Origin of the sequence: Streptomyces sp. NPDC051322 (genome assembly GCF_040689485.1) — a bacterium.
GTDB lineage: Bacteria > Actinomycetota > Actinomycetes > Streptomycetales > Streptomycetaceae > Streptomyces.
Window position 1 is genome coordinate 57672 of sequence record NZ_JBFBAK010000009.1, and the last position, 55520, is coordinate 113191.

Below are 55520 nucleotides of genomic sequence, written 5' to 3' on the forward strand. Positions count from 1 at the left end.
ACTGCCGCACACCACGCTGCCGCATACCACGCTGGGGGGAGAGTCACGCGTGCCCGGAATCGACGAGTGTCTGCTGCAAGCCATGCGGCTGCCCGGTGCCATGGGCGCCGCCGTGGTCGACTGGACCAGCGGGCTCGCCCTCGGCACCATCGGCGACTCGCCGACCGACGACCATGAGGCAACGGCAGCCGAGACCGCCGAGCTGGCGCGGATGGCCGCCGAACAACCCGCCTTCGCTCCGGAGGAACCCGCCCCCGGCGACGAAGCCGCGGCCAGGGATCTTCCGGTCGAGGACGTCATCATCACCACCCGCACCGGGTACCACATCCTGCGCTTCGTCGAGACGACCTTCGACAGCAGCGTCTTTCTGCACCTCTGGCTCGACCGCGACCAGGGCAACCTCGCCCTCGCCCGGTTACGGCTCGGCGATCTCGCCGAGCGACTGGTCCTGGCATGAGCCCCGCAACCGTGTCCCCCATGCTGGTCCGGCTCGCCGGCGAGCGCGCGACCGGTGCCCTGCTCCGTGACCGCGGCACGCTCTATCTGGTGGACGGCCAGGTGGTGCACGCCGAGAGCCCCGCCGCACCGGGCATCGACATTCTGCTCACCGCCACCGGGCGGTTGCGGCCCGAGGGCTGGCAGCAGGCCGTCGACCGGGCGGGCGCCCACGGTTTTGTCGGCAGATTCCTCGTGGAGAGCGGCCAGGTGGCCGGCGGGGAACTGGAGATATGCCATCTGGGCGCCCTGCACGACGCGGCGTTCTTCGCCCTGGCCCCCAGCAGCGGGCCCACCCGCTTCCGTTACGGGGTCGCGCACTGGATCGGTCCGGTGCACCCGGTGTCCGCCGAGGCGGTGGAACGCGAAGCCGCCCGCCGGAGGGACCTGCTCGACCGGCTCTGGCCGTATCCGGACGTCGACAACGCCCCGGTGGTACGGACCCGCCGCCGCCCGGACACCCCGGTCACCGCACGCCAGCGGGCCGTACTCGCCCTGGCGGACGGCGCGATGACCCCGCAGGACATCGCCCGCGCACTGGGCCGTCCGGCGTTCCACATTCTGATCGACATCCGCAGGCTGGCAGCCGCCGGCGCGGTCGAGACCCCGCGCGCACCCGTACCGCAGGCGCACCCGGTCCCCGCGTGGGTCGCCGGGATGACGCCGGACCCGGATGTCGCCCTGCTCCGCCGGCTGCGAGACGCATTGGAGGCCACGCTGTGATCCGCGCCCTGCGGCAGCGCGCTGAGAGGAGACAGCTGATGTCCGCAGAGGCCGAAGTCCTCGACGAGTTGCACCGGCTGCGAGCCCGGGTCCCGCTGGTCGTCGGGGCGCTCGCGGCCAGCGCCGACGGGCTGGTGCTGGCCCAGGACACCGCCTCGTCGGAGGCCGAGTCCATCGCGGCGCTCACCGCGGCGGCCCTTGGCGTGGCCCAGCGGCTGACGGACATCACGGGCCAGGGCGACTTCCGCGAACTGCTCCTCCGGGGCGAACGCGGCTACGTCGCCACCTATGCCGCCGGCCCGTCCGCGGTGCTCACGCTGCTCGCTCAGCCGCGCATCAACGTAGGCCGTCTGCACCTGGAAGCCCGCCGGGCCGGCGCCCGGATCGGCGAACTGGTCGACGGCGCCCTCGAACGGCCGGAGAGCCCATGACCGACATCCCGTCCCGACCCACCCGGTCCGAACCCGCACAGGCCAGGACGCCCCAGACCAGAACCACTCAACCCAGGACCGCCCGAACCGGGTCCACCCAACCCAGAAATACCAGGAAGAAAGGCAGTGCGAGCCTCATGGCGAACACCGAAACCACACTCAAGGAAGCGATGACCTCGATCGACGGGGCACTCGGAGCCGCCCTCGTCGACTACACCAGCGGGATGGCCCTCGGCATCCTCGGCGGCGGCAAGGACCTCGATCTGTCGGTGGCCGCCGCGGGGAACACCGATGTGGTGCGCGCCAAGGTGCGGACCATGGAACTCCTCGGAATGAAGGACGAGATCGAGGACATCCTGATCACCCTCGGCGAGCAGTACCACCTGATCCGGCTGCTCAGGGGCCGGGGCAAGAACGGCCTGTTCCTCTATCTTGCGCTCGACAGGGGCCGCGCCAACCTGGCCATGGCCCGGCACCAGTTGAAGAGGATCGAGGCCGAGCTGGAGATGTGAGACCGGCCGGTCCCGTGGAGATCAGCGACGCCGCGCCCCGCCCGGCGCGGCGTCGCCCGCGAGTACGCCCGTCGAGCGGTAGCCCTTGACCGGCCGGCCGGCGGGCCCCCGCGCGATCCAGTCCGTGCGGACCCAGAACAGCAGGTCGTCCGTGCGTTCCCGGCGCCCGAGGCGGACCGCCTTCAGCCAGAGCCCGGCGCCGGCCCCGGCGAGGGTGAGGCCGCCGGCGGCGGGGAGGGCGAGGGAGGAGGCCAGGGCCACGGCGAACGCGGCGAGCAGCCACCACCGGTGCGAGCGGCGCCAGTTCCGCAGGGTCACCGCCCGGTCCTGGAGGAAGTCCGAACGGCCGGCCCGGACCGGCGTCTTCGACAGGTGCTCGAACCGGCGCCTGCGGACCAGCGCCACAACCGCCGCGGTGATCAGAAAGAGCGCCGCACCGGCCTGCAGCCCAATCCTGCGCCCGGTGAGCCCGGGCAGCAGCACTCCGAGAGCCGCGGCGAGCAGCCCCAGCCACCACAGGGGGGCCGCACCGGCCCGTACCAGCACCGCGACCCGCGCCACGGCCCGCGCCTGGCCCTGCTTGTGCCCCGACTTCTCACCTTGTCCCTGCCGCTGTCCCTGCGCCGCTGCGCGCCCCACTTCCGTACTCCCTCCGCGGTCCGGTCCGAAACGAGCGGGAGGTTACCGAGGCATTCTGAGTACCGGCTGAGAAGGCACGGCTGAGAAGGCACGGCTGAGAAGGTGCCGGCTGCGAAGCGCGGGCGCCACTGGTCACTCCACGAAGAGGCCCCGGACCGACGCCCGCGCGTCGAATTCCTCCAGCCGGGCCTGCGCCTCGGGCAGGTCGTCGCACATCGCCTCCAGCAGCACCCGCCCGAGCAGCATCGGCCCGCACGCCGTGTCGAAGGCGAGCCCGGTGCCGACGGCCGCCGGGATCAGGATGTCGCTGTCCCGGGCGACCGGCGCGAAGGCCGAGTCGGCGACGGTGATCACGGTGAGGCCGGAGGCCTTGGCGTACGCCAGCGCCTCGACCACCTCGCGCGGATGGCGCGGCAGCGCGAAGCAGAGCAGCACCGTGGCGCCGGCGCGTACCGAGGCGTCGATACGGTCGGCCAGCATCGTGCCGCCCTCGTCGAGCAGCCGGACGTCCCGGTGCACCTTGGCCGCGAAGTACGCGAACCCCCGGGCCTGCGAGGAGGCGGCGCGCAGCCCCAGTACGGGCAGGACCGGCGAGTCGGCGAGCAGCCGCCCCGCCCGCTCCACCAGCACCGGATCGGCCAGCATCTCGGCCAGTTGCCGCAGGTTCTCCATCTCGGCCTGGACCGCCTGCTGGTATTCGTTGAGGCTGTCGCCGCCGGTCGCGCGTCCGGCCGGTGCGACCTCCCGCAGATGCCTGCGCAGCGCCGGGTAACCGTCGAAGCCGAGCGCCACGGCGAAGCGGGTGACGGACGGCTGGCTGACCCCGGCCAGTTCGGCCAGCTCCACCGAGGAGAGGAACGGCGCGTCGGCCGCCCGGCGCACCATGCAGTGCGCGATCCGCCGCTGCGTCGGTGTCAGCCGGTGCCCTTCGAAGAGCTGCTGCAGCCGTGCGGCCGCGCTGTCGCTCATACCGTTCCCCTCAAGATGCACATCCACTTCGCGTTCGTTCATTCCGTGAGTCAGAGCTCGTTGAACCGGTCGAGCAGCCTGGTCGCCGTCTCGACGTCATCGGTCAGCGGCCGGTCCGCGAGGTCCGGGTCGAGCACCGCGTCCGCCAGGTCGAAGGCGCGGCCGACCGGCAGGCCGGGGTCGATCCGCAGCTCACGCTGGCGCAATGCCCGTACCGCGGCGACCAGTTCGCAGCCGACGACATACCGGAACGCCCTCCCTGCCCGCAGCGACTGCCGGGCGGCCAGCGAGGCGAAGCTGGCCTGCTCCTCGACACCGCGGGAGAGGACAGCATGCCCGAGCGACGCGGGCGCGGAGAACGCCCGCAGGTCACCGAGCGCCGCACCGGCCGCGTACTCCAGGATCATCACACCCGAAGAGGCCGCCTCACCGTCCGCCAGAAACGGTCTCAGCCGGGTGAGAGCCGGCTCGTTCAGTGCGGCGAGCCGGGAGGTGGAGAGCCGCGCCGCCTGGGTGACGGCCAGCCTGAAGTGGTCGAGGGCGAGCGCTAGTTGAGCCAGGTAGAAGCCACCGTGGTGGTAGGCGGCCGGGCTGTCGTTGAGCGCGGTGGTGGGGCAGATCAGTGGGTTCTCGGCCGCCGCGTTGATCTCGATGGCGAGGGTCCGCTCCAGCAGGTCGGCCGCGTCCTGTGCGGGGCCGTGGATCTGCGGGACGCAGCGGAAGCCGTACGGGTCCTGGATGCGGCCCAGCGGCGGGGTGGGCCGCTCGGGTGCGCCGAGCAGATACCGGCTGCGGGCGGCGACCGCGTACGAACCGGGGTGCGGGCGCGCCGCGTGCACCGGCTCGGCGTACGCCTCGAAGGAGCCGTCCACGGCCAGCAGCGACAGCGCGGCCACCACCTGGGTAGCGGCGACCAGGCGGCGCAGTTCGTCGAGGGCGAGCGCGGACTGGCCGAGGGTGAGGGCGTTGCTGCTGATCAGCGCGAGTGCGTCGTTGTTGTCGAGCGGCTGGGCCTCGGGCGGGGTGCCGCCCCGCCACGGGTGCTCGCCGGCCAGGGCGAGACCCATCTGGGCGAGGGCGGCGATGTCACCGGTGCCCACCGAGCCGAATTCATGGACCACCGGGTGGGCGCCGGACTCCAGCGCCTCGCAGAGTGCGGTGACCACGGTCGGCCGCAGCCCGGCCCCGCCTGCCAGCAGCTGGTTGGCCCGGATCGCGAGCATCGCCCTGATTTCGTGCGCGGGCAGCGGGTCGCCGATGGCTCCGGCGTGCGAGCGCAGCAGCCTCAGTCCGTGGTCGGCCGCTGCGCCCGAGGGAACCGATTCGTTACGGTTGGCACCCACACCCGTGGAGCGGCCGTACACCCGACCCGATGCGGCGAGCTCACGAGCCGCGTCCCACGACAGTTCGACGCGCTTCAATGCCTCGGTTCCGGGTACGGGCCTGGCCGTGCCGCGGGCGAGGCGCACCACATCGGCGACCGGAAGGGACTCACCGTCGAGGACCACGATGCTGGTCGGAGTGTCCACCATGTGGGATGGCATCATGCGCGAATGCCTCCTTTTGCGACATACGGTCTTGCCCGCCGGACCACCGTAACCAGTGTTTTACCGCAGCCCATTGACAAGTTATTCAGACAACGAGAACTCTGCATGACCATATGCAGCCGGGCAAGGGATGACCGATGATCGAATTCGAAGCCGTGCACAAACGCTTCCCGAACGGCACCACAGCAGTCCACGACCTCACCCTGGACATGCCGGAGGGACAGATCACGGTCCTCGTCGGTTCCTCGGGCTGTGGCAAGACGACCACGCTGCGGATGATCAACCGGATGGTCGACCAGACCTCCGGCACCATCCGTCTCGCGGGCAAGGACATTCTGCAGGCGGACGCCGCCGAGCTGCGGCGCGGCATCGGTTACGTCATCCAGCAGTCCGGGCTCTTCCCGCACCGGACCATTCTGGACAACGTCGCCACCGTCCCGCTGTTGCTGGGCTGGGGCAGGAAGAAGGCGCGCGCCCGCGCCGCCGAACTGCTGGAAACGGTCGGTCTGACCGCTGACACCGGCAAGCGCTACCCGCACCAGCTCTCCGGCGGCCAGCAGCAGCGTGTCGGCGTCGCCCGCGCACTGGCCGCCGATCCGCCGGTGCTGCTGATGGACGAGCCGTTCGGCGCGGTCGACCCGGTGGTCCGCACCCAGCTCCAGGACGAGCTGCTGCGGCTGCAGCAGGAACTCAGCAAGACCATCGTCTTCGTCACCCACGACATCGACGAGGCGGTACGGCTCGGCGACCGAATAGCGGTCTTCCGCACCGGCGGCCACCTCGTCCAGTGCGCCGAACCGGCCGAGCTGCTCGCCCGGCCCGCCAACGCCTTCGTGGCGGATTTCCTGGGCGCCGAACGCGGCCTGAAGCTGCTGTCGCTGACCACCCTTGCCGCCGTACCGCAGTCCGCGGCCGTCAGCATGAAGGCCGACCAGCAGATGTCACGCGCGAAGCGGGCGGACCGCTGGCAGCTCGTCACCAGCGCCGAAGGCAGACCGCTCGGCTGGCTCGACACCGAGACGGCCCCCGCTTCGGGCACCGCGGGCGACGCCCCGCTGCTACCGGTACGGGCGCTGCGCGACACCGACTCACTGCTCTCCGCGCTCAACGAGACGGTGTCGTCACCGAGCGGCCTGGTCGCCCGGGTCGACGCCGACGGCGTGCTCACCGGTGTCACCGCACGCGCCGACATCCATCACCACGCGGGCGAGGCACACCTCACGGCCGGCGCCGCGGCGCCCACGGGCACCACGGTATGACCATCGACTGGGGCTGGTTCCCCGACCACACCGGACAAATGGCGCACCTCACCGCCGACCACCTCTCCACCGCGGTGCCCGCCGTCCTCATCGGCCTGCTGATCTCGCTCCCCCTCGCGGTCATCGCCCACCGGATCCGGCCGCTGCGCGGTTTCGTCCTCGGCCTGTCCAACATCCTCTACACCATTCCCTCCCTCGCCTTCTTCGTGCTGCTGCTCCCGATCACCGGACTGACCAGGACCACCGCGATCACCGGACTGACCGCCTACACCCTGGTCGTCCTGGTGCGGAACACCGTGGAAGGCCTGGACGCGGTGCCCGCCAAGGTGCGTGAGGCATCCACCGCCATGGGCACCCGGCCGCTGCGCACCCTGCTCACCGTGGAGCTTCCGCTCGCCCTTCCGGTGATCATGGCGGGCATCCGGGTCTCCACCGTGATGTCCATCTCGCTGGTCAGCGTGGCCAGTTACATCGGCTACGGCGGCCTCGGCCAGCTCTTCATCGACGGCTTCCAGCGCAACTACCCGACCCCGGTGGTCGCCGGAGTGATCCTCACCCTGCTGCTCGCCCTGGTGGCGGACGCGCTGCTGGTCACCGTCCAGTGGCTGTGCACACCGTGGACCCGCCGGGGTCGTTCACCGAAGAGAGGTGCCTGACCCGTGCTGGAACTCCTCAAGAACCTCGCTTCCTGGCTGACCAGTTCGTCCCAGTGGTCCGGCTCGGAAGGCATCGCCAACCGGCTCGTCGAACACCTCCAGTACTCGCTGCTCGCCACCGCGATCGCGGCCGCCATCGCACTGCCGATCGGCATGCTCATCGGCCACACCGGACGCGGCGCGTTCCTCGCCGTCAACCTGGCCTCCTTCGGCCGTGCCCTGCCGACCGTCGGCCTGGTCACCCTGGTCTTCCTGGCCGGCGGGCTCTCCATCTGGCCGGTGTACATCTCCCTGGTCGCCCTCGCCGTACCGGTGATCGTCACCAACACGTACGCGGGCATGGCCGCCGTCGACCCGGAGGTCAAGGACGCGGCCAAGGGAGTGGGACTGCGCGGCCATCAGGTCCTCTGGCAGGTGGAACTCCCGCTCGCGCTGCCGTTGATCATGACCGGCATCCGGCTGGCGACCGTCCAGGTGGTGGCCACCGCGACCATCGCCGCCTACGTCAGCTTCGGCGGCCTGGGACGGTACGTGTTCGACGGCCTGGCCCAGCGCGACCTGGTGCAGGTACTGGGCGGCGCGGTACTCGTCGCCGTGCTCGCCGTCGCCGCGGACCTGGCGCTCGGCGGGGTGCAGCGACTGCTGCTCCGCGGCCGCCCCGCCAACGCCCGATGACTTCCCAGCCCTTCCTGGAGATCCTCAGATGAATCGCCGTACCGCTCTCACCGCACTCCTGGCCGGTGCCTCGGCGCCGCTGCTCGCCGCCTGCTCGTCCGGCATCACCTCGCTCGACGGGCAGGGTTCCGGCGGTGACACCGGGTCCAGCGCCGGCGGCCTGGTCATCGGCACCGCCAACTTCACCGAGAACCAGATCCTCGGCTACCTCTACGCGGGTGTGCTCAAGGCCGCCGGCATCAAGACCACCGTCAAACCCAACCTCGGCTCCCGCGAGATCATCGTCCCCGCGCTGAAGGGCGGCGACATCGATCTGCTCCCCGAGTACCAGGGCAGTCTGCTGCTCTACCTGAACCCGAAGGCCACCGAGACCGAGGCGGGTGCCATGCAGAACGCACTGGCCGCGGTGCTCCCGGCCGGTCTGGAGGTCCTGCCCTACGCCGCGGCCGAGGACCGCGACAGCTTCGCGGTCACCCGGGAGACCGCCGACAAGTACGGCCTGCAGAGCCTCGCCGACCTGAAGAAGGCAAACGGCAAACTGGTCTTCGGCGCGGCCGCCGAGATGAAGAAGCGGGTCGTCGGGGTGGTCGGCCTCAAGGAGCAGTACGGCGTGCAGTTCAAGGAGTTCAAGGCCCTGGACTCGTCGGGCCCGCTGGTCAAGGGCGCGCTGAAGAAGGGCGACGTCGACGTCGCGAACGTCTTCACCACGGACGTCGACGTGGCGGCGAACCACTGGGTGGTCCTCGCCGACCCGAAACACCTGGTGCCCGCCCAGCACGTCGTACCGCTGATCGCCGCCCGCAAGGCCGACGGCAAGGTCCGCAAGGCGCTGGCCCGGCTGGGCAATGTCCTCACCACGGCAGCGCTGACGGAACTGAACCGCCTGGTCGACAAGGAGAAGCAGGACCCGGACCGGGTCGCGGAGGCGTGGCTGAAGAAGCAGAAGCTGGTGGCCTGAGGCAGACGGGCCGCTCGACCGCTGAACCGGCCGATCAGAGGGGCGGCGGCGCGCCCGCCGAGTGCCGTTCCACCAGCCGCGGCGCGCACAGCACCCGCTTCCGCCGCACCCGCCGCCCCTCGATCGCCGCCACGGCCAGCCGCGCCGCCCCGGCGGCGATCTCGGCGAGCCCCCAGTCCAGCGTGGTCAGCGCCGGTGTGAGCACCCGGGAGACCGGATGGTCGTCGAAGCCGACCAGCGAGACGTCCCGGCCGACGATCCGGCCGGCCTCCGCGGCCGCCGCGTACACGCCGTAGGCGATCGAGTCCGAGAAACAGAACACCGCCGTGGACCGGCCCGCCAGAACACCCCGGGCGACGGCGGTCGCCTCACCCAACTCCTGTGCACACGGCAGGACTTCCACCGCCAGGCCGAGGCGGTCCGCGGCCTCCCGCACATACACGTCGGCGGGCCGGTCGGGCGTACTGGGCCCGGTGGGGGTCAGCACGGTCACGTACCGATGCCCGAGCCCCGCCAGATACGTGAGCACCGCGTCGATGCCCGCGCGGTTGTCGAAGAGCACCTCACCGGCCGTCCGGGCCTGCCGCAGCGAGTCGCCTATCGAGACGACCGGCACCGCGTCGGCGATCCGCGCCCAGCCCTCGGCCGACGGGTCGACGGGCGAGACGAGCAGACCGTCCACCCGCTGGTCGCGGAGCTGCTTCGCCAGCGCCAGTTCCCGCCCGGGGTCGCCACCGGCGTCCAGGATCAGCGCATAGCGGTCGCCCGCCAGCAGTTCCCGCCCGATCGCCGCCATCAGCTGCTGCTGCCACAGATCCTGGAGGTCGCCCGCCAGCACGCCGACCATGCTGGTGCGGCCGCTCGCCAGGGCCCGGGCGATGGGATCCGCCTCGTAACCGAGCTCGGCCGCCGCCTTACGGACCCGCTCCTCGGTCTCCTTGGAGACCTGTTTGCCGCGCAGGGCGTAGGAGACGGCGGCCGTGGAGAGGCCGGTGGCCTCGGCCACCTCGCGGAGGGTGGTGCGCTTGCTGGGCCTGGCCATGCCGCGAAGCCTACCGGGCGCCCTTGACAGTCCGCTTGGTTAAGCGATTCACTTAAGCGCATCACTGAAGCGCTTAACAAGGGAGCTCCCCGCACAAGAAAGGGGCACGTTGTCCACGGACGTCCACCAACACCTCTGGCCACCCGCCTTCACCGGACTGCTGCGCACCCGCACCACCGCTCCGTACCTCGACGGCTGGACGCTGCACCTGCACGGTGAGCCGCCGTACCCGGTCGACCCCGCCGATCACGACATCGCGGCCCGCACCGCGCTCGTCCGCGCCGACGGCCTGGGGCTCGCCCTCGTCTCGCTCTCCAGCCCGCTCGGCATCGAATACCTGCCGGCCGACGAGGCCGCCCCCCTGCTGTCCGCGTTCCACGAGGGCGCACTCGCCCTCCCCGCACCGTTCGGCGTCTGGGCGTCGGCCCACCTGCGCACCCCGGACCCCGAGGCGCTCACCCGTGATCTGGGCCGCGGCTGCGTCGGCCTGCAGCTTCCCGCCACCGCACTGCTCGACGAGGCCGGCTGGACGCGTTGCGCACCGCTGATCGACGCCGTCGCCCGCGCCGGCAAGCCGCTCTTCGTGCATCCCGGCGCCGCCCCGCCCGCCGCACCCGGGGCGCCGCCCTGGTGGCCGGCCCTGGTGCCGTACGTCCAGCAACTGCACGCCGCCTGGTTCGCCTTCCGCGCCTTCGGCCGCCGCGCCCACCCCACCCTGCGGGTCTGCTTCGCCGCGCTGGCGGGCCTCGCCCCGCTGCACGGCGAGCGGCTCGCCGCGCGCGGCGGCGGTCGCGGCACGGTCGACCGCGATGTCTTCTACGACACCTCGTCGTACGGCACGCGCGCCGTCGACGCCCTGGCCAGAGCGGTCGGCATCGACGCGATCGTCGCCGGCAGCGACCGCCCCTATGCACCCCCCACCGTCCCGGACCTGGGTGCCGACGCCGCCGTCCACGCCCTGCGCACCGCCAACCCCGCCCGCCTCCTGAAGGGAGCAGCCCTATGACGTATGACGCCGCCCTGCCCGACCGCAATCTCGACAAGCGCGAACTGCAGGCACTGGTGGACGATCTCGCCACCAGGCCGGAGCTCTGGCGCTCGGACGTCGCTTTCTCCGACACGGATCGCCATTACGCATCCCTGCACCGCGACGAGTACGTCGACATCTGGCTGCTCTGCTGGACCCGGCAGAACGACACCGGCTGGCACGACCACGACATCTCGTCCGGCGCGGTCCGGGTCGTGCAGGGGCTGCTCACCGAGTCGAATCCGCGGATCGGCGGCCGTCACCTGGCGACCGCCGTCGGCGCCGGCGAATCGTTCTGCTTCGGCCCGGACCACATCCACCGGCTGACCGGCGCGAGCGACGACGCGGTGTCGATCCACGCGTACTCGCCGCCGCTCTGGCGGCTCGGCCAGTACGACATCAGCGACGACGGACTGATGCGCCGGACATCTGTCTCCTATGCGGATGAACTGCGCCCCATGGATGCTCCGGCCGCCTGACGAGACACACTCCGCAGCCTGCACCTATTGACCTTCCATTCATCTCGGCTCACGCTGCATAGATCGATACATCGCGGCGATGTATCGCAGTGATGTGGGGAACGAGAGGGAGGCCGTCCATGGCAGGCCTGGTGGAACAGCGCTCGATCGACGTCGTACCCGACGAGGAGCGCCACGGCACGGCCTTCTCCCAGTTCACCCTCTGGGTCGGCGCGAACCTCCACATCACCGCGGTCGTCACCGGCGCGCTCGCCGTGGTCTTCGGCGGCGGCGCGCTCTGGTCGATCGTCGGGCTGCTCCTGGGCAATCTCCTCGGCGGCGCGGTCATGGCCCTGCACTCGGCGCAGGGCCCCCGTCTCGGGCTGCCGCAGATGATCTCCTCGCGCGCCCAGTTCGGCGTGAAGGGAGCGGTCGTCCCGCTCGTCCTCGTCATCCTCATGTACGTGGGCTTCTTCGCCAGCGGCACCGTGCTCGCCGGCCAGGCGGTCGGCAAACTCACCCATCTCGGCGACACCACGGGCATCGTCGTCTTCGCCGTGGTCACCGCCGCCATGGCCGTCATCGGCTACCGGATCATCCACACCCTGGGCCGGGTGGCGAGCATCGTCTGCGCCGTCGCCTTCGTCTACCTCGGCATCCGCCTGCTGGACCGCATCGACCTCTCGACCGTCCTGCACGACCACAGCTTCTCGTTCCCGCTCTTCCTCCTCGCGGTCTCCCTCTCCGCTTCCTGGCAGCTGGCATTCGGCCCGTACGTCGCCGACTACTCGCGCTATCTGCCCAGGACCACCAGCGGCCGTGCCACCTTCTGGTGGACGCTCGGCGGCAGCGCGCTGGGCTCCCAGTGGTCGATGACCTTCGGCGTCCTGGTGGCCGCCACCGCCGGCGACGCCTTTCTGAACAGCCAGGTCGGTTACGTGGTCGGCCTCGGCGGCACCGGCCTGATGGCCTCGGTGCTCTACTTCGTCATCGCGCTGGGCAAGCTCACCATCAATGTGCTCAACACCTACGGCGGCTTCATGTCGATGGTGACCAGCATCAGCGGCTTCCGCGGCCAGAAGACCCTCACCCCGCGCGGCCGCACGATCTACATCCTGATCATCATGATCGCGGGCACCGTGGTGGCCCTGGCCGGCAAGGACAGCTTCCTGAACTCCTTCAAGGACTTCCTGCTCTTCCTGCTGGCCTTCTTCACTCCGTGGTCGGCGATCAACCTGGTCGACTACTACCTGATCTCCCGGGAGCGCTACGACATCCCCGCCCTCTCCGACCCGCACGGCCGCTACGGTTCCTGGCGCTGGGACGCCCTGCTGGTCTACGGAGTCGGCCTGCTGGCCCAGTTCCCCTTCCTGGCCACGTCCTTCTACACCGGCCCCCTGGTCGCCCCGCTCGGCGGAGCGGACATCTCCTGGATCGTGGGTCTGCTGATCCCCGCGGCGCTGTACTGGCTGCTGGCCCACCGCAACACCGCGCACATCCCGCCGGCCACCATCCGCACCGCCGCGGCCTCCGCCCCGGCGTCCCGTTAGCGCGCCGGGACCCGTCCGGAGGAGGGCCCCCACCGCATTGGGGGGTTAGCCCCACTGCCCCGGCGGCCCCGGATTCGTACCGTATTCACCATGGAAGCCAGCGAACCGGAGCTGAAGAAGGAACTCGACGCCACCCTGCACGCCCGCAGGGAACTGGGCGCGGACTACGACACCGCGCTGGTCGAGTCGTTCCTGGAAAAAGTGGAGCAGCGTCTCGACGGCACGGTGGACCGCCGGGTGCGCCGCCAGCTCGCCGAGCAGCAGCTGGTGGTGGCCAGGGGCAGCCGCCCGCCGCAGTCCGAGAGCGGATTCGGGGAGCGCTTCGGCTTCGGCATCATCACGCTGATCGTGGCCATCCCGTTGTCCGCCATCGGCGCCGCCCAGGCCCACCTCGCGGGACTGCTGGTGACCTGGGCGGGCATCGTCGGCGTCAACGTGGTCCACGCGGCCCGCGACGGCGGCCTGTTCCCGCACCGCCGGGGCACGTCCTCCTCCGCGTCGGACTGGGAGGAATGACCGGGCACAGCGTCCGGGTTCACGCCTGACGCGTCGGGAGCACGATCACCTGGCGCAGGTTGATGTGCCGGGCCCGGCTCGTGACGTATCCGACCAGGTCCGCGATCTCGTCCGAGGCCAGCGGTCCGATGGCATCGGACATGCCGTTCAGCTGCCCCGACAGCTCGGCGTTGTCGATGTGCCCGCCGAGCTCCGTGTCGGTCAGGCCGGGCTCGATATTGGTCACCCGGACGTCGCGCGGGCCCAGTTCGGTGCGCAGCGACTCGGAAAGATAGGTGAGCGCGGCCTTGGTCGCACCATAGACGGCGTAGTTCGGAAACATCACGTGCGCGCCGATCGAGGAGATGTTGACCAGGTCGGCCGTCCGGCCGTCCGCCGCGGCGGCCAGCAGGTCCGGGGTGAAGGCACGGATCATGCGCAGCGCGCCGGTCACATTGGTGTCCAGCATCCGCTGCCACTCGTCGATACGGCCGTCATCGACCGGGTTCGGCAGCATCACGCCTGCCCCGTTCACCAGCAGATCGACCGGCCCGTACGCCTCGTGGACCCGGGCCACGGCGGCGTCCACCGACTGCTGGTCGGTGACATCCGCGGTCACGGCCAGCGCCTGCCCGTCCTCGGCCCTGATCTTTTCGGCCAGCTCATCGAGCCGCCCGGCACGCCGGGCCAGCAGCGCCACCCGGGCTCCGCGGGCGGCCAGCAGCCGGGCCGTCGCCTCGCCCATGCCGCTGGCCGCTCCGGTGATCACCGCGGTCCGGCCGGAAAGGTTCTCGTACGTCATGATGCGTGGCTCCCTCGGCTTCCTGCGGGGTTCCGCAGGGGTGTTCCTGCTGACGGAGACCACTCTGCCGGGGGCCCGGCGGGTTACCCAGGGCTGACCTTTTCCTGGGTCTGCCAGTACCAGGTTGCCACCGGCGCCATGTCCTGAGGGCCGGGCCCTTAGGCTCGGCGCCATGGACGGTGAACTCGGAGACTTCCTGCGCTCACGGCGCGCCCGCATACAGCCCGAGGAGGTGGGTCTGCCCGCGCACGGACGCCGCCGGGTGCCGGGGCTGCGGCGCGAGGAGGTGGCGCAGCTCGCGGGGGTGAGTGTCGACTACTACATCCGTCTGGAGCAGGGCCGCGGAACGAGCGTCTCGGACGCCGTACTGGAAGCGGTCGGCCGGGTCCTGCGGCTGGACGGGACCGAACAGCAGTATCTCCGCGAGGTGGCCCGTCCGCGCCGCACCTCGCCCGTGGTCCGCCAGCGGGTGCGGCCCGGGCTCCAGTTGCTGCTCGACACCATCGAGCGGGCGCCCGCCTTCGTGCTCGGCCGGCGCATGGACGTCCTCGGCTGGAACGCGCTGGCGGACGCGGTCAACGGCTTCGGCCGGATGACACCGCAGAATCGGAACATGCCCCGGCAGGTGTTCCTCACCCCGGAGGCCCGCGAGCTGTATCCGGAGTGGGACGCGGTGGCGGCCGAGACGGTCGCCCATCTGCGACTGGACGCGGGACGCCACCCCGATGACAAGCAACTTGCGGCTCTGGTGGGCGAGTTGTCGCTGAAGAGTGACGACTTCCGCCGACTCTGGGCGGACCACCTGGTGAAGGAGAAGACCTACGGAGTGAAACGCATCGCTCACCCCGTGGTGGGCGAACTGTCCCTTCCGTACGAAACCCTCGCCCTGCCGGGCGACCCGGACCAGTTGCTGGTGGCCTACACCCCGCAACCCGGCTCCGCGACGGCGGAGCGCCTGGCCCTGCTGGGGAGTTGGACGACCCCCGCGCGGAAGTGACCCGGCCCGGATGACGGGGACCGCCGCACCCCCGGCGAACCGGAGGGCGGGACGACGGCGGTCCCCGCGAGGACGCGGTGACGGGTCAGGGACCGTTGCCGCGCCCATGGCGTCCTGGAGGCCGGGAGCCGCTCCGGAGGTCCGTGACGCCGTTCGTGCCGCCGGAAGGCCGCCCTTCCGACATCCACTACTGTGCCCGGGCCGTGTTAAGAGCGTGCTGCGTGAACATGTCGGGCTCGTACCACTGTCGAGAAGGGATCCGCCAGGGATTACGGGGCGGCCCTCAGGCGTCGCTCTTGGCCAGGAACGCCAGCAGGTCCTGCCGGGTCACCACACCCGTCGGCTTGCCCTCCACCAGGACGATCGCCGCGTCCGCCTTGCCCAGCACGGACATCAGGTCCCCGACCGGCTCGCCGGAACCGACCAGCGGGAGCGGGGAGGACATGTGCTTCTCCAGGGCGTCCCCCAGCAGGGCCCGCTTGGTGAACAGCGCGTCGAGCAGCTCGCGTTCGACGACGGAGCCGATGACCTCGGCGGCCATCACGTCCGGATGCCCGGCGCCCGGCTTGACGATCGGCATCTGCGAGACGCCGTACTCGCGCAGCACGTCGATGGCCTCGCCGACGGTCTCCTCGGGGTGCATGTGCACGAGATGCGGAATGCCGTGCGACTTGTACTCGAGGACGTCGGCGACGCGCGGATCCGTCCCCGGCTGCTCCAGGAAGCCGTAGTCGTTCATCCACTCATCATTGAAGATCTTGCTGAGGTAGCCGCGCCCGCTGTCCGGCAGCAGCACCACCACGATGTCGTCCGGACCGAGGTCCTTGGCCACGTGCAGCGCAGCCATCACGGCCATCCCGCAGGAGCCGCCGACCAGCAGGCCCTCCTCCTTGGCGAGGCGGCGGGTCATCTGGAAGGAGTCCTTGTCGGACACCGCGACGATGTCATCGGTGACGGAGCTGTCGTACGCCGTCGGCCAGAAGTCCTCCCCGACACCCTCGACCAGGTACGGGCGTCCCGAGCCGCCGGAGTACACGGAGCCCTCCGGGTCGGCCCCGATGATCTTCACCCGGCCGTCCGAGACGTCCTTGAGGTAGCGGCCGGTACCGGAAATCGTGCCGCCGGTGCCGACGCCCGCGACGAAGTGGGTGATCTTCCCGTCCGTCTGTTCCCACAGCTCGGGGCCGGTGGTCTCGTAGTGCGAGCGCGGGTTGTTCGGGTTGCTGTACTGGTCGGGCTTCCAGGCGCCCGGCGTCTCCCTGACCAGGCGGTCGGAGACGTTGTAGTACGAGTCGGGGTGGTCCGGGTCCACCGCGGTCGGGCAGACGACGACGTCTGCGCCGTACGCCCGGAGCACGTTGATCTTGTCGGTGGAGACCTTGTCCGGGCACACGAAGATGCACTTGTAGCCCTTCTGCTGGGCCACGATGGCAAGCCCGACGCCGGTGTTGCCGCTGGTCGGCTCGACGATCGTGCCGCCGGGCTGCAGCTCGCCGCTCTGCTCGGCCGCCTCGATCATGCGGACCGCGATGCGGTCCTTCACCGAGCCGCCCGGGTTGAAGTATTCGACCTTGGCCAGGACGGTCGCCCTGATACCCGTGGTCACGTTGTTGAGCCTCACCAGCGGGGTGTTGCCGACGAGGCTGATCATCGAGTCGTGAAAGTGCACCATGACGGTCAGCGTATTGGACAAGATTGGGCGGCACCTGTCTCCGGGCAGTTAGGTGATGTACGGCTATGAGGAGGTGGCGGTGTCGAGAGCGAGGGTGGCACGGCGGATCGCCGCGGGCGCGGCATACGGCGGAGGCGGCATCGGCCTGGTCGGGGCGGCAGCGGTGGGCGTGGTACTCGCCGAGGTGCAACTGGCGAAGCGGTCCGTGGGCGGTGGGCGCGCCCCCCAGGCGCCGAACGCGGACGGGCGGTACGGACTGGCGTTCGCCGGGCGCAGCGGCCACCTGGAGCCCTTGCGGCTGGCCATGCTCGGCGACTCCACTGCGGCGGGGCAGGGCGTGCGGCGGGCCGGTCAGACGCCGGCCGCGCTGCTGGCTTCGGGGCTCGCCGCGGTGGCGGAGCGCCCGGTGGATCTGCGGAACGTGGCCCTGCCGGGTGCGATGTCGGACGATCTGGACCGTCAGGTGGCCCTGATCCTCGATGATCCGGAGCGCCTCCCGGAGGTGTGCGTGATCATGGTCGGCGCGAACGACGTGACCCACCGGATGCCGCCGACCCAGTCGGTCCGCCATCTCACCACGGCGGTGCGCAGGCTGCGTGCGGCCGGCGCCGAGGTCGTCGTGGGCACCTGCCCGGATCTGGGCACGGTGGAGCCGGTGTACCAGCCGCTGCGCTGGCTGGCGCGACGGGTGTCCCGGCAACTGGCGGCGGCGCAGACGATCGGGGTGATCGAGCAGGGCGGGCGCACGGTGTCGCTGGGCGAGCTGCTGGGGCCCGAGTTCGCCGCGAACCCGCGTGAGCTGTTCGGGCCGGACAATTACCACCCGTCGGCGGAGGGTTATGCGACGGCCGCGATGGCCGTGCTGCCCACGCTGTGTGCGGCGCTGGGGCTGTGGCCGGAGACGGACCACCTGGACGCCACGCGCGACGAGGACATGCTGCCGGTGGCGAAGGCCGCTTCGGCCGCCGCGGCGGAGTCCGGCACGGAGGTCACCGGGGCGCGGGCCCCGTGGGCGCTGCTGAAGCACCGGCGTCGGCGGCGGCTGCCCGACACGTCGGAGCCCGCGGACGCCGCGCCGCAGGGGTGAAATGGCCTCCTTCTGGCGTCCCGGCGGCGTCCCGGTGCTGCCCCCGGTGGTGTCCCGGCCGCAAACGGACTACATTCTGAGCGGTCGCTTAGAAAAGAGTCCCGTATCACACGCCAGGTCCGGTGACCTCTGCACTACGGGCGGGTAACTTCCAGACAGCCTGCCCACCCGTGACCGGACCCACCCCACCAGGCCCCCGCGCCTGCCACCCCGAGCCCTCTGGAGCACGTGATGCCCGAAGCCGTGATCGTCTCAACCGCCCGCTCCCCGATCGGTCGTGCGTTCAAGGGGTCGCTGAAGGACCTGCGCGCCGACGACCTCACCGCGACCATCATCCGCACCGCCCTCGCCAAGGTCCCGGAGCTGGACCCGAAGGACATCGACGACCTGATGCTCGGCTGCGGCCTGCCGGGCGGCGAGCAGGGCAACAACCTCGGCCGGATCGTCGCCGTACAGATGGGGATGGACCACCTTCCCGGCTGCACGGTCACCCGTTACTGCTCGTCGTCCCTGCAGACGTCCCGGATGGCGCTGCACGCCATCAAGGCGGGCGAGGGCGACGTCTTCATCTCGGCCGGCGTCGAAATGGTGTCGCGCTTCGTGAAGGGCAATTCGGACAGCCTGCCGGACACGCACAACCCGCTGTTCGCGGAGGCCGAGGCCCGTACCGAGGCCGTCGCGCAGACCGCGGGCGCCAGCTGGCACGACCCGCGTGAGGACGGCCTGGTGCCCGACGCGTACATCGCGATGGGCCAGACCGCCGAGAACCTCGCCGGCCTCAAGGGCATCAGCCGCCAGGACATGGACGAGTTCGGCGTCCGCTCGCAGAACCTCGCCGAGGAAGCCATCAAGAACGGCTTCTGGGAGCGCGAGATCACCCCGGTCGCCCTTCCGGACGGCACCGTGGTCTCGAAGGACGACGGCCCGCGCGCCGGAGTGACGCTGGAAGGCGTGCAGGGTCTGAAGCCGGTCTTCCGCCCCGACGGCCGGGTCACCGCCGGCAACTGCTGCCCGCTCAACGACGGCGCCGCCGCGCTGGTCATCATGAGCGACACCAAGGCGCGCGAGCTCGGGCTGACCCCGCTGGCCCGGATCGTCTCCACGGGTGTCACCGGCCTGTCGCCCGAGATCATGGGTTACGGCCCGGTGGAGGCGTCCAAGCAGGCGCTGAAGCGGGCCGGGCTGACCGTCGGCGACATCGATCTCGCCGAGATCAACGAGGCGTTCGCCGCCCAGGTGATCCCGTCGTACCGCGACCTGGGACTCGACCTGGACAAGGTGAACGTCAACGGTGGCGCCATCGCGGTGGGCCATCCCTTCGGGATGACCGGCGCGCGGATCACCGGCACGCTGATCAACAGCCTGCAGTTCCACGACAAGCAGTTCGGTCTGGAGACCATGTGCGTGGGCGGCGGCCAGGGCATGGCCATGGTCATCGAGCGCCTGAGCTGACCCGGAGCGGGCCGCCGGACGGTGGTTTCGATCACCCAGAGACATGGAAGATCACCGGTCCGTGACAATAGGACGCCGAATACACCTTTCGCGTCCCAGTCGTGACCGAATCTCCCCCAGGATGTGACCTATCTCCTGGGGGAGAGCCGTTCCCGCAGGTCACAGAGGTATCGCTGATTAACCTCGGGCCCAAAGACCTGTCCAATTCATGACGTAATGCACTGACAGGCGGCACACTCCCACGACAAGCTGATGTAGTAAGTCGGGGAACCATTGAATCCGGGAGTAAGTCAGTGAGCGCCTTGTCTATTGCCCTGCTGCTGACGACGGCCGCCGCCACGGCTGTCGGGGCTGCGTCCCTGCACGCCGCACACGGCCTGCGCCGCCAGATCGCCGCTCTCCGCGGCGAGCTGGCCGTGACGGCCGGCGGCGCCCGGGGCGTGACCGTACCCGCCGCGCGGGAGACTCCGGCCGTCGAGATACGCGCCGCGGTCGCCGAAGCGCTGGCCGAGGAACGAGAACGTGAACTGGCGGAAGCACGAGCCTTCTGGGCCGCGCAGGAGTCCCGTGACGCCGCGGACGCGCCGTCGCTGCTCGGCGGTCTGGCCGGGCTCGGCGAGGATGCCGCGTTCTTCCTGCCCCGCCAGGCGGACTTCACCGGCTTCGACGCGGGTTTCGACGCCGCCGCCGAAACGGGACTCGAGACGGCCTTCGAGACGGCCTTCGAGACGGGTTTCGGCACCGAGCTGGAGCCGGCGGCAGAGCCGGCCGCCGGCACGGATGACGAACCGGCCGCCGACGAATTCGCCAACGAGAGCGCCGAACTGGCCGCGGCCCGCCGCCGGCACCCTTCGCATCCGGACTTCATTCCGGCCCAGGCACCCGCCGTGTCGGACCATGAGCGCATGGTCAACCGGCTCGAGGCACTCGCCGAGACCCGCACCGCGCTCACCGACGTGCGCCCCGGACCGCTCGGCACCCTCGATGTGTACGTCTTCACGGACGGCACCACGCTCTGCATGACGCCGGGCCACCGGGAGACCGCCGAACGCCTGGCCGAAGCACTCCGTCTGGGTGAAGCGCCGGTACTGCTGGGGGGTTCCGGGATCTCCGGTGCGTTCGCACTGACCTTCATGTGCGGGGACGAGAACGTCTACATCCTCGCCGACCGCGTCATAGCCTCACTCTGAGCCCCGCCGGGAGCCCCCACCGGGACTCCCGCGCCCCGGGCGTCCCCCGCGCAGCGGACCGCCGTCACAGTCCCGCTGCGCCCGCCGCCGCTTCCACGATCCTCACGGCCTCGTCCAGCTCCTCGGACGGGGCCGTCCGCAGTTCCTCGGCCAGGTCGTTCCCGGCGACGACGAGTTGATCGGCCACGACGAACATCCCGGCGTCCGGCATGATCCGCGCCGGGGCGTCCGGATCCTCAAGTCGCTGTGCCCGCAAGGAGAGTTCTCTGGCCAGCGCGAGCCCTTCAGCGGCGGCGCCGCGCTGCAGCCGGCTCTGCGGGGCGGACCGCAGTCGGTCGGCGAACCGGGCCACCGCGGTAGTGAGGGGGGTCGTATCAAGCACGCCGCGACCCTACGCGCCCGCGTCCGACTGTTGCCAACGGGCCGAAGCTCAGGCACGGTGCATGGAAGGACGGTCTACGGCCGACTCAGCGCAATGCCTCCGGAGGCGCCGATGTCCCAAGTCTTCTCCGATGAGACCCACCGCAATCTGCTCTCCCGCATCCCCCAGTGCACAGGGCGGGAAGTGTCCGACTGGCTCCGTGCCGTCGACGAAGGACCCACCCTCGTCCGCTTCGACGAGAAGGTCAGCTGGCTGAGGACCGAACACCACCTGGCTTACGGTCACGCCAAGGCCATCATCCACGAGTACGACCTGAGGCGCGCCGCGCGGCGGCTGGCCTGAGACGTACGGAAGGGCCCGCCCGGAGCGAATCCGGACGGGCCCTCACCTCACCGCAGAAGGCCAGGTCCTGTCCGGCCGATCTTTGCCGGACCCGGAACGCCTGGTGCGGGCTGATCCGACAAGACCGGCCGGACAGGACCTAGCGGTTGAAGATCGCGACGATGCGCAGCATCTCCATGTAGATCCAGACCAGCGCCATCGTCAGGCCGAAGGCGGCCAGCCAGGACTCCTCACGCGGCGCGCCGTAGGCGATGCCGTCCTCGATCTGCTTGAAGTCGAGGGTCAGGAAGAAGCAGCCGATCAGGATGGCCAGCACCCCGACGGCCAGGCCGAGCGGACCGAAGCTGCGCAGGCCGCCGTGGTCGGCGACGCCGGTGACGACGAGCAGCAGGTTGACCACCATCACGATCACGAAGGCGATGGCGATGGTCATGCCGATACGGGCATACCGTGCGGTGACCCGGATCCAGCGCTGCTTGTACGCGAACAGCGTGGCGGCCGAGACCGCCATCGTGCCGAGCACCGCCTGGAAGGGCGCGCCGGACCACTGGCTGTTGTACATCTCGCTGATCACGCCGAGGAAGATGCCCTCGAAGATGGCGTAACCGAAGATCAGCGCGGGAACCGGCTTGCGCTTGAAGGACTGCACCATGGCGAAGACGAAGGCCACCAGCGCGGACCCGAAGGCCAGACCGAAACTGGTCGCGGTGACCGGCAGCGCCACCCAGGCCAGTACGGCGCCGAGCACCACGGTGCCGAGCGTCATGGCCGTACGGGTGACGACGTCGTCCATCGTCATCACGTTGGTGCGCGGAGGCGCTGGCGGGGCGTAGGGGTCGGTGGCGTACGGGTTGGTCGCGTACGGGTTGGTCCCTACCGCCGGGCCCCCGGCCTGCGGCACCGCGTTGAAGCCCGCGTAGCCGGTGTCACGGCTGAAGCCCCGTCGCGAGAAGACCGGGTTGCTGCTCCTCATCTCACTCCTCAGTGGCCACCGGGCGTGGCCTCGCAACAAGAGTAATGGGACAGCAAAGGGATGGCTCTACTGCCCGGGAAGGATCTTTTCACGATTATGACGCCGATCTGGGGGTTTCATCCCGGCCCCGGCGCCGGGCCACCCGCACGGCCTCAAGGCCGGATCCACCGCCTGGGGCCGGTCAGCCTGCGGACGGGCCCCGGCGGGGAATGGCCGCGAGGGTGGCCAGTGCGGCCGCCAGGTAGAGCCCGACAGCGACAAAGGCCGCCTGGTGCATGCCGGTGAGGAACGACGGCGGGTGGGCGGTGCTGCCTGCGAGCGCGCCGAACGCGGCGATGCCCACGGCCCCGCCGGTCTGTCGTGCGGTGTTGTTGACCGCGGACGCCAGCCCGGCCTGTTCGGCCGGGACGGCCGACATCCCGGCGGCGACGACCGCCGGGGTGAGCAACCCCAGACCGATGCCCCACAGCAACAGGGCGGGCAGCAGTTCGCCGTAGGGGGAGTCGGCGTGCAGGACGCCGAGCAGCGCCAGTCCGGCAGCGGACACGAACAGGCCGCCGGCCATGGGGATGCGCGGGCCGATGCGTGCGGTGAGCCGTCCCGCGAAGGGGGCCAGCACACTCAGCGGGAGGAACAGCGGAATCGTCGCCGCGCCCGCCTCGATCGCCGATCGGTGCTGGACGACCTGCAGATAGAGGGTGAGGACGAACAGCGCGCCCAGGGTGCCCAGATTCATCACGCCGGCAACGGCGTTGGCGGTGGTGAAAGCCGGCCGGCGCAGATACCGCAGCGGCAGCATCGGCTGCTCCCGTAGGTGTTCGGTGACCACGAACGCGGCCGGCGTCACAACCGCCGCCCCGATCGCCACATCGACCGCGATCCCCCGGCCGGAGCGCCCGGCCTGGATGAACGCGAACGTGACGGCGAACAGCGCCACAGCTCCCAGCAGCATGCCCGGCGGGTCCAGCCGCCGCCCGCGCGCCTCGCGGCTCTCGCGGACCACCCGGCCGGCCGTCATCAGGGCCGCCACCACGATCGGCACGTTGAGCAGGAACACCGCGCGCCAGCTCAGCCACTGCACGAGCACCCCGCCCAGCAGCGGCCCCGCCGCGAGGGCCACGCTGCCGATGCCCGCCCACAGGCCGATCGCGCGCGCCTGCTCCCCCTTGCCGGGAAAGGTGTGCGTGATGACGGCCAGCGTGCCGGGCAGCAGGAGCGCGGCACCGACGCCCTGCAGTGCGCGGAACGCGATCAAGGTCCCGGGGCCGGGAGCCAGGCCGCAGCCCAGCGAAGCCAGACCGAAGACCGCAAGACCGGCCAGCACGACCCGTTTGTGCCCGTAGAGGTCACCGACCGTGCCCGCACTGAGCATGCCGGCTGCCAGGACGACGGTGTACGCGTCGACGACCCACTGCAGTCCGCTGCCGCCGGTGGAGAGAGCGCCGGCGATGTGCGGCAGCGCGACGTTGACGATGGTCACGTCCAGCAGCACCAGGAAATACCCCGCACACATCACCACCAGGACGACTCGCCGCGACCCGGCCGACGGACCCTCGTCCGGCCCGGCCGTACCGGGCTGTGCGTCCGCCGGCCGCGGCCGGGACCGGCTTCGGTCAGGATCTCGATCGGCCACCGGAACGCTCCCTCCGTCGGCCTGTCCGGTGCCCGTCATCGGGCGGGATGAACCTTCGCGAAGCGGGGGCAGCCCCCGGTCAGCCGACCGCCGTGATCCGCCACTGCTGGTTGACGCTGTTCGAGTCGCCGTACTGCCCCAGATCGGAGCCGGCGTCGGTGCGGCCCATGCCGTCGATGTACAGGCCGGTGGCGCGGTTCTTGATGCGCACGTTGTTCGCGTCGGTCAGGACCGACCACTGCTGGTTGGTGCTGCCGGTCCCGTCGTACTGGCCCACCGCGGCACCGTCGGAGGTGCGGCCCTGGCCGTCCAGGTAGAGCCCGGTGGCCCGGTTCTTGATGCGTACGAAGCTGCCGTCGTTCTCGATGGTCCACTGCTCCTCGTAGCGGCTGCCGCTGTCGCTCCACAGGTCGGCATCGGATCCGTTGGCGGTACGTCCGGCGCCGTCGATGTAGAGGCCGGTGGCAGCGTTGGTGATCCTGACGTAGCTACCGCCTCCGTTGCCGATGCCCCACGCGTACTGCAGCCGGGTCAGCCCGGAGGGGTTGGCCAGCGACAGCTTGATACCCGCGCCGCTCCCGCTCCTGGTCGTCAGGCTGTACCAGTCGCCGTCGCGCAGACCGGGCCAGTACACGCTGCCCATACCGAGGTGGTGCAGTTCGCCGCTGACGCCCCTGATGTAGTCGGCGAAGAACGATCCGCTCGGAATGCTGTAGTCGATGGTGTCGTACTGGACGCCGTTCTTGCTGCCGGGGCTCATCGGGCCGCCCCATTCGGTGGCGATGGTCCGGCCGGCGTAGGCGCCGATGTAGCCGGCGAGGTGGTTCGCCCAGCTGGTCTCGTCCTCGTAGCTCGCGAAGAACGAGTAGTCGTGCACCGCGAGCAGCGTGTTGTTCAGGCGGCTGTCCCCTCCGACCGCCGCGACGTTCTGCGCGTAGCCGGCCCCGTCGAGTACCACCCGGCCGCGCGGCACCCGGGAGTGCCTGGCCAGCCAGTCGTTGTACAGATTGTCGAGGTCGGAGGTGCCGTAGGCGTACGGCTCGTTGATGACCTCGAAGTAGGCGTTCGGGTTGCTCCCGTACCTGGCGACGACGGTGTCCCACATCTTGTTGAAGCCGGTCATGTCGGCCGGTTTGCCGTGGGCGTACGCCCAATAGGCCAGGATCACCTTGCCCTTGCTGAGCGCCTTGTCGATGGCCCCGGTGTACGTCGGCCAATAGCCGGCGACGGTGGGCTCGTTGATCGGCATGCGGACGGTGTTCGCGCCGGTGATCGAGTACATCTGGCCGACCACCCGGTCCGCCACGGTTGCTGCCGAAGCGTGCGTGTCCGACGAGCCGAGACCGGACGGGTACAGCACGCCGTTGACGAAGTTGTCGCGCGGGTCGGCCCAGTTCACGCCCCTGAACTGGCTCGTGGACGCGTGCGCCTGGCCCGACCCGACGGTCGTCATTGTTCCTACTGCCAGCGCGCACACGGCAAGCAGTCTGAACAGCGTGAACACGGCTGCGCGAGCTGTGGCTTGGTGAGGCGATCTCATCAGCTCGTCCTCCTTGCGGCTCTCAGTGGTTCGACCGATGTGGCCAGAGACATCGATAACGGACCGCCCAACCGCATCGCTACGGAGCGAACCGAAGCGCTCACAAACGTTTGCATCCGAACACCGCCCCTCCGGCGCCCGCAGAGAACTGCACGCCGACCGAAGACCGCCTCCTACGGGCCCGCAGGACCGGCGTCCCGGGCTCGCGCGGCAAGCACCTCCAGCAGGGGCAGCGGGCCGCCGGTGCCGGCCGGCTGCGGGTACAGCGCTCCCGGGTCACGCATCGCCCTGGAAGAAGGCGTCGACCCGGATGTCCAGCCACGCGAGACATGCCCAGGCGAGTGCGGTCAGCGTGACCGCGGCCACCCCACCCGATACCGCGTTCCGCGCACTTCTCCCGGCCCGGCGGCGGAGCACGCGGCCGGTGACTGCCCACGCCGCCAGCGTGATCGCCGGAACCCCGAGCAGCATGAACGGCAGCTCCGCATACAGCAGGCTCCAGTCCCGTTGGCCTTCGAAACTCCCCCGAAGAGCCGGGCGGGCACCCCGCAGCCACACCCCGAACCCGACACACATACCGACAGCCGCCACGAGGCAGCCGATGGCACCCGCGGGTGCTGCTCGCTCCTTCATGCCCCTACTGACGTGCCCTGCGTGGTCGCAGTTCCCGGCGCCGCCGGTAGGGTCAGCCGGCCCGGTTGATCTGCACGTTATGGCATCCGCCGCGGTCGCCCAGGAGGATGTCGTGGTTGGCATACGGGGCAGCACAGGGCGCGGAGGTGTCGGCCATCGGGCCCCGGACGGTGCCCAAGAGCCGGGTCACGGGGTTGTCCTGGGCGACATCCGTCTGCCCCGGGTCTGCCATGGCCGTCGCGGCGCCGCACAGGATTGCCGCGCCGGACAGCAACGCGGCTGCTCCCAGACTTGTCCCACGCATCAGGGTTGCTCCGTTCATTCGTGTCGGCTCGTTCGTGTCGGCGCCGGAGGTGGCGCCGTTCATGAGAACGCCCGCAACCTGGTCTTGGTCACGCCATCACCCCCCCGGCCCGCGCCGCTCCATCGTCCTCGTGGCCCGAGCTCGCCCGCGGCCCACCCAGCCCTCCGCTGGGCGGGCTCCTGGTGCATCCGGGTTCGAAGTCCCACGCCGACCGGCGGCGCGCCGTCGAGCCGCCACTCTGGCGCTGCGCGCAGCTCACGCTGGAGGCGACGTGGCCTTCGGCGCCAACATCTTGGCAGGCATGGCCCGACAGATGCTGTATGGCGACCGCCCGGACGACGCACTCCAGCTCATCAACCTGGCCCAGGAAGGCGCCCGCGACGTCGTCGGCCCCCGTGTCCGGGCCATGCTCCCCACCCGGGAGGCGTGGGCCTACGCAGCGCAGGGCCGACTAGCTGGATTCCAGCGCGCAACGGACCGAGCATCCGAAGCGCTTTCGGGCGTCAGCAGGGACAACGACGAGCCCTACTGGATCGCCTACTTCGACGAGGCCGAGCTCGCCGGCGTAACCGGCGGCCGACTTCTCGACCTCGCTCGTAGCAACCCCCGCCGGCACGCGGACCGAGCCGCCAACGAGATCCGAACCGCTCTGTCCCTAGCCCGAATCAGCCCGTCCTGACCCGGACCACGGGGCGCGTGCGCCAAGTTTTGGCGCACCGTGCGCACCGTTACAGGCGGGAGTCGTCGACCTGCGGCGATGCCCTCGGGGCCTTGGATACGAAGCCCACCGAGTCACAGCTCACGGGGAACTCGAACCACTCGCCGAGTGTCCGAAAGTCGGCGAACCGGTGGTGCAGCGACCGCTCTAGCCACTCACCACCGGGGGTCGACTACTGCAGGCCGCCGAGGGCGCGCCCCAGCGTGGCCGCCTGTTGTGCCATCGCCTGCTTCCACGCGACGCCGTCCTGCTCCGCAATCTCCTGCCACAGGGCTGCCGTCGCCGCACCGAACGCTGCGAGCGCTTCGGGCGCAGCATTGCGCCAAGACGGGAAGCGGCGCGCGAAGGCGACCGCCGCCTCCACCGGGTGGCCGGCTTCCATGAGGCGCAGCGCCAGCGCGCCCGAGTCGATCCACGCCGCGCCCCGCGTCGGCCACGCCCAGTCGATGAGCCTGGCCCGCCCTTCGGCGATCAGGACGTTGTCGGGGGCGAAGTCCGTGTGCAGCAGCGTCTCGCCGGCGAAGTGCTGCACCGTGCCCGGCTGCGCGTACTCCTGCCACCTGTCCTCGGCCTGTTTGATCTCGACGTCGGCCGGAGCAGAGATGCCTTGAAGCTCAGTGAGCGCCGCGGCTACGAGCAGCAGGTCCGGGGAGCCGGGCGCGTAGTCGGCGTGACGGCCGTCGACCACCTCGTAGCCGAGGAGGCTCCAGCCTTCGACCTCCAGGTGCCAGTAGAGGCGCGGGCAGGAGGGCGGCAGGCACGGGGCCACGGCAGCCTCACGCTGCTGCGCACCGGCCTGGGGGTGATCGGCAGTGATGCCCTTGACGAAGACGCTGCCGTTGTCGGTAACGAGCACAGAGGCGATACCGGAGTTCATCCCGCCGCGCACGGTCGTCGCCTGGCGCACGACGCCGGCCTTGTCGACCATGGCCTGGCGAACTTCGACGGGAAGCTGCTCGAAGGGGATACGGGACATGGACACGCGCGGTTCCTTGGAGGCTGGGGTTGGCGCGCCCCACCCCGGCCGTCTGCAAGGGGGAGCAGACGGCCGGGGCCATAGCCCGAGGGTTTCGTGCTGGTCAGTCGGCTTTCAACGACCACGCACCGCGCGAGAGGGTGAGGGCGCCGCTACCGGGGAGAGCGGACGTCCCGGGCCGCCTGGGGTATGCGCTATTGCCAGCTGTGTTCGACGAGCGGGCCAGCATCGTCGAGGTAGCCGAGCAGACCGGCCTTCGGGTACTCGATGACGTCTTCAGGCAGGTCATGCACGGTGAACCACTCAAGTGCGAGGCACTTCTCCGGTTCCTTGTTGACCGGCTGCCCCTCCCAATCGGTGGCCTCGAAGAAGAAACCGATCCGCTCCACCTGCTCGTCCTGACGGTGGTGCACGACCTGCACGAGGCGCAGTTGAGCCGGGTCGGCGGTGATCCCGGTTTCCTCGTACAACTCCCGCGCGGCACCGACGGTCAGGGGCTCGCCCTGGTCGAGCTTGCCTGACGGCATGTGCCATCGCCCGTACCCGTACGGGCCGCCTCGCTGCGAGAAGAGGATCTTGTCGCCGTCGCGGAGGATGACGTGGGTGTCAATGACGGGCTGTGCTGCTTGTGCGCTCATGAGTCCTGGGGGGTCGGGCCGGTGGCTGAGGCCACCGACGGTAGCGGCAGGGGCGGGATCTCGTCGGCGATTCGACTCGCGACCTCCGATGGGGTGGCCTCGCTCGTGTCGAGGACCAGCACCTTCACGCCCCTATCGGTCAGATGCGCTGCGGCGTCGACGTACAAGTCGACTTCCCGGCTCGGCGTGGCCGGATCAAGGTGAAAGCGGTGGGTTACGCCGCGTACCGCCAGGCGCTCCGCGATCTTGCCGGGGGACGCCGTCAAAATCACGGCGAGGTCGGGCATCACGATGTGCTTGTTGAGCGCGAGGAGAAACTCCAGCGGCACGCCGTCCAGCTGCTGAAGGACGAGCGTTGACGCCAGATAGCGGTCGCAGATCAGGAGGTCGCCTCCGTGCAGCGCTCGCGTGATGTCGGTGTCGATGTGCTCGTACCTGTTCGCGGCGACAAGGCAAGCCAGCGCCATCCCATGGATGTGGTTGGCGTTCTTGCGGATGAATTCGCCCAGGTCGCTGGTGGACGGCTCGACAGTTCGCAGGGCTGGGACGCCTTGAGCGCCGAGGCGGGAGTGGAGCTCGTCAACCGTGGTGGATTTTCCGATACCGCTGGGGCCGTCGACGGTGACGAAGAAGCCCGTGCGACTGGACTTCATGCCGCGGCCTCCTGTCGGCCCTGGTTCCGTTCGTGCTGCTCGCGGGTGAGCGTGGCCAAGGTGGAGCGGACCTTGGTGAGGGGGACGTCTCCGAACTGGATGCCGACGCTGAAGTTGAACTCGTCGCGTTGACGCATCGACTCGTCGGCTCCGTCTTCGGTCAGGTCGACGTCGCCGTATGCGAGGAGCGTGTCGGGGTCGTGGCCGGCTTCGGTGAGGGTCTGCCACACGGGGGTCCCGGGGTAGGGGCGGAACTCGAAAACGCTGGCTCGGATGTCGCCGGGGCTGTTGTCGGCGATGTTCCAGAGGTTGTGGATGTGACGAACCGTCGCCTGGATGTCGTCGTGGCTCTCGTCGGGGAATCCGAGGATGAAATAGCCCTTCACCCCGATGCCGTGCTCGACCAGGCGGCGGGCGACGCGCTCGGTCATCTCTGCATCGATGCGCTTGTCCATGGCGTGCAGAATGCGATCGCTGCCGGACTCGATGCCCAGGGCGACCTCCCGCAGTCCGTTCGTGACGAGTCGATCCAGTTCGCTGTCGGAGACTCGGTCGAGGACGTTGATGCGGCCGGTGGCGTCCCACACGTACCGCTCGCCGATCCTGTGGCGCGTGAAGGCCGCCATCTGCTCTTCGATGACACGGCTGACACCGAGGAACAGGTCATCGACGAACCGGAAGGCGGTGACGCCGTACTCGTCGTGGAGCGCGTCGAGTTCGCTGATGATGTTCTCGGGGTCACGGACGCGGATCTTGACATCGGGGTTGGCGCTCACGGCGGCCCCGCAGAAGGTGCAGTTGTACGGGCAGCCGCGGCTGCCGACGATGTTGGCCTCCATGTGACCGGTTCGGGCCGCCCCCTTGAGGAGTACGGTCCCGCGGCTCCCGGCGAGGCGCCGGTCCGTCTCGGTGGGCGCTGCCTGGTACGGGTCCTGCGGCAGGAACGCGCGATTCACATACGGCAGGGCGTTGATGTCCGGACCGAGCATCCGGGCGTTCAGTCTGGGGTCTGTCGGGATGCCGGTTGCCCGGGTACCGAGGAGACGATCGCGCCAGATCACTCCGGGCAGTTCACGGCGGCGCTGCTCGTCCTCCAGGAGGGCGGCTACACGCAGCTCGCCCTCACCTAGGACGAGCGCCCGCAGGTTGGTCATGCGCCGGTCGGCGAGGATGCGGTCCGGCATGGCCTTGGCGTGATGGCCGCCGACCATGAGCGCGATATCAGGATCGAGCTGGGCTGCGGTGCGTGCGGACATTTCGTAGGTGGGGGCGAGGAGGTTCATCGCGGCCCAGCGCGGCGCGGCCGTGTTGACGATCTTCGCTGTCTCTGCAATGCCCAGTCCGTGGGCCTCGGCGTCGAGGATTCCGACGTTGAAGCCGCAGCGCTGGGCGTACGTAGCGATGTACGCCATGCCGAGCACGGGGAGCGTGTAGTCGTTGGTTCGCGGCCGCAAGCCGTAGTCGCGCAGCGGCGCGTTGACGAACAGGGCGTCGAGCGTGTGAGCGTCGTCGGCGCCCGAGATCAGCGTTAAGTTCCGCATGGGTCCTCCAGGTCAGCGGGGGCGTGGGAGCCCCAGGTGAGGGTCGAGAGAGTCAGGGTGTGCAAGGCGGTGCGGTCGGTGCCGGCCCAGCCGGTCCACATGGGCCCGAATGCCTTTCCCGTCTTGTCGGGCCAGGGATAGGCGGGGGCGATCTTTGCGGCCCAGGTGCGCACAGCGAGGTCGTCGTGCGGGTAGATGCTGAAATCGCCGGTGAAATCGGCGGCCGCAGCTGCTGCGGTCCATGGGCCGATACGGGGGATGCTGGTGAGCGCCACGACCAAGTCGGGGGCGTCCAGCTCCTCCCACTCGGTGTGGTGGAGTTCGTAGGACGTAGCGGCCGCCTTGAGGGCAGTCCGGTGAAACTTCGCACCAACGTCGGCGAACTGCTGGTCGGTCAGGGCGAGAACGTCGCCGGCAGTGGGCGCGACGGCGAGGGTGCCGAACGATCCCGTCACGCCGGTGCCGTACGTGCTGCACCAGTTGCGGTAGAGCTTGCGGGCCTGGTCGGCGCGTACGACCTGCCGCAGGATCGCAGTCGTGATCGCGTCCCACAGCCACGGATTCGCCAGACGCTGAGTGACGCCGAGCTTGTTCAGGCCGTCCCGGAGCGCGGCGGGAACAGCGGCTGGCAGACAGGCGGGGTCCGTGGCGATGAACTCGGGCTTCACGTCCTCGGAGCCGTGCACGCACTGCACGTGCGCGCCATCCCGGTCGTGGGACAGGGCCCAGATGCCCGACGCCGTACGAGCGGCACGCGCGCATGCGCCGTCGTGGATGTGCCAAGCGGGGTGTTCAGTCGTCAGGACGCTCGTCATCGGATGCTCCTCGTGTTGCACGGTCGGTTCGCCGTAGCCTCTCGCGTCACGGGAGTGCGACGCGCCGCAGCTACGAGAAAAGGGGCATCAGTTGATGAGGCGCTGCTGGACGAGATACGCGCGCATTGCCAGGCACTCGCCCAGCGTGGCCGGGCGAGACTCCTCCGGCTCCTCGCCGGGGGCAGCGGGCGCCGGCCAAGTCGCCTGCGAAGGCATCAGCGCTTCGACCGCATGGGACACCTTCTTGCGGCGCGGGCCACGGACAAACAGGGTCACCGTGTCCGGCTCCATCACGGCCTGGTGGACCATCGCATCACCGAGCGTGTACGCGCTGCCGGGCCGCTCGATGGTCACGATGGCGGGCTCGAGGTCGGTGTCGCTGAAAGGTCCGTCCCATCCGTTGGTTCGGCGGCGCACCACGTGCACGTAACCACCGGTGAGAATGCGCGTGGCGAAGGCGTAGCAGTGATCGTGCGGCACTTGCTGGTTGTCGGGCCTCGGGTTCAGGTTCAGGCGGATCTCGAATCCACGGTCCGGGGCCTGGTAGAGCGACAGCCGGTTGAGCAACAGCGTGACGCGGCTGTTGTCCAGGCGCTCGGCATCGTGCAGCACCTCGTTAACGAGCCGGGTCAGCAGTTCTCGGTCCCCGGCGAGCCGGTCCAGCAGTCCGCGGCTGATGCGCTGCACTTCGCGAAGGTCATCAAGGTCCAGGGACGGCACCCGGTCGAGCCACGTCATCTCAGTACTCAGCATCGGCCACCCGCCGGCATGCTGCCGACGCTTTCGAGCATCCAGCGGGCCCGCCGGGCGGCGGCCGCGAATTCGTCTCCGGACAGCGCTTCGTCCGCATCGGCTGGAGGGCGGTTGGTGGCGAGGATCTGGAGGCCGTCGTCGCTGCTCTGTGTCGCGCATAGGGCGCCCGGATACACGGCGAACACCTGCTCGGCGCCGAAGCTCCGCGCGTACTGCGGGCGTCCGCCACGCAGGTCGTCGGGCTCCTGATACATCTCCATCGCAGTAGTGCCAGCGACCACGAGGACAACCGAAGGCGCGTCCACCGGCCATGGCGACATGCTGGACTTGGCGGCCACGCGCAGGTAAACCCCGCAGTCGGCCTTCGCCAGCACAGGCAGGTAGGTATAGCCATGGGCCAGGAATGCGCCCGCCGACCTGTACGTGCCGGTGTCCAGGACGCTCAGAATGCGAGAGGTGAGAGGTGCGAGCCATCCGGTAGCGGCCGCTACGGGGATGTCGGGGATGCCGCCAGGGTCTCGGCCCTGTTCTAGTAGCTGGTCAACGAAGGCGGGAAGTAAGACGCCCACGAGGTGCCTCCCTGGTTGAGTCGGATCGTTTCGGGCCTGATGCGGGTCCGGCGGTCACGTGGGCCTCCACGGATCGACGGGTCTGGTTGGCCGCCCCTGCGGCGAGGGCGGAGCAGCTGACCAGGGGCGGGATTCTGTTAGGCCGGGATGTCGCGTCGCTCGGCGTACGCCGCGACCTTCGCCTCGATGGCACGGAGGCACGGCTCACAGGCACAGAAGGGGCCCTGTCCGTAGACCTCGGTATGGACTGGACCGAGCCACATCACCGGTACGCCGGCGCCATCGCACCGCCAGCACTCACCGAGGACCCACACCTGCCGTTGCACTGCGCCCCCTTCGTGGATTGCCGTCTCGTTTGCGGTCGGGGGTCGACGCCGCCTCGACCCTGGCGCGCTGATAGGTAGCCGCCCGGGCTACTCGCCGTCGGGCAGCCACGCCGCCCGGGCCGGACTTGTGACGAGCAAGGCCCGGGAGTTCATGACCGGATCAGTGGACGAGATCTGCGATTCCGCACCCCCCGAGGAGCAGCCCGATGAACGCGAGGAACCCGAAACAGGACGGTTGCGACAACGTGTGGAGGCAACCCGGGTGACGGGACACAGGCACGTCCAGGACATCGCCCGCCGCGCTGGTCTGCTCAGTGACCGCCACGCGTGCTTCAGCTGGCAGCCCCTTCGTTACCATCACGCCTTTACCTTTTGGGCGGACCGGTAGTCAGCCCTCAGATCCGCGCCCTTGGCGCAGTGCTGACCGGTCACGTTGCATTCCTCGCACGTCGCTGTGTGGTCCAGGTACCTGGACCACTCGGCGAGGACCACGCCGTACTCGATGGTCGTGGCGCTCTGCGCACGCCCGGCGCTCCCGCGCATCTTGGGGCTCACAGCTGGTCCGCCATCTGCCGGGCCACACGGAACTGGCCGACCCGGATCAACTGCGACAAGCGGAGAGGGCCGCACAGCTGGCCAGCGGTCACCATCGGCACGGACCAGTACGTGACCCGCCTACATCCGGGGCCGTTCTCGCCCATCCTGGGTACGCCCAGCCAGGTCGGCGCACCCAGGCATTCCGTGTTGGGCACGGCCCACGTAGCGGTCGTTCGAGGTGGTACGAGGACGTAGTAGCGGTGGCTGCTCTGGTCGCAGATGACCGGACCGTCCAGGGCCGCGGCCAGGACGCTTGAAACGACGTCCGGCTCGTCGCTGTCCACGGCAGCGTGCACGACCTCCGCCGGGACACGGACCGCGGCGAATCTCCGTCCTAGCGGCAGCAGTGCGATGCCTCCGTCCTGCCACTCCTGCCGGAACCGTGCAGGACTCGCGCCGGCTCTGCACAGCCAATTGGTGATCTCTGCGTCCGTCGTGGTCTGCACGGGAGCCCCCGGGGTTCGTTGATCCTGATGGCCCCTCAACAGTCCCAACGGCCAGGCTTCCTGTCGCGGGCAGCAGTGTCCAACTTTTCTGGTCATCCCACAACGCCCTGACCTGCACAAATCTCTCAACCCGGGGCACCTTGTGGACCGTCCAGCGACCTCAGCACCGCCGACCCGCTGCCGTACGAGTGACGTAGTGACTACCGTGAGCAAATCCCCCCGCACGCAGGGAGAGCTGATGACTCCACCACCACCGCAGGGCAGCAAAGCCGACCGTGAGGCCCTGCGCCACGAAATGACAGCCTGCGGATTCACCACGGAACAAATCGCCGTCGAGATGCGCAGCCGTTGGCGCATGCGCCCACGGGAAGCATGGCGCCACGCGCTCGGCTGGACCCTGCAGAAAGCGGCAGACCGGCTGTCCACCGCCCCCGGACCCGCCATCGCGGCAGACGCCTCCCTCGTCGCCAAGTGGGAAAAATGGCCGGGGCCGAGCTCGCGCCGCCCCACCCTGCACGTCCTCGCCGCCCTGGCCGTCGCATACGGCTGCACAGTCGAGGACCTGCTCGACATCGAAGACCGCCGGGCGCTCCCCGAGGGAGACCTCCGGGTCCTCGACCACCACGTTCCCGAGCAGACGCAGCAGTCACAGGAAGTCGTCCACTCAGCCGCCCCCGAGCCGGCGCCCGACCGGGTCCTCGCAGCTGCTGCGGAGTCCGCGAGCTGGGCGCAGCGGGCCGAGTCGACCAACGTCGGCGACATTGCCCTGGAACAGCTATTCGCCGACGTCCAGACCCTGGCCGGCGACTACCTCACCGGCGATCCCCTGCTCATGTTCCGCCGCACCCGCGAGCTCCGCGACCGTGTGTTCCGCCTCCTTGAAGGGCACCAGCCGCCCCGCCAGTCGGCCGACTTGTACGTGTCCGCGGGCTACCTGTGCGGGCTCCTCGCCTGGATGTCGTCCGACCTCGGAAACTTGCGGGCGGCCGACACCCACGGGCGCACCGCATGGCTCTGCGCAGAGAACGCCGGCCACGCAGCGCTCCGGGCCTGGGTCTGCTCCACCCGCTCCAAGGTCGCCCTGTGGGACGGCCGACTGCGCGACGCGGTGAACCATGCCCGGCGTGGCGCGCTCGTCACCGTCGACGGGACCGTGGGCGCGCTCCTCGCCTGCCAGGAAGCTGATGCTTGGTCCATCCTCGGCGCTGTCGATGAAGCCGAAGGCGCGCTGACCCGCGCCATCCAGGCCCGAGACAACGCTGTGGGAGGCGATGACGTCGGCGGGCTTTTCTCCTGCCCACAGGCGCGCCAGGAGAATTACGCGGCAGCTGTACACCTGCGGATCGGGCGCCCGCAGGCAGCTCTGGCCGAGACCCAGACAGCTCTGGACCTCATGGCCTCGCAGCCCATCCGCGCGTACGGCACCGAGGCCCAGATTCACATCAGCCAGGCCGCAGCCCTCCTCGACTGCGGTCACCCCGAAGGCGTCATGGAAGCACTGCTGCCAGTACTCGCGATGCCCGCCGAGCGAAGAATGGGGCCAGTCACGCAACGCATGCGCGAGCTGGCAGCAACCATGACAGGCCGTCCGGTAGCGGATTCCAACGCAACCACCGCTGTCCGGCGAACCATCGTTGACTGGTGCTCCGACTCCGCACCACAGCAACTGGCCCTCTCGTCAGGAGAGGCGGCGGGCTGATTGGATCTCGAGCATGACCTCAGGACCTGAGCACATGCGCGATCACTGGTGGTGGCGGCCCGGCTGGACTGTGGGCCGCCGCTTCTACACCTGGCACCTCACCTTCGACGGCCAGGACGACGTCCACCGTCTTGCAGCGCAGTATCGGGCAGCGCTGGCCCCCATGGAAGGAATCGACCCCATCCCCGACGAATGGCTGCACCTGACCATGCAGGGCGTCGGATTCGTCGGCGAGGTCGACCAGGCGGACGTGACGGCGATCGTCCTCGCCGCACGAGAGCGCCTGGCCGCTGTCCCCACCTTCGACGTGACATTGTCCAGGCCAGTCGTCGACCCCGAGGCGATCCTCATTCCCGTCCAGCCCGACAGGCCCGTCCGTGCGGTGCGAGACGCCATCCGGGCATCGATCGGTGAAGTCCTCACCGAAGTTCCGGAAAAGGCCGAGGGCTTCACACCGCATGTCTCCGTCGGCTACAGCAACACGACGGGGCCCAAGATGCCGTTCGAAGAGGCCATCGCATCAGCTGACATCAAGCCCGCGCGGGCTCGGATCAGCCACGCCGATTTGATCACCATCCACCGCGACAACCGGATGTATGAGTGGGAGTCACTAGCCAAGGTGCCCCTCGGCTGACCAACTCCCAGACAGGACGAAGGCGCCTCGCTCAAGGAAGCGGGGCGCCTTCGACACGACCCGCAGCCGAACTGGATTTGGGAGCCTTCCACGACATGGCAGATTTTGTGATCAATCTTTGGGGAGGGGCGACGCATGCCTCGACTGCTCCTGTGGGACATCGACCACACACTCATCGCGACTGGCGGCGTCGGGCGCGAGCTGTCCGCGGCGGCATTCGAGCAGGTGACCGGTGAGCCCGTGCGGGAACAAGCGGCCATCGACGGGATCACGGAGGCCGTGATCTTCCGAGAGACGGCGAAGCTGCATGGCCTCACAACCGATCGCAGAGACTTCGAGCGATTCGCGCAAGCTCTCGCCGAGCAACACCTGTCGCGCTTGCAGGATTTGCGGGAGCGGGGTTCCGCACTAGCCGGTGCGGCGGCAGCCTTGGAGGCCCTCGCCGCCGCAAACGTGAGGCAGACCGTGGTGTCCGGCAACGTCCGCTCAGTCGCAGAGATCAAGCTGAACGTGTTCGGTCTGGACACCTGGCTCGCTGACGCCTACCTCACAGCCGGCGAGATCGAGCAGGCAGCCGCGATGGTCGGCCGCGCGCTCGAACTCTCAACGGGCATCGCGTCTATCCGACCGCGGCAGCGCATCGCCCCGCTACTCGACCAGCTACGCCCCCACACGGGTCTCGCCGCGGTCCGGGACCTACTGGAGCAAACGGCCGGCTAGGACTGTTTCACAGAGTCGCTGATCCACTGCTTACACCGCTCGGCACCCCAAGCGATCGGTACGGCGCACAGTTCCGGGTTGTCCCACGGGTGATGCGCCAAAAGGTGCGCCCCCAGCTCCGGGTAGCGGTCCGTCGTCGTCTTGAGGAGGAGCTGCCACTCCTCCCCTGTGCCGTACGCGCCCAGGTGCCAGAACACACTAGTGACCGGTCCGATGATCTGAGCACCCGCGGCGAGCCGCTGCTGGACTGCCGGACCTGCCAGGTCGATTGCCTGCTGCTTCGTCTCCGTGGCCGTGGATACCTGCACGTAATCAGTCATGGGCGGGAGCCTAACCAGCAGGCGCCTGACCGGCCCACAGAATGTCGAAGGCACCCCGCTCAACGGGGCAAGGCGCCTTCGACACGATCCAAGCAGCCGAGCTGGATTGTGGACAGCCCAGCGATATGGCGTGCGCCTGAGACGACAGCACCAGACGCCCCGGAGCCCGGCCGCGCTCCGGGGCGCCGGGCACGGCGAGCCGACCGCACCAGGGACAGCGAAGCCCCCACCCAGCGACAGCTCGAGCGTCGGCCGATTCCTCGTCATCGAACCGCTCACTCTGCAGCGCTCCGGCCATACAGAGAATGTCGGCGGGAACAGGACGTTCATGCAGCTCAGCCTCGGTGCTCGGCGAGGTGCCCGGAACCGGACTTGAACCGGTACGCCCCCGAGAGGGCAGCGAGGTTTAAGCTCGCCGTGTCTGCATTCCACCATCCGGGCAAGGCGCGCGGCTCCGCGTTACGCGAGATCAGAGCCTATCCGGAGGTGACCCCCGGTCAGCCGAATAAGATCCCGATGTTGTCTTATTTTATTGGTGCCTGAGGGCTCGTCAGTAGGCGGGAACGCCATTGGCACTTGCCACGTGCCGTGACAGCGCCGTACCCGGGAGTACAGGAATGACGGAAAGTCGCCGCCCGGTCAGGGGGACGGTGCGGGCCGTCCGGTGCGGTCGTTGACGCAGCGCGGTAGCGGGTGCGTGCCCAGGGTGGCCGGATCAGGAGGGTGACGCCGGTCACACTCGCGCCCGGCTGGTGCCCCGCGGCAGCACCGCACCGCCACGCCGGACCGGGACGCACTGAGAAGCTGCCGCCGAGGGCCGCCTCGGGGGCCGGGTCATACCCGAGGAGGAGGCGGCGGCTGCCCGGTCAGTCTCAAGGCGGCCCCGGGAACGGGCATGCGGACGGACGTCCGGGCGCCGGGCGGCAGCGAGGATGAAGAAGTCCCCGCAGACCGCCCCGACAGGAGCTTCACCGTGACCACGTACACCACCGCCAGCCGCGCCACCGCGGTGGCCGCACGCGCCGTCGAACTGTCCAAGGTGTACGGACAGGGTGAGACCCAGGTCGTCGCCCTGGACCAGGTCACCGTGGACTTCAGGCAGGGCGAGTTCACCGCGATCATGGGCCCGTCGGGCTCCGGCAAGTCGACGCTGATGCACTGCGTGGCCGGGCTGGACACCTTCAGCTCCGGCTCGGTACGGATCGGGGAGACCGAGCTCAGCACGCTCAAGGACAAGCAGCTCACCCAGCTGCGCCGGGACAAGATCGGCTTCATCTTCCAGGCGTTCAACCTGCTGCCCACGCTGACCGCGGCCGAGAACATCACGCTGCCGATGGACATCGCGGGCCGCCGGCCCGACCAGGCGTGGCTGGCCGGTGTCATCGAGATGGTCGGCCTCGGGGACCGGCTCAGGCACCGGCCCACCCAGCTGTCCGGCGGCCAGCAGCAGCGGGTGGCCGTGGCGCGCGCGCTGGCCTCGCAGCCCGAGATCATCTTCGGTGACGAGCCGACCGGGAACCTCGACTCCCGCTCCGGCGCCGAGGTGCTGGGCTTCCTGCGCAACTCCGTGCGCGAGCTGGGCCAGACCGTCGTCATGGTGACCCACGACCCGGTGGCCGCCGCCTACGCGGACCGGGTGATCTTCCTCGCCGACGGCCGGATCGTCGACGAGATGCTGACCCCCACTGCCGACGGCGTGCTCGACCGGATGAAGGAGTTCGACGCCCGGGGCCGGACCAGCTGACACCCGCTCACTCCACTGCCCCGCAGGACGCCTCCACAACTTCAGGACTGACCACACCATGTTCCGTACCGCCTTGCGCAACGTGCTCGCGCACAAGGCCAGGTTGCTGATGACGCTGCTCGCCGTGATGCTCGGCGTGGCCTTCGTCTCCGGCACCCTGGTCTTCACCGACACCCTCGGCCACGCCTTCCGCAACCAGTCCGCCAAGAGCTACGACGATGTCGCGGTCTCCGTCACCTCGTACAGCGACGACAGCGGCGCCCACCAGAACCCCGGCGTCAGCGCGAAGACGCTGGAGCGGATCCGTGGCCTCGACGGGGTCTCCTCCGCCACCGGCCGGGTCTCCGGCTTCGCCGGCGTCGCCGACCAGCACGGCAAGCTGATCGGCAACGGCTGGTCCAACGCCGGGGGCAACTACGCCCCGGACAAGCAGGGCAAGGACAGCCAGTACACCTTCACCGACGGCTCGGGCCCGGTGCGCGACGGCCAGATCGCCCTCGACCGGTCCACCGCCGACAAGGGCGGCTACCAGGTCGGCGACACCGTGCGGGTCGCCACCAACGGGCCGGTGCGGGAGTACAAGCTCGCCGGCATCTTCGACACCGAGGACGGTGCGGTCAGCGCCGGCGGCAGCCTGGTGCTCTTCGACACGGCCGTGGCGCAGAAGCTGTATCTGGAGCCGGGCTACTTCGAGGACGTCAACGTGGCCGCCGCCGATGGCGCTTCGGCCCAGCGGATCCTGGCCGACGTCAAGCCGCTGCTGCCGAAGAACGCCGACGCACAGACCGGCAAGCAGCTCGCCGACGACCAGGCCAAGCAGATCGAGAAGGGCATGTCCGGTCTCAGCCAGCTGCTGCTCGCCTTCGCCGGTGTGGCGCTCTTCGTCGGGATCTTCCTGATTTCCAACACCTTCACCATGCTGGTCGCCCAGCGCACCAAGGAGCTGGCGCTGCTGCGTGCGGTCGGCGCCTCGCGCAAGCAGGTCACCCGCTCGGTACTCGCCGAAGCCCTGGTGGTCGGCGCGGTCGCATCGGCGATCGGGTTCGGCCTGGGCATCGGCCTCGCCGTGGGGCTGCGCTCGGCGATGGGCGCGTTCGGTGCCAAGGTGCCCGGTGGTCCGCTGGTCGTGGCGCCCACCACCGCGCTGGCGGCGTTCGGTGTCGGCGTGGTGATCACCATGCTGGCCGCCTGGCTGCCGGCCCGCAGGGCGGCGAAGATCCCCCCGGTGGCCGCCATGGGCAGCGCCCATCTCCCGGCGACCACCAAGTCCCTCGTGTGGCGGAACTCCATCGGCGGTGTCATCACCCTGCTGGGCGCGGCGGTGATCGTCGCGGGGGCGGCGGCCGGGTCCGGCGGCCGGATGATGATCGCGGCCGGCGCATTCCTGGCACTGATCGGCGTGATCGTGCTGATCCCGCTGCTGTCCCGCCCGGTGATCGCCGTCGTACGGCCGCTGCTGCACCGGTTGTTCGGGGTGTCCGGCAAGCTGGCCGGCCAGAACGCGGTGCGCAATCCGCGCCGCACCGGGGCCACCGCTTCGGCGCTGGCGATCGGGCTCACCCTGGTCACCGGGCTCTCGGTGCTCGGCGCCACCATGGGCCAGGCAGTCGACCGGATGACCACGGACAACTTCAAGGGCGACTACATGGTCGAGATGGCCAACGGCATGTCGCTCGACCCCGCCACGGTCACCGCCCTGCACCAGGCCAAGGGCGTCACCGCCGCCTCACCGCAGACCGGCAGCCAGATCGTCATCGACGGCCGGGACGAGTCGGTCTCCGGCGTCACCCCCGGCGACATCCAGCGGGTAGTCACCCTCGACACCGTCTCCGGTTCGCTCGACTCGCTCGGCCGGGGCCGGATCGCGATCGCCGAGAAGACCGCGGACAAGCAGGGCTGGACGACGGGCACCAAGCTGCCGGTGAAGTACCTCGACGACAAGAAGGGCGAGCTGACCGTCGGCGCGGTCTACAAGGACAACGACTTCGTCTCCCCCGTGCTGGTCGCCACCGACGTGCTGGCCCCGCACGAGAAGAAGCCGGACATCCGGCAGATCTTCGTGAAGACGGACGGCGGTGAGAGCAAGGCCAACCAGCAGGCCCTGGTGGACGCCATGGGCGACAACCCCGCCATCTCCATCTGGAACCAGCAGGACATCCGCAACCAGTTCGGCGGCATGATCAACACCGTGCTGAACATCATGTACGGGCTGCTCGCGATGGCCCTGATCATCGCGGTGCTCGGGGTCATCAACACCCTGGCGATGTCGGTCTTCGAACGCCAGCAGGAGATCGGCATGCTTCGGGCGATCGGCCTGGACCGCGCGAAGGTGAAGCGGATGATCCGGCTGGAGGCGGTGGTGATATCGGTCTTCGGCGCGGTGATCGGCATCGGGCTCGGCTCGTTCCTCGCCTGGGCGATCGGACAGACGATCAAGTCGAGCATCCCGAACTACGTGCTGGTCATGCCGTGGACGCGAATCGGCGTCTTCCTGCTGCTCGCCGCGTTCGTCGGGATACTGGCCTCGCTGTGGCCGGCCCGCAGCGCCGCCCGGCTGAACATGCTGACGGCGATCAAGACCGAGTAGCCGTACGCGGATCCGCGGATACGCAGGCGGGGCCGGCCCGGGACGATGTTCCGGGCCGGCCCCGCCTGTGCGTAGCTCCTCAGCGCCAGTCGTACACCCGGCGCGGCACCCCCGACGCGCCTTCCACCGGAGTCTTCACCGCCAGGATCTGATTGACGCCGATCCGGTTGCGTTCGAAGGCCAGTGCCGACGCCGCCATGTAGAGGCGCCAGACCCGGGCCCGCCCCGGGCTCGTCAGCCGTACCGCCTCCTGCCAGTGCGCTTCCAGGTTGGCCACCCATTGGCGCAGGGTGAGCCCGTAATGCTCGCGGAGCGCCTGTACGTCGCGGGTTTCGAAGCCCGCTTCCTCCAGGGTCGCCACCGTGCGGCCCACCGGCGCCAGTTCCCCGTCGGGGAAGACGTAGGCGTCGATGAAGCCGTCGATCTCGTAGGCGGACTCGTCCCGCTCGGGGCGGCGGCCGATCTGGTGGTTGAGCAGCCGGCCGCCCGGCTTCAGCAGGGCGAACACATCGTCGGCGTACTCCCGGTAGCGGACCGAGCCGACGTGCTCGGCCATGCCGATCGACGAAATCGCGTCGTACGGACCGTCCTTGACGTCCCGGTAGTCCTGCACCCGGATCTCGATCCGGTCGGTGAGCCCCTCGTCGGCGATGCGCTTACGGGCGTACGCCGCCTGCTCACGCGAAAGGGTGACACCGGTGACCTGAACGCCGTACTCGCGTGCCGCATGGATGGCCATCGAGCCCCAGCCGCAGCCGACGTCGAGCAGTCGCATGCCCTCCTCGAGCGCCAGCTTGCGGCAGACCAGGTCGAGCTTGTCGCGCTGGGCGGTCTCCAGGGTGGAGTCGTCGGCCCAGTAGGCGCACGAGTAGACCATCGAAGGGCCGAGCACCAACTCGTAGAAGTCGTTGCCCACGTCGTAGTGGTGGCTGATGGCCTGCTTGTCGCGGTGCTTGGTGTGGATCGGCCCGCGGCGTCTGCGGATCTCTTCGGCGGGCGGGGGCGGCGGGGGCAGCGCGCCGCCGAGGTCGAGCAGCCCGCGGGCGGCCGTCCGCAGCCTCGAGTCGAGCAGCGGGTGCAGCGGCCGCTTCCCGTCCTGCTCGTCGTCGCGCTCCCAGATCAGTCCGGCCAGCAGCTCCAGGGCCGCGTACAGATCGCCCTCCACGTCGATCTCACCGGCCACCCAGGCGCGGGCGAGTCCGAGCTCGCCCGGCTTCCACAACAACCTGCGCAGTGCCCGGCGATGCCGGATCACCAGAACGGGCGTACCCGGAGGTCCGGACTCGCTGCCGTCCCAGGCCCGGATCCTTATCGGGAGCGGAGCTCCCAGCAGGTCCTCGGCGAGAGTGGTCAGCCGCAGCGCGGCGTCGGCCATGGCGCACACCTCCGTACAGACGGGAAAAGGCTCAACAGCAGGAGAACAACGAATACCTGCCCTTGAAGTCCCCATACCACGTAACGGCTCCGTAAAATCCATGGTTGATACATATACATTTCGCGCGGAACGCCGAAGGGGCCGCCCGCACCACGGATGGCGGACGGCCCCTTCGGACGGGAACCTGAACTACTGAAGCCGGGTCAGGAGGCCTTGGCCTTCTCACTCTCGGGCTTGACCGCGACCGGAGCCGGAGCGGGCTTGGCCGCCTCGTAGAACTCCTCGCGGGGGGTCTCCATGGCGCCCAGCGAGACCACCTCGCGCTTGAGGAACATCGCGAGGGTCCAGTCGGCGACGACGCGGATCTTGCGGTTCCAGGTCGGCACCGCCAGACCGTGGTAGCCCCGGTGCATGTACCAGGCGAGACGGCCCTTGAGCTTGATCTTCATCTTGCCCATGACGATCATCGCGACGCCCTTGTGGAGGCCGAGGCCGGCCACCGCACCCTTGTTGGCGTGCTTGTAAGTGCCCTGCGGGAAGCCCCGCATGCCCGAGATGACGTTGTCACCGAGGACCTTGGCCTGGCGCAGCGCGTGCTGCGCGTTCGGCGGGCACCAGGCGTTCTCGACACCGGCCTCGCGGGCCGCCATGTCCGGGACCTGGGCGTTGTCGCCCGCGGCCCAGATGTAGTCGGTGCCCTGCACCTGGAGCTTCTCGGAGGTGTCCACGTGGCCACGGGGGCCGAGCGGCAGGCCGTAACGGGCCAGCACCGGGTTGGGCTTGACGCCCGCGGTCCACACCAGGGTGTTGGAGTCGACCTCGAGGCCGTTGTTCAGAACCACGTGACCGTCGACGCAGGAGTCCATGCCGGTCTTGAGGTAGACCTCGATACCGCGGGACTCCAGGTGCTCCTTGCCGTACGCGCCGAGCTTCGGCCCGACCTCCGGAAGGATCTTGTCGGCCACATCGACCAGCACGAAGCGCATGTCCTCGCGCTTGACGTTGGTGTAGTACTTGGCCGCGTCCCGCGCCATGTCCTCGACCTCGCCGATGGTCTCCGCGCCTGCGAAGCCACCGCCGACGAAGACGAAGGTCAACGCCTTGCGGCGGACGTCCTCGTCGGTCGTCGAGTCGGCCTTGTCGAGCTGCTCGAGCACGTGGTTGCGCAGGCCGATGGCCTCCTCGACGCCCTTCATGCCGATGCCCTGCTCGGCAAGGCCGGGGATCGGGAAGGTACGGGAGACCGCACCGAGTGCGATGACCAGGTAGTCGAACGGCAGCTCGTAGGCCTCGCCGACGAGCGGCGCGACCGTGGCGACCTTGCGGTCCTGATCGATGGTGGTGACTCGACCGGTGAGAACCTCAGCCTTGGGCAGCACGCGTCGCAGCGGGACGACGACATGCCGAGGCGAGATGCTGCCGGCAGCAGCTTCGGGGAGGAAGGGCTGGTACGTCATGTACGAGCGCGGGTCGACGACCGTGACGGTCGCCTCGCCGTAGCGCATCTTCTTCAGAATGCGACGAGCTGCGTACAGGCCTACGTACCCGCCTCCAACTACGAGGATCCTGGGACGCTCCGTGGTGCTCATGGCAACGAGTATCCACCTCATCGAGGGGGGTACCTCGTGCGCCCCTTCACAAGGTCGGGTGCCCCCTCTGCTACACTGCGCGGCTCGCTTGCCGGAGGCCATCGCCCCACGGGGGAACCACAGCACCGGATGCCCGCCGCCCACCCCTCCTGAGCTGGACCTCACCGCGCCGGACCGGCCGAACCACGGTCGGAGTTCATCCGCCCGTCACACGCGTCGGGTAGTGCGGCCCGCCCGGCGCCGGGACCTCCGGGCCCCCGGAAAGGACCAACGGCCGAAAAACTTCGGCCACTGGGCCCCAATTCCTTGTGAAGAACTTCACGAAGTTGCTCGGGCGGTGCCCGTCAGGCGACCGACCAAGCGATCCCGTCGAGGATGTCGTGCTCGCTCGCGACCACCTCGGAGGCCCCCGTCCGCCGCATGACCTCGTGCAGGATCAGCGCCCCCGCGGTGATCACATCGACCCGCCCGGGGTGCATCACGGGGATCGCCGCGCGCTCCTCGTGGGTCGAGGAGAGCAGCATGGCGGCGACCTCGCCCACCCGCTCGGCGGTGATCCGCGAGTGGTGGATCGCGGCGGAGTCGTACGCGTCGAGGCCCAGCGCGATGCCGCCGACGGTGGTCACCGATCCGGCGAGCCCGACGAGCGTACGGTCCTCGGTCAGCGGGACGGTCTCCTCCGCCAGGTCGAGCGCGGCGGCGATGTCGGCCCGGATCGCGGTGATCTCGCCGAGGGTCAGCGGGTCGTGCCGGACGTGCCGCTCGGTGAGCCGCACGCATCCGATGTCCACGGACCGGGCGGCGCCCGCGTGGTCCTCACCGACGACGAACTCGGTCGATCCACCGCCGATGTCCACCACCAGATACCTGCCGCCCCGGCCCGCGAGTTCCCGGGTGGCCCCCGCGAACGAGAACTCGGCCTCCTGGTCCCCCGTGATCACCTCCGGCTCGACGCCGAGAATGTCCACCACGCCACGGACGAACTCGTCGCGGTTCTCGGCGTCCCGGGAGGCGGATGTGGCGACGAAGCGGGTGTGCCGGGCGCCGTGCGCCTTGATCACCTCGGCGTACTCCTTACAGGCGGCGAACGTCCGCTCCAGCGCTTCCGGGGCAAGCCGTCCGGTCCTGTCGACGTCCTGGCCGAGCCGGACGATGGTCATCCGCCGGTCGAGGTCGGTGAGCTCGCCGGTTGCCGGATCGGCGTCCGCGACAAGCAGCCGGATGGAGTTCGTACCGCAGTCGATCGCGGCAACGCGGGTCATAAGGGGTTCCTCTCCGCTACCCGGGCCCGCCCCCGGTGGTCGGGGGCAGCCCATGGACGACCGGCCCGCCCGAGCGCGGGCCGCGCCGTCCCTGCCTCAATCATGACCTCCATCGGCGCCGGCTACCGCCGGGAGGTCCGCCGGGCGGCCGCAGGGTCACGGGCGGCGGGCGGCCCAGGGGCCAGGCGGCTCAGTTCTCCACCAAGATCCCGCACGTCATCAGAGCGCACGGCGGCCCGGCGGAGATTCTGGTCATCCTCGACCACGACGGACAGCGCAGCCACCTGCACCCGCCGGCCTGACCACCCGTCCCGCTCAGACGTCCTCCGCCGGGCAGGGCGTCACGCACGGACCCTTCGCCCACCACTCCGGCAGCATCGAGATCGCCTCGTCCCCCAGCGGGTTGACCCCGGGGCCGGCGGCCAGCGCGTGGCCGACCAGGACGTGCAGGCACTTCACCCGGTCCGGCATGCCACCGGCGCTGGGAAAGCCCTCGAGGACCTCGATCGCGTCCCGCCGGGCGATGTAGTCCTCGTGGGCGGCCCGGTACGCAGCCGCCAACTCCGGGTCGGTGGCGAGGCGTTCGGTCATCTCCTTCATCACGCCGTTCGCTTCGAGGGTGCCGATCGCCGAGGCCGCCCGCGGGCACGTGAGGTAGTACGTGGTGGGGAACGGCGTGCCGTCCTCGAGGCGCGGGGCGGTCTCCACCACGTCGGCGTTGCCGCACGGGCAGCGGTGGGCGATCGCGCGGAGGCCACGCGGCGGGCGGCCCAGCTGCTGCTGGAACGCGGCGATGTCCACATCGGTCGGCTCGGTGCGGTCGGTCTGCGGAGGGGGCGTTTCCATGGTGCCTTGGATCCAGATCTACTTGTGAGGGTGTCAGGCGGGCGCTTACGGGAAGCCGGTCACCGGTCGCCGGCCCGGTCCGCGGTGTCCACGCCGTCCCAGAGGTTGGTGTACCAGGGCCGGTCCGTGGCTCCCCGGTCCCGCGGCGCCCGCTTGCGCGCGTCCGGGTCGATGACGGTGAAACTCGTCTCCCCCGGCCGTACGTAGTGCAGATGCTCACGGGCCAACCGCTCCACGTACGCGTCGTCCTGCAGCCGCGCCTTCTCGTCCCGCAGCTGCTCGACCCGGGCCTTCGCGTCGCGCACCTGCTGCCGCTGGTCGGCGATGTCGTTGCGCTGCGAGACGTACTGCCGCATCGGATACGCGAGGGCGACGACCAGCGTGCAGAGCACCATCAGCAGTATCGCCGCCCGGCCGGTCAGCCGCGGGCGGCGGGCCTGACGCCTGGACTGGGAGCGGTACACCCGGGCGGCAGTCTGCTCGCCCAGCACCTTCAGCCTGGTCGCGGTCGAGAACCGGTCCCGGTTCCCTGCCATGCCGCCTCCCCGTATACGCACGCACGTCCGTCCCCGGACACGGTACGGGACGGTGTCCGGGGACGGCTGCACTGCGCTGCGCCTTTGCTGCTTATTCAGTTCTTTTTGGGTGATTCGGCATCAGCCCTGCGGCGCTCAGCCGTTCGTGCGGAACCGCGGGAAGGCCGACCGGCCCGCGTACACCGCGGCGTCGTCGAGGATCTCCTCGATGCGCAGCAGCTGGTTGTACTTGGCGACGCGCTCGGAGCGGGCCGGGGCGCCCGTCTTGATCTGGCCGCAGTTGGTGGCGACGGCCAGGTCGGCGATGGTGACGTCCTCGGTCTCACCGGAGCGGTGGGACATCATGCACTTGAAGCCGTTGCGCTGGGCCAGCTCGACGGCGTCCAGGGTCTCGGTCAGCGAACCGATCTGGTTGACCTTGACGAGCAGCGCGTTGGCCGAGTCCTCCTCGATGCCACGCGCCAGCCGCTCGGGGTTGGTGACGAAGAGGTCGTCGCCGACGATCTGGATCTTGGAGCCCAGCTTGCCGGTGAGGACGTGCCAGCCGGCCCAGTCGTCCTCGAACAGCGGGTCCTCGATGGAGACCAGCGGGTACGAGGCGACGAGCTCCTCGTAGTACTCGGTCATCTCGGCGGCCGAACGGGACTTGCCCTCGAACTCGTACGAGCCGTCCTTGTAGAACTCGGACGCGGCGACGTCGAGCGCGAGTGCGATGTCCTTGCCCGGGACGTAACCGGCCTCGGTGATGGCCTCGAGAATGAGGTCGAGTGCGGCCCGGTTCGAATCGAGGTTCGGCGCGAAGCCGCCCTCGTCGCCGAGGCCGGTCGCCAGGCCCTTGGCCTTCAGGACCTTTTTCAGCGTGTGGTAGACCTCGGCGCCCCAGCGCAGCGCCTCGGAGAAGGACTCGGCGCCGATCGGCGCGATCATGAACTCCTGGATGTCGACGTTGGAGTCGGCGTGCGACCCACCGTTGAGGATGTTCATCATCGGCACCGGCAGCAGGTGCGCATTCGGGCCACCGAGGTAACGGAAGAGCGGCAGGTCCGAGGCCTCGGAGGCGGCGTGTGCCACGGCGAGCGAGACGCCGAGGATCGCGTTCGCGCCCAGCGAGCCCTTGTTGTCGGTCGCGTCCAGGTCGAACATCGCCTGGTCGATCAGCCGCTGCTCGGTCGCGTCGTAGCCGACGAGCTCCGGGCCGATCTGCTCGATGACGGCGAGGACGGCCTTTTCGACACCCTTGCCCTGGTAACGGTTGGGGTCACCGTCACGAAGCTCGATGGCCTCGAAAGCACCGGTGGAGGCGCCGGACGGAACTGCAGCACGACCCGTGCTGCCGTCGTCGAGGCCGACCTCGACCTCGACCGTGGGGTTACCTCGGGAGTCCAGGATTTCCCGGGCTACGACGACGTCGATGGACGGCACGAGCATCTCCTTCTGGGATGTGACGCTATGGGTGCAGGGTCTCTTTGGCCTTGCGACATGAGCCTAACCGGCCCGCGGCCCCCGACCGGCGGGGCGCCCGGCCCCTGGGACGAAAAAGCGCCCAAAAGACCTTATTACTACCCGAATCTCGGCAAATATACTTGCTGGTAACAGAACTGACCGAAAGAAACCCCGGTCCGGCGCGTACGGGGGAGTCGCGCCGGACCGGGGTGCTCGGGGGAGCCGGGATCAGCTCAGGTGCAGCTGCTGACCGGGGAAGATCAGGTCGGCGTCCTGCACGATGTCCTTGTTCAGGTGGTAAAGCTTCTCCCAGCCGCCGGAAACGTGCTGGGACTTGGCGATCCGGGCGAGCGTGTCGCCGGCCTTGACCTTGTACTCGCCGTCGCCCTTCTTGACCTTCACCGGGGCGGCGTGCTTCGCGGGGGCCTTACGGGCCTCGCTGCGCGAAGCGGACTGCGCGGTGCTGTGGGTCTCCTGCTGCGCCGCGGGCTTCGAGCTGGAGCTGGAGCCGGAGGGGTTCACGCCCGGGTCCACACCGTCGTTGGTCAGGCCACCGGCACCGGCACAGGACCAGGCACCCGGACCCTGCATCTCGAGCAGCTTCTCGGCGACGGCGATCTGCTGGTCCTTGGTGGCGAGGTCGGCGCGCGGGGCGTACTTCGTACCACCGGCGGCGGCCCAGCTGGAGTTCGAGAACTGCAGGCCGCCGTAGTAGCCGTTACCCGTGTTGATCGACCAGTTGCCGCCGGACTCGCACTGGGCGACAGCGTCCCAGGTGGAGACGGAAGCGGCCGAAGCGGAAGTCGCACCCAGCAGCGGCACGGCCACGGCGGCACCGGTGACGCCGGCAAGCGTGGCGTAGCGGACGGCCTTGGACGGACGGCGGTGCTTGGACTTGCTGGCAGAAAAGAGCATGGCGTATCTCCTCACCGACGCCTACGAGGTGAGCTGTCGGGTTCGGGCCAATGAGTTGCCCGGCTGCGCTACCTGCGCACAGCTTCACCCCAAGCCGTTTCCGTCCATCCCGTCCCGGATTCCGATGATTCGGACTCCGGGTGGGCGGCCGGACCCGGCGCTTACCTGGGTCCCCCGCTCCTGCCTACGGCGCGTTACGCGTCGACTGTGTCTTCCCCCGACCGATGGCAGGATTCGGCGTGACGATCGAGGGTGCCCGCGGTGCGAGCGGTTCTGACCGAAACACAAATCCCTCCGATATTCAAAGATGAACATCGGAGGGAGTGCTCGGCGCGTCGCACCTGTGCAGAAGGCATTTCCGCAGGTGAGGCGCGGCCCGGGCGGCGCCGTCGGCCCGGCCATCCGCAGAGACGAACGAGAGTCATGTCTCACCGCCGCCAAAACCGGACATAGTCGGATCAACTAGCCCTGTTTCGGGCTGAGATCAAGGGCCTGGCCAGGGAGAATGAGATCCGGATCGCCACCGATCGTGCGGTGGTTCGCGGCGTACAGCGCGGGCCATCCGCCGGGCAGATCGTGTGCATCCGCAATTGCCCAGAGATTGTCACCCGGGCGGACGGTATAGCTGTCGTCCGAACGAGCGTCGTCGCGTGTCGGACTTTCGGAACGCGACGCGTGCCGACCGGCGTCGTCGCCCACCCGGGCGTCGTGTGATGGCTCGTTCGCCTCGTCGCCGCGGTGCTTGCCGGTGGTCGCGCTCTGTGAGGGCGCCGGGGTCTCCGAGGCGGCCGACGCCGGGCCGGAGGGGCTCGCGGAGCCGGTGGGGGCCGGGGAGTCGGTGGGCTCGGGAGAGTCGGCATCCGATGACCGCCGGCTGCCGGTCGCGTCCGAACCGGAAGCCGAACCGGAGTCGGTGGCGGGGTCCGTGGCGGCAGCCGTCGGCGCGTCGGACGGCGAGGCCGAACTGGCGTCCGAGCCCGCATCCGAACCGTCGGTCGAGTCCGACGGCGTCGCGGAGGCCGAAGCGTCATCCGTCGCCTCGTCCGACGGCGCATCCGAGGGGGCGTCCTGGCCGGCGTCCGACGGCGTGGGGCTCGCGGTGTCCGGAACGCCCGGGTCCACCGACGCCGTCGCGGCGTCGTCCTTCGTCAGGCCGGCGACGGTCGCGCAGCTGAGCCAGGGCTTGGCACCCTCGGCCGCGTAGACCTTCTCGGCCACGGCTATCTGCTGGGAGCGGCTGGCGAGGTCCGGCCGGGACGCGTACTGCCCACCGCCGTACTGGTCCCAGGTGTCCTGCGAGAACTGCAGGCCGCCGTAGGAGCCGTTGCCGAGGTCGGCGCTCCAGATGCCGCCGGTCTCGCAGAGCGCTACGCGGTCCCAGGTGGTGGCATCCGCTGCGTGTGCGCCGCCTGCGCCCAGCAGCGGAATGGCGATGGCGGATCCCGTAACTCCTGCCGCTACCACGATGGCTGGAGCCTGACGGGGGCGTCGGTGCCGACCGTTCCCGGTGCGCATGCGGTGGCCTTCCGTGTGACGGATGATTCGAACGGTGAACGTAGCCGTAGTCGAATGCCCCTCACAAGTCGATGCAGCGCAGATCACGTGAAAGTCACATTATTGACGGTGAGTCAGCGAACATGACGGTCGAACTCCACCGGTAGGGTGCGCAATCCCCGCATGATGAGTCCGCCGCGCCATCGCAAATCGGCCGGATCCACCGCAAGCCGCAGATCCGGCAGCCGCCGCAGCAGGGTGGCGAGAGCCGTCTGCGCCTCCAGCCGGGCCAGCGGGGCGCCCAGACAGTAATGAATTCCGTGCCCGTAACCGAGATGCTGATTGTCGACGCGCGCGAGGTCGAGCGTGTCCGGTTCGGTGAAGCGCTCGGGGTCCCGGTCGGCGGCCGCGAGGACGACCAGCACCGGATCGCCCTCGGCCACCTGCCGGCCGCCCAGCGTCAGCCGCTCGGTGGCGAACCGCCAGGTGGCGAGCTCAACCGGGCCGTCGTAACGCAGCAGTTCCTCGACACCGGTGGCCAGCAGATCGGTCTCGCCGGCGGCGAGCGACTGCTGAAGGCGCGCACGCTGGTCCGGGTTGCGCAGCAGCGCGTACACGCCGTTGCCGATGAGGTTGACGGTTGTCTCGAAACCGGCGAAGAGCAGAATGAACGCCATCGCGGCGGCCTCGTTCTCCGTCAGATGCTCGCCGCCGTCGCTCGCCCGGATCAGCCCGGAAATGAGATCGTCGCCCAGGTTCTCCCTTTTGCGGTGGATGAGCTCCGCGAGATAGCTGCGCATCTTCTTCACCGAGCGGGCCACGCCACCGCGTGGGCCGCCGCCCTGGCCCGCTTTCGTATGGCGCAGCATCATTCCGGCCCAGTCGCGGAATTCGTCCTGGTCCTCCCGCGGCACCCCCAGCAGATCGCAGATCGCATAAATAGGGAGAGGGAAGGCGAACTCATGGATGAGGTCTGCCTCGCCCTTTTCCACGAACGCGTCGATCAGCTGATCCGTCAGCTCCTGCACCCGCGGCGCGAACTGGGCCACCGTGCGCGGGGTGAACGCCTTCGACACCAGCCGCCGCAGCCGGGTGTGATCCGGCGGATCGATGTTCAGCAGATGCGTCATCAACTCCGCCTTGCGCTCCCCCGGAATGCCGGTCTTGCCCTTGGCGTGCGGGGAGGCGGCGTGGTGCGCCGGGTTCTTCGACAGCCGGGGCTCGGCCAGGGCGGCCCGGGCGTCCTGATAGCGCGTCACCAGCCAGGCTTCCACCCCGCTGGGCAGCGTCGCCAGGTGCACGGGCGCGTTCTCGCGCAGCCACGCGTAGGCGGGGTACGGATCGGTCGCGAACTCCCAGGTGAACAGCTCGGGCTGGGGTCCTGCCGTCACCTGCCGGCCCCTTCCGCGGCCAGGATCGCGTCCCGGTACGCCCGCGCCGCGGCCCGCAGAGCGGCCTCCGGGTCGGTGCCCGCCGCCTCGGCCCGCACCGCCATCGCGAGCAGCCGGTAACCGACGGACTCCCCCTCCGGCAGCGGAACCTCCAGGCCACCACCGCGGACCCGGGACGCCAGCTTGGCGGCCAGTGCCAGCGCGGGCTGGCCGACCGGCACTCCCTCGGTCACCGAGTCACGCTGCTTCTCGGCCGCCTTCGTGCGGTTCCAGTGTGCGTGCACGTCCTCCGCGGTCTCCGCGGTCTCGTCGCCGAAGATGTGCGGGTGGCGGTGGACCAGCTTCTCGACCAGGCCGCCCGCCACATCGTCGATCGAGAAGGGCTCCTCCGCGTCCTCCTGCGCGATCCGCGCATGGAAGACGACCTGCAGCAGCACATCACCCAGTTCCTCGCGGAGTTCCTCCCGGTCCCCGGCCTCGATCGCCTCGACGAGTTCGTACGCCTCCTCGATGAGGTACTTGGCGAGCCCCTGATGCGTCTGCTGCGACGTCCACGGGCACTCGCGGCGGACCCGATCCATCACCTGCACCAGGTCCAACAGGCGCGCGCCCGGCAGATCGTACGAACCGGGCAGCAGCTCGAGATCCGGCATCTGCACCCGGCCGCTGCCGGCCAGCCGGGCCAGACCGTCGGTCAGCCGCCGGTCGCCCTCGCCCGAGAGGACGACCACGACCGTACGCCCGCCGGCACACTCCTCGACCAGTTGCTCCGCACCGGGCGACACATGCTCGACGGTGACGCCGGCCTCACGCAGGTACGGCAACTGGACGTGCGCCTCGTCCGGACACAGCACCCGGTCGGCGGCGTGCAGCAGCTGCCAGGCGGCCCAGGACAGCAGCCCCGGCGCGACCCGGTGGCTGGTGGTGAGCAGCACGATCCGGCCGGAGCGGTCGGCCTGGTCGGCGGTGTCGGGGGCGTTTTCAACGGTCACCCGTCGAAACTACCTCCCCCCGCTACGCACCCGCTTCGGCGGACTGCTGCTTGGTGACCTGGGTGATCCACGGCGCCTTGTACGGGCCGAGCTGGCTCTTCTTCGCGTCCCAGACCCCGTACCGCGGATTGACGTCCACGCCCAGCGCCTGGGAAGCCTTCGTCATGGCCTGCAGCACGGCCCCCTGCCCGGCCGATGTGCCCAGATCCGCGCCCAGCGCCCGGGCAAGCTTGTTCGCGGTGACCTGCTCCTGGAGCGCCTGGTCGATCTGACCGGGGGCGACACCGTTCTGCTCCAGATACACCTGCTGAAGCCGCGCCTCACTGCCGGCCTGCTGCACGAGCTGCGCCCGCGCGTCCTGCACCTCCTTGCGACTGACCGTCGCACCGGCGTCCTTCGCCGCCCGGGCGAGCACCCGGTCGAAGATCATGTTGCCGAGCTTCATCCCGCTGAGGTTGTTGCTGCTCTTGATCATCTCAGCGGCCTGCGGCGACTTCTTCTGGGCCGCACGCACGTCCCTGACCTGTGCCTGAACGGCAGCGACCGTGATCCGGTCCTTGCCCACGACGGCGGCCGCCCCCGGATGGGCCTGGCCGCCACAGGCGGCGAGCAGCGGGGACGCGAGGGCGAGAACGGCGGATACGGAGAGCACAGTGCGACGGCGGCGGTGCAAAGGGGCCTCCTGGGGGGCGCGAGTTTGTGCCTCGGTTCACAAGACCTTGCGGGAAATGATGTTAGGCACTTGGCGTGGCGGGGGCCACTGGTTCGACCAACGATTCGGAGGCTTCCCGGTTGTCGGGGCGGAGCATGATCATCCGTGAGACGACAAATGTGCTCGGAACGGCCGCCCCTGCCGCGATCAGCGGCGCGTAGTGACTACTGACGTGTCCGAGGCCCACCAGCAGGTACACCCCGCTCGTCGTGATCACGAAATTCGCCGCATTGGTCAGCGGGAACAGCACGAACTTCCGCCAGGTCGGCCGCACCCGGTAGGTGAACCGGGCATTGAGGAAGAACGACCCGATCATGCTGAGACAGAACGCCAGGGTGTGCGCGGCGAGATAGGGCAGCCCGGTGAGCAGCACCCGGTAGCACGCGTAGTACGTGCCGGTGTTCACCACGCCCACGCAGGCGAAGCGGACCATCTGCGCGAGGCGGCCGGTCATCTGTGCAGGGCTCCTGGGATTCGCGCCGCCGGGAGTCCCCGGGTCCGCACCACCGTGCCACTCACCGCTGTCAGGCGGCAAGCAGGTCCGTGGGGTCGAGGACCACATCCGGGGACGATCGCTGAGCGGGCGGGTGGCTCGGTGGCCTGCGATAGGTTGCCCGCCATGACTGAACCCGGATCCGTCGCCTGGCCACCTGCCCCGATAGGAACCGAGCGGCTCGTGCTCCGTGAGCCGGAGGCCCGGGACAGGGCGGCGTTCATCGAACTGCTCGCCTCATCCGAGGTGCATGTCTACCTCGGTGGCCCCCGGTCGCGTGATGTGCTCGAGCG

At 69.7% G+C, this 55520-nt stretch carries 57 protein-coding genes, 1 tRNA gene and 1 riboswitch (1 of these 59 only partly in view); of the genes, 24 read left to right on the forward strand and 34 right to left on the reverse strand.

Features of this window, described 5'->3' with window-relative positions; translation table 11 throughout:
* Positions 1 to 49 precede the first annotated feature (49 nt).
* From AB0436_RS21365 to AB0436_RS21380, 4 genes are all read left to right on the forward strand, one after another.
* A complete protein-coding gene (locus tag AB0436_RS21365; RefSeq protein WP_366469492.1) occupies positions 50 to 457 on the forward strand; it encodes a hypothetical protein in 408 nt (135 codons plus the stop codon).
* Positions 454 to 1218, forward strand: a complete 765-nt coding sequence (locus AB0436_RS21370) for a transcriptional regulator (RefSeq protein ID WP_366469493.1) — start codon at positions 454 to 456, stop codon at positions 1216 to 1218. The genes AB0436_RS21365 and AB0436_RS21370 overlap by 4 nt, the downstream gene beginning before the upstream one ends.
* 38 nt (positions 1219 to 1256) lie before the next feature.
* On the forward strand, positions 1257 to 1649 hold the full coding sequence (locus AB0436_RS21375; protein WP_366469494.1) for a roadblock/LC7 domain-containing protein: 393 nt from the start codon (positions 1257 to 1259) through the stop codon (positions 1647 to 1649).
* Positions 1650 to 1786: 137 nt separating this feature from the next.
* A complete protein-coding gene (locus tag AB0436_RS21380; protein WP_366469495.1) occupies positions 1787 to 2161 on the forward strand; it encodes a hypothetical protein in 375 nt (124 codons plus the stop codon).
* Positions 2162 to 2182: 21 nt separating this feature from the next.
* On the opposite strand, the gene AB0436_RS21385 is transcribed toward AB0436_RS21380, so the two are convergent.
* The 3 genes from AB0436_RS21385 to AB0436_RS21395 form a co-directional block, all read right to left on the reverse strand.
* Positions 2183 to 2707 carry a hypothetical protein gene (locus AB0436_RS21385; RefSeq protein ID WP_366469747.1) on the reverse strand — a complete coding sequence of 175 codons (525 nt, stop codon included), beginning with the start codon at positions 2705 to 2707 and terminating at the stop codon, positions 2183 to 2185.
* A 225-nt stretch (positions 2708 to 2932) separates the two neighbouring features.
* On the reverse strand, positions 2933 to 3769 hold the full coding sequence (locus AB0436_RS21390; RefSeq protein WP_366469496.1) for a MurR/RpiR family transcriptional regulator: 837 nt from the start codon (positions 3767 to 3769) through the stop codon (positions 2933 to 2935).
* A 50-nt stretch (positions 3770 to 3819) separates the two neighbouring features.
* Positions 3820 to 5316, reverse strand: coding sequence for an aromatic amino acid ammonia-lyase (locus tag AB0436_RS21395; RefSeq protein ID WP_366469497.1), 1497 nt, complete (start codon positions 5314 to 5316; stop codon positions 3820 to 3822).
* A gap of 137 nt (positions 5317 to 5453) precedes the next feature.
* On the opposite strand from AB0436_RS21395, the gene AB0436_RS21400 reads away from it, so the two are divergent.
* The 4 genes from AB0436_RS21400 to AB0436_RS21415 are packed head-to-tail and all read left to right on the forward strand — an operon-like array spanning position 5454 to position 8864.
* Positions 5454 to 6575 (forward strand): ABC transporter ATP-binding protein, encoded by a 1122-nt coding sequence (locus AB0436_RS21400; RefSeq protein ID WP_366469498.1) that lies wholly within the window; start codon positions 5454 to 5456, stop codon positions 6573 to 6575.
* The gene (locus AB0436_RS21405) at positions 6572 to 7231 is read left to right on the forward strand and encodes an ABC transporter permease (protein ID WP_365856323.1); all 660 of its coding nucleotides are present in this window, start codon (positions 6572 to 6574) and stop codon (positions 7229 to 7231) included. The genes AB0436_RS21400 and AB0436_RS21405 overlap by 4 nt, the downstream gene beginning before the upstream one ends.
* Before the next feature lie 3 nt (positions 7232 to 7234).
* Complete coding sequence (locus AB0436_RS21410; RefSeq protein WP_366469499.1) at positions 7235 to 7906, forward strand: ABC transporter permease; 672 nt, start codon at positions 7235 to 7237, stop codon at positions 7904 to 7906.
* A gap of 28 nt (positions 7907 to 7934) precedes the next feature.
* Entirely contained in the window at positions 7935 to 8864 is a 930-nt protein-coding gene (locus AB0436_RS21415) for an ABC transporter substrate-binding protein (protein WP_366469500.1), read from the forward strand.
* Between the two features lie 34 nt (positions 8865 to 8898).
* Here the strand turns inward: AB0436_RS21415 and AB0436_RS21420 are convergent, their stop codons facing one another.
* Positions 8899 to 9906: a LacI family DNA-binding transcriptional regulator gene (locus AB0436_RS21420; RefSeq protein WP_366469501.1), complete on the reverse strand. Its 1008-nt coding sequence runs from the start codon at positions 9904 to 9906 to the stop codon at positions 8899 to 8901.
* Positions 9907 to 10015: 109 nt separating this feature from the next.
* On the opposite strand from AB0436_RS21420, the gene AB0436_RS21425 reads away from it, so the two are divergent.
* The 4 genes from AB0436_RS21425 to AB0436_RS21440 all read left to right on the forward strand — a co-directional run bounded on the left by AB0436_RS21425 (position 10016) and on the right by AB0436_RS21440 (position 13457).
* Complete coding sequence (locus AB0436_RS21425) at positions 10016 to 10912, forward strand: amidohydrolase (RefSeq protein WP_366469502.1); 897 nt, start codon at positions 10016 to 10018, stop codon at positions 10910 to 10912.
* Positions 10909 to 11412, forward strand: a complete 504-nt coding sequence (locus AB0436_RS21430) for a cysteine dioxygenase family protein (protein ID WP_366469503.1) — start codon at positions 10909 to 10911, stop codon at positions 11410 to 11412. The genes AB0436_RS21425 and AB0436_RS21430 overlap by 4 nt, the downstream gene beginning before the upstream one ends.
* Positions 11413 to 11531: 119 nt before the next feature.
* The gene (locus AB0436_RS21435) at positions 11532 to 12941 is read left to right on the forward strand and encodes a cytosine permease (RefSeq protein WP_366469504.1); all 1410 of its coding nucleotides are present in this window, start codon (positions 11532 to 11534) and stop codon (positions 12939 to 12941) included.
* A gap of 90 nt (positions 12942 to 13031) precedes the next feature.
* Positions 13032 to 13457, forward strand: a complete 426-nt coding sequence (locus tag AB0436_RS21440) for a hypothetical protein (protein ID WP_366469505.1) — start codon at positions 13032 to 13034, stop codon at positions 13455 to 13457.
* Between the two features lie 19 nt (positions 13458 to 13476).
* On the opposite strand, the gene AB0436_RS21445 is transcribed toward AB0436_RS21440, so the two are convergent.
* Positions 13477 to 14238 (reverse strand): SDR family oxidoreductase, encoded by a 762-nt coding sequence (locus AB0436_RS21445; RefSeq protein ID WP_366469506.1) that lies wholly within the window; start codon positions 14236 to 14238, stop codon positions 13477 to 13479.
* A 172-nt stretch (positions 14239 to 14410) separates the two neighbouring features.
* On the opposite strand from AB0436_RS21445, the gene AB0436_RS21450 reads away from it, so the two are divergent.
* A complete protein-coding gene (locus AB0436_RS21450) occupies positions 14411 to 15235 on the forward strand; it encodes a helix-turn-helix transcriptional regulator (protein ID WP_366469507.1) in 825 nt (274 codons plus the stop codon).
* Positions 15236 to 15518: 283 nt separating this feature from the next.
* Here AB0436_RS21450 and AB0436_RS21455 read toward each other — a convergent pair whose 3' ends face one another.
* A complete protein-coding gene (locus tag AB0436_RS21455) occupies positions 15519 to 16904 on the reverse strand; it encodes a cystathionine beta-synthase (RefSeq protein ID WP_366469748.1) in 1386 nt (461 codons plus the stop codon).
* A gap of 97 nt (positions 16905 to 17001) precedes the next feature.
* Between AB0436_RS21455 and AB0436_RS21460 the strand changes: the two genes are divergently transcribed.
* From AB0436_RS21460 to AB0436_RS21470, 3 genes are all read left to right on the forward strand, one after another.
* Complete coding sequence (locus AB0436_RS21460; RefSeq protein ID WP_366469749.1) at positions 17002 to 17994, forward strand: SGNH/GDSL hydrolase family protein; 993 nt, start codon at positions 17002 to 17004, stop codon at positions 17992 to 17994.
* Between the two features lie 231 nt (positions 17995 to 18225).
* On the forward strand, positions 18226 to 19446 hold the full coding sequence (locus AB0436_RS21465; protein ID WP_366469508.1) for an acetyl-CoA C-acetyltransferase: 1221 nt from the start codon (positions 18226 to 18228) through the stop codon (positions 19444 to 19446).
* A 317-nt stretch (positions 19447 to 19763) separates the two neighbouring features.
* Positions 19764 to 20636, forward strand: coding sequence for a hypothetical protein (locus AB0436_RS21470; RefSeq protein WP_366469750.1), 873 nt, complete (start codon positions 19764 to 19766; stop codon positions 20634 to 20636).
* A gap of 64 nt (positions 20637 to 20700) precedes the next feature.
* On the opposite strand, the gene AB0436_RS21475 is transcribed toward AB0436_RS21470, so the two are convergent.
* On the reverse strand, positions 20701 to 21018 hold the full coding sequence (locus AB0436_RS21475) for a hypothetical protein (RefSeq protein WP_366469510.1): 318 nt from the start codon (positions 21016 to 21018) through the stop codon (positions 20701 to 20703).
* Between the two features lie 111 nt (positions 21019 to 21129).
* On the opposite strand from AB0436_RS21475, the gene AB0436_RS21480 reads away from it, so the two are divergent.
* A complete protein-coding gene (locus tag AB0436_RS21480; RefSeq protein WP_365856298.1) occupies positions 21130 to 21360 on the forward strand; it encodes a DUF4287 domain-containing protein in 231 nt (76 codons plus the stop codon).
* 139 nt (positions 21361 to 21499) lie between these two features.
* Here AB0436_RS21480 and AB0436_RS21485 read toward each other — a convergent pair whose 3' ends face one another.
* From AB0436_RS21485 to AB0436_RS21505, 5 genes are all read right to left on the reverse strand, one after another.
* Positions 21500 to 22333, reverse strand: coding sequence for a Bax inhibitor-1/YccA family protein (locus AB0436_RS21485; protein ID WP_366469511.1), 834 nt, complete (start codon positions 22331 to 22333; stop codon positions 21500 to 21502).
* A 181-nt stretch (positions 22334 to 22514) separates the two neighbouring features.
* Complete coding sequence (locus tag AB0436_RS21490) at positions 22515 to 23966, reverse strand: MFS transporter (protein ID WP_366469512.1); 1452 nt, start codon at positions 23964 to 23966, stop codon at positions 22515 to 22517.
* A 79-nt stretch (positions 23967 to 24045) separates the two neighbouring features.
* Complete coding sequence (locus AB0436_RS21495) at positions 24046 to 25419, reverse strand: ricin-type beta-trefoil lectin domain protein (RefSeq protein WP_366469513.1); 1374 nt, start codon at positions 25417 to 25419, stop codon at positions 24046 to 24048.
* Between the two features lie 363 nt (positions 25420 to 25782).
* Complete coding sequence (locus tag AB0436_RS21500; protein WP_366469514.1) at positions 25783 to 26139, reverse strand: hypothetical protein; 357 nt, start codon at positions 26137 to 26139, stop codon at positions 25783 to 25785.
* 52 nt (positions 26140 to 26191) lie between these two features.
* Positions 26192 to 26443 (reverse strand): hypothetical protein, encoded by a 252-nt coding sequence (locus AB0436_RS21505; protein WP_366469515.1) that lies wholly within the window; start codon positions 26441 to 26443, stop codon positions 26192 to 26194.
* Positions 26444 to 26744: 301 nt separating this feature from the next.
* On the opposite strand from AB0436_RS21505, the gene AB0436_RS21510 reads away from it, so the two are divergent.
* A complete protein-coding gene (locus AB0436_RS21510) occupies positions 26745 to 27122 on the forward strand; it encodes a hypothetical protein (protein WP_366469516.1) in 378 nt (125 codons plus the stop codon).
* Between the two features lie 211 nt (positions 27123 to 27333).
* Here AB0436_RS21510 and AB0436_RS21515 read toward each other — a convergent pair whose 3' ends face one another.
* From AB0436_RS21515 to AB0436_RS21550, 8 genes are all read right to left on the reverse strand, one after another.
* A complete protein-coding gene (locus AB0436_RS21515) occupies positions 27334 to 28137 on the reverse strand; it encodes an aminoglycoside phosphotransferase (protein ID WP_366469751.1) in 804 nt (267 codons plus the stop codon).
* A gap of 194 nt (positions 28138 to 28331) precedes the next feature.
* Positions 28332 to 28775 (reverse strand): NUDIX domain-containing protein, encoded by a 444-nt coding sequence (locus AB0436_RS21520; RefSeq protein ID WP_366469517.1) that lies wholly within the window; start codon positions 28773 to 28775, stop codon positions 28332 to 28334.
* On the reverse strand, positions 28772 to 29428 hold the full coding sequence (gene tmk, locus AB0436_RS21525) for a dTMP kinase (RefSeq protein ID WP_366469518.1): 657 nt from the start codon (positions 29426 to 29428) through the stop codon (positions 28772 to 28774). Before tmk ends, AB0436_RS21520 begins: the two co-directional genes overlap by 4 nt.
* Positions 29425 to 30969, reverse strand: a complete 1545-nt coding sequence (locus AB0436_RS21530) for a radical SAM protein (protein ID WP_366469519.1) — start codon at positions 30967 to 30969, stop codon at positions 29425 to 29427. Before AB0436_RS21530 ends, tmk begins: the two co-directional genes overlap by 4 nt.
* Positions 30957 to 31784 (reverse strand): hypothetical protein, encoded by an 828-nt coding sequence (locus AB0436_RS21535; protein WP_366469520.1) that lies wholly within the window; start codon positions 31782 to 31784, stop codon positions 30957 to 30959. Before AB0436_RS21535 ends, AB0436_RS21530 begins: the two co-directional genes overlap by 13 nt.
* Before the next feature lie 87 nt (positions 31785 to 31871).
* On the reverse strand, positions 31872 to 32522 hold the full coding sequence (locus AB0436_RS21540) for a hypothetical protein (RefSeq protein ID WP_366469521.1): 651 nt from the start codon (positions 32520 to 32522) through the stop codon (positions 31872 to 31874).
* 8 nt (positions 32523 to 32530) lie between these two features.
* Entirely contained in the window at positions 32531 to 33106 is a 576-nt protein-coding gene (locus AB0436_RS21545) for a hypothetical protein (RefSeq protein WP_366469522.1), read from the reverse strand.
* 877 nt (positions 33107 to 33983) lie between these two features.
* Positions 33984 to 34325: a hypothetical protein gene (locus tag AB0436_RS21550; protein WP_366469524.1), complete on the reverse strand. Its 342-nt coding sequence runs from the start codon at positions 34323 to 34325 to the stop codon at positions 33984 to 33986.
* A gap of 388 nt (positions 34326 to 34713) precedes the next feature.
* Between AB0436_RS21550 and AB0436_RS21555 the strand changes: the two genes are divergently transcribed.
* From AB0436_RS21555 to AB0436_RS21565, 3 genes are all read left to right on the forward strand, one after another.
* On the forward strand, positions 34714 to 36174 hold the full coding sequence (locus tag AB0436_RS21555; protein WP_366469525.1) for a helix-turn-helix transcriptional regulator: 1461 nt from the start codon (positions 34714 to 34716) through the stop codon (positions 36172 to 36174).
* Positions 36175 to 36208: 34 nt separating this feature from the next.
* Positions 36209 to 36808 carry a 2'-5' RNA ligase family protein gene (locus AB0436_RS21560; protein WP_366469526.1) on the forward strand — a complete coding sequence of 200 codons (600 nt, stop codon included), beginning with the start codon at positions 36209 to 36211 and terminating at the stop codon, positions 36806 to 36808.
* Between the two features lie 135 nt (positions 36809 to 36943).
* Positions 36944 to 37528, forward strand: a complete 585-nt coding sequence (locus AB0436_RS21565; RefSeq protein ID WP_366469527.1) for a haloacid dehalogenase-like hydrolase — start codon at positions 36944 to 36946, stop codon at positions 37526 to 37528.
* Here AB0436_RS21565 and cutA read toward each other — a convergent pair.
* Together cutA and AB0436_RS21575 are read right to left on the reverse strand one after the other, a co-directional pair.
* Positions 37525 to 37848, reverse strand: a complete 324-nt coding sequence (cutA, locus tag AB0436_RS21570; RefSeq protein ID WP_366469528.1) for a divalent-cation tolerance protein CutA — start codon at positions 37846 to 37848, stop codon at positions 37525 to 37527. The two genes, AB0436_RS21565 and cutA, sit on opposite strands and share 4 nt — an antisense overlap.
* A gap of 357 nt (positions 37849 to 38205) precedes the next feature.
* Positions 38206 to 38289 (reverse strand) — tRNA-Leu (locus tag AB0436_RS21575).
* A gap of 532 nt (positions 38290 to 38821) precedes the next feature.
* On the opposite strand from AB0436_RS21575, the gene AB0436_RS21580 reads away from it, so the two are divergent.
* Together AB0436_RS21580 and AB0436_RS21585 are read left to right on the forward strand one after the other, a co-directional pair.
* A complete protein-coding gene (locus AB0436_RS21580) occupies positions 38822 to 39592 on the forward strand; it encodes an ABC transporter ATP-binding protein (protein ID WP_366469529.1) in 771 nt (256 codons plus the stop codon).
* Positions 39593 to 39650: 58 nt separating this feature from the next.
* Positions 39651 to 42179, forward strand: a complete 2529-nt coding sequence (locus AB0436_RS21585) for an ABC transporter permease (protein ID WP_366469530.1) — start codon at positions 39651 to 39653, stop codon at positions 42177 to 42179.
* A 79-nt stretch (positions 42180 to 42258) separates the two neighbouring features.
* On the opposite strand, the gene AB0436_RS21590 is transcribed toward AB0436_RS21585, so the two are convergent.
* From AB0436_RS21590 to AB0436_RS21645, 12 genes are all read right to left on the reverse strand, one after another.
* Positions 42259 to 43554, reverse strand: coding sequence for a cyclopropane-fatty-acyl-phospholipid synthase family protein (locus tag AB0436_RS21590; protein WP_366469531.1), 1296 nt, complete (start codon positions 43552 to 43554; stop codon positions 42259 to 42261).
* A 203-nt stretch (positions 43555 to 43757) separates the two neighbouring features.
* On the reverse strand, positions 43758 to 45143 hold the full coding sequence (locus tag AB0436_RS21595; RefSeq protein ID WP_366469532.1) for an NAD(P)/FAD-dependent oxidoreductase: 1386 nt from the start codon (positions 45141 to 45143) through the stop codon (positions 43758 to 43760).
* A gap of 344 nt (positions 45144 to 45487) precedes the next feature.
* On the reverse strand, positions 45488 to 46405 hold the full coding sequence (locus tag AB0436_RS21600; protein WP_366469533.1) for a Ppx/GppA phosphatase family protein: 918 nt from the start codon (positions 46403 to 46405) through the stop codon (positions 45488 to 45490).
* Positions 46406 to 46720: 315 nt separating this feature from the next.
* The gene (locus tag AB0436_RS21605; RefSeq protein ID WP_366469534.1) at positions 46721 to 47251 is read right to left on the reverse strand and encodes a DUF501 domain-containing protein; all 531 of its coding nucleotides are present in this window, start codon (positions 47249 to 47251) and stop codon (positions 46721 to 46723) included.
* Positions 47252 to 47310: 59 nt separating this feature from the next.
* Positions 47311 to 47787, reverse strand: coding sequence for a septum formation initiator family protein (locus AB0436_RS21610; protein WP_366469535.1), 477 nt, complete (start codon positions 47785 to 47787; stop codon positions 47311 to 47313).
* A 135-nt stretch (positions 47788 to 47922) separates the two neighbouring features.
* On the reverse strand, positions 47923 to 49215 hold the full coding sequence (gene eno / locus AB0436_RS21615) for a phosphopyruvate hydratase (protein ID WP_366469536.1): 1293 nt from the start codon (positions 49213 to 49215) through the stop codon (positions 47923 to 47925).
* Between the two features lie 243 nt (positions 49216 to 49458).
* Positions 49459 to 50145: a transglycosylase family protein gene (locus AB0436_RS21620; protein WP_366469537.1), complete on the reverse strand. Its 687-nt coding sequence runs from the start codon at positions 50143 to 50145 to the stop codon at positions 49459 to 49461.
* Between the two features lie 3 nt (positions 50146 to 50148).
* Positions 50149 to 50347, reverse strand: a riboswitch (cyclic di-AMP (ydaO/yuaA leader).
* A gap of 260 nt (positions 50348 to 50607) precedes the next feature.
* On the reverse strand, positions 50608 to 51609 hold the full coding sequence (locus AB0436_RS21625; RefSeq protein ID WP_366469538.1) for a transglycosylase family protein: 1002 nt from the start codon (positions 51607 to 51609) through the stop codon (positions 50608 to 50610).
* A gap of 164 nt (positions 51610 to 51773) precedes the next feature.
* Positions 51774 to 53030, reverse strand: a complete 1257-nt coding sequence (locus AB0436_RS21630) for a cytochrome P450 (protein WP_366469539.1) — start codon at positions 53028 to 53030, stop codon at positions 51774 to 51776.
* Positions 53027 to 54022, reverse strand: a complete 996-nt coding sequence (locus tag AB0436_RS21635) for a nucleoside triphosphate pyrophosphohydrolase (RefSeq protein ID WP_366469540.1) — start codon at positions 54020 to 54022, stop codon at positions 53027 to 53029. The genes AB0436_RS21630 and AB0436_RS21635 overlap by 4 nt, the downstream gene beginning before the upstream one ends.
* Positions 54023 to 54044: 22 nt before the next feature.
* Positions 54045 to 54695, reverse strand: a complete 651-nt coding sequence (locus AB0436_RS21640) for a SurA N-terminal domain-containing protein (protein ID WP_366469541.1) — start codon at positions 54693 to 54695, stop codon at positions 54045 to 54047.
* Between the two features lie 61 nt (positions 54696 to 54756).
* Complete coding sequence (locus tag AB0436_RS21645; RefSeq protein ID WP_366469542.1) at positions 54757 to 55188, reverse strand: GtrA family protein; 432 nt, start codon at positions 55186 to 55188, stop codon at positions 54757 to 54759.
* A gap of 165 nt (positions 55189 to 55353) precedes the next feature.
* Between AB0436_RS21645 and AB0436_RS21650 the strand changes: the two genes are divergently transcribed.
* Positions 55354 to 55520 carry the beginning of a GNAT family N-acetyltransferase gene (locus AB0436_RS21650; protein WP_366469543.1) on the forward strand. The gene runs 382 nt beyond the window's last position, so only the first 167 of its 549 coding nucleotides appear in the window; it begins with the start codon at positions 55354 to 55356; the stop codon falls past the right edge of the window.

Coding starts and splice junctions, on each gene's coding strand:
- AB0436_RS21370 (WP_366469493.1), top strand. CDS start 454: ATGAGCCCCGCAACCGTGTCCCCCATGCTGGTCCGGCTCGCCGGCGAG.
- AB0436_RS21375 (WP_366469494.1), top strand. CDS start 1,257: ATGTCCGCAGAGGCCGAAGTCCTCGACGAGTTGCACCGGCTGCGAGCC.
- AB0436_RS21380 (WP_366469495.1), top strand. CDS start 1,787: ATGGCGAACACCGAAACCACACTCAAGGAAGCGATGACCTCGATCGAC.
- AB0436_RS21390 (WP_366469496.1), bottom strand. CDS start 3,769: ATGAGCGACAGCGCGGCCGCACGGCTGCAGCAGCTCTTCGAAGGGCAC.
- AB0436_RS21395 (WP_366469497.1), bottom strand. CDS start 5,316: ATGATGCCATCCCACATGGTGGACACTCCGACCAGCATCGTGGTCCTC.
- AB0436_RS21400 (WP_366469498.1), top strand. CDS start 5,454: ATGATCGAATTCGAAGCCGTGCACAAACGCTTCCCGAACGGCACCACA.
- AB0436_RS21405 (WP_365856323.1), top strand. CDS start 6,572: ATGACCATCGACTGGGGCTGGTTCCCCGACCACACCGGACAAATGGCG.
- AB0436_RS21415 (WP_366469500.1), top strand. CDS start 7,935: ATGAATCGCCGTACCGCTCTCACCGCACTCCTGGCCGGTGCCTCGGCG.
- AB0436_RS21420 (WP_366469501.1), bottom strand. CDS start 9,906: ATGGCCAGGCCCAGCAAGCGCACCACCCTCCGCGAGGTGGCCGAGGCC.
- AB0436_RS21430 (WP_366469503.1), top strand. CDS start 10,909: ATGACGTATGACGCCGCCCTGCCCGACCGCAATCTCGACAAGCGCGAA.
- AB0436_RS21435 (WP_366469504.1), top strand. CDS start 11,532: ATGGCAGGCCTGGTGGAACAGCGCTCGATCGACGTCGTACCCGACGAG.
- AB0436_RS21440 (WP_366469505.1), top strand. CDS start 13,032: ATGGAAGCCAGCGAACCGGAGCTGAAGAAGGAACTCGACGCCACCCTG.
- AB0436_RS21445 (WP_366469506.1), bottom strand. CDS start 14,238: ATGACGTACGAGAACCTTTCCGGCCGGACCGCGGTGATCACCGGAGCG.
- AB0436_RS21450 (WP_366469507.1), top strand. CDS start 14,411: ATGGACGGTGAACTCGGAGACTTCCTGCGCTCACGGCGCGCCCGCATA.
- AB0436_RS21465 (WP_366469508.1), top strand. CDS start 18,226: ATGCCCGAAGCCGTGATCGTCTCAACCGCCCGCTCCCCGATCGGTCGT.
- AB0436_RS21480 (WP_365856298.1), top strand. CDS start 21,130: ATGTCCCAAGTCTTCTCCGATGAGACCCACCGCAATCTGCTCTCCCGC.
- AB0436_RS21485 (WP_366469511.1), bottom strand. CDS start 22,333: ATGAGGAGCAGCAACCCGGTCTTCTCGCGACGGGGCTTCAGCCGTGAC.
- AB0436_RS21495 (WP_366469513.1), bottom strand. CDS start 25,419: ATGACGACCGTCGGGTCGGGCCAGGCGCACGCGTCCACGAGCCAGTTC.
- AB0436_RS21500 (WP_366469514.1), bottom strand. CDS start 26,139: ATGAAGGAGCGAGCAGCACCCGCGGGTGCCATCGGCTGCCTCGTGGCG.
- AB0436_RS21505 (WP_366469515.1), bottom strand. CDS start 26,443: ATGCGTGGGACAAGTCTGGGAGCAGCCGCGTTGCTGTCCGGCGCGGCA.
- AB0436_RS21510 (WP_366469516.1), top strand. CDS start 26,745: ATGGCCCGACAGATGCTGTATGGCGACCGCCCGGACGACGCACTCCAG.
- AB0436_RS21515 (WP_366469751.1), bottom strand. CDS start 28,137: ATGTCCCGTATCCCCTTCGAGCAGCTTCCCGTCGAAGTTCGCCAGGCC.
- AB0436_RS21520 (WP_366469517.1), bottom strand. CDS start 28,775: ATGAGCGCACAAGCAGCACAGCCCGTCATTGACACCCACGTCATCCTC.
- tmk (WP_366469518.1), bottom strand. CDS start 29,428: ATGAAGTCCAGTCGCACGGGCTTCTTCGTCACCGTCGACGGCCCCAGC.
- AB0436_RS21530 (WP_366469519.1), bottom strand. CDS start 30,969: ATGCGGAACTTAACGCTGATCTCGGGCGCCGACGACGCTCACACGCTC.
- AB0436_RS21535 (WP_366469520.1), bottom strand. CDS start 31,784: ATGACGAGCGTCCTGACGACTGAACACCCCGCTTGGCACATCCACGAC.
- AB0436_RS21540 (WP_366469521.1), bottom strand. CDS start 32,522: ATGACGTGGCTCGACCGGGTGCCGTCCCTGGACCTTGATGACCTTCGC.
- AB0436_RS21555 (WP_366469525.1), top strand. CDS start 34,714: ATGACTCCACCACCACCGCAGGGCAGCAAAGCCGACCGTGAGGCCCTG.
- AB0436_RS21560 (WP_366469526.1), top strand. CDS start 36,209: ATGCGCGATCACTGGTGGTGGCGGCCCGGCTGGACTGTGGGCCGCCGC.
- AB0436_RS21565 (WP_366469527.1), top strand. CDS start 36,944: ATGCCTCGACTGCTCCTGTGGGACATCGACCACACACTCATCGCGACT.
- cutA (WP_366469528.1), bottom strand. CDS start 37,848: ATGACTGATTACGTGCAGGTATCCACGGCCACGGAGACGAAGCAGCAG.
- AB0436_RS21585 (WP_366469530.1), top strand. CDS start 39,651: ATGTTCCGTACCGCCTTGCGCAACGTGCTCGCGCACAAGGCCAGGTTG.
- AB0436_RS21590 (WP_366469531.1), bottom strand. CDS start 43,554: ATGGCCGACGCCGCGCTGCGGCTGACCACTCTCGCCGAGGACCTGCTG.
- AB0436_RS21595 (WP_366469532.1), bottom strand. CDS start 45,143: ATGAGCACCACGGAGCGTCCCAGGATCCTCGTAGTTGGAGGCGGGTAC.
- AB0436_RS21600 (WP_366469533.1), bottom strand. CDS start 46,405: ATGACCCGCGTTGCCGCGATCGACTGCGGTACGAACTCCATCCGGCTG.
- AB0436_RS21605 (WP_366469534.1), bottom strand. CDS start 47,251: ATGGAAACGCCCCCTCCGCAGACCGACCGCACCGAGCCGACCGATGTG.
- AB0436_RS21610 (WP_366469535.1), bottom strand. CDS start 47,787: ATGGCAGGGAACCGGGACCGGTTCTCGACCGCGACCAGGCTGAAGGTG.
- eno (WP_366469536.1), bottom strand. CDS start 49,215: ATGCTCGTGCCGTCCATCGACGTCGTCGTAGCCCGGGAAATCCTGGAC.
- AB0436_RS21620 (WP_366469537.1), bottom strand. CDS start 50,145: ATGCTCTTTTCTGCCAGCAAGTCCAAGCACCGCCGTCCGTCCAAGGCC.
- AB0436_RS21645 (WP_366469542.1), bottom strand. CDS start 55,188: ATGACCGGCCGCCTCGCGCAGATGGTCCGCTTCGCCTGCGTGGGCGTG.